The following is a 56551-nucleotide window of genomic DNA, read 5'->3' as shown; positions in this document are numbered from 1 at the left end:
CAGTCGAAGGACTCGCGACGGTCCAGGAACACACAGTCTAGGTTCTCCACAGGCTCGCTTAGCGCGGCCAGTCCCAGGTTGAAAGGCCCGACGCCGATGCCTGCGACGTCGTAGATCTTGCCGTTGTCTTGGGTGCTCACGCTGCAGCCTCCGTGGTGTTCGCCAGCAGGCTGTCGCCCGTCCGGCGGATAAGTTCGATGATTTCCTGGATGTCCCTCAGGCTCGCCTCGGCGTTGAGGAGGGTGAATTTGAGGTAGTGGCGGCCAGCTACCTTGGTGCCGGCAACAACAGCTTCACCCGAGGCGAAGATCGCGGCGCGGATGGCAGGGTTAAGAACGTCCGCAGCGTCTTCATCAAGGGCTGCGCCGTCAACCATCGGGCGATAGCGGAACACCAAGGTGCTCAGCTGCGGTGCGGCAGCGAGCTCGAACTCGGCATCCTCAGCCAGCAAGGTTCCCACCCGGGCGGCGAGGTCGATCGCTTCGTCGAAGAGGGCGCCGATGGCGTCGGCCCCCATGATGCGGAGGGTCAGCCACAGCTTCAGGGCATCGAAGCGGCGGGTGGTCTGAATGCTCTTGTCCACCTGATTGGGGATTTCGGCCTTCGCAGCGCTCTCCGGGTTCAGGTAGTCCGCGTAGTACGTGACATGGCCCATCATGGAGCCGTTGCGGACCAGGACCGCGCTGGAACTGACGGGCTGGAAGAAGGTCTTGTGGAAGTCGACGGTAACGGAGTCCGCAAGGTGGATCCCGCTGAGGAGGTGCCGGTGCCTGCCGGAAACGATGAGTCCTCCACCGTAGGCGCCGTCCACGTGCAGCCAGGAATCGTAGGCACGGACCAGCGCGGCCAGTTCGGAGAGCGGGTCAACCGAACCGAAGTCCGTGGTCCCGGCGGTGGCCACAACCGCCATGGGCACCAGCCCGGCGTCGTGCGCTTCTGCCAAAGCAGCAGCGAGCGCTGCGGGGTCCATGCGGTGGTCTTCCGTCGTAGGCACGGCGATCACGGCGTCGAAGCCGAGGCCCAGCATGGACGCGGACTTCTGGATGCTGAAGTGGCTGTCCACGGACGTGAAAATCCGGAGCCGGTCCAGGAGGTGCGGCAGGCGAGCGTCCCCATTCGTCGCCCGCAGTTTGGCGACCGCGTGATTGCGGGCAATCAGCAGCGCCTGGAAGTTGGACTGGCTGCCGCCCGAGGTGAAAACACCGTCGGCGTCGGCGTCGAAGCCGATGCGCTCGGCGGTCCAATCGATGAGGCGGCGTTCGATCATGGTGGCACCGGCGCTCTGGTCCCACGTGTCCATGGAGGAGTTCACGGCCGAGAGCACTGCTTCGCCCACCAGCGCCGGTATGACAACCGGGCAGTTGAGATGGGCGGCGTAGCGGGAATCGTGGAAGTAGATGGCGTCCTTGAGATAGAGCTCGTCCAGCTCTTCCAGTGCTGCAGCCGTGTCCGGCAGCGGACGTTCAAGATCGACTGCGCCAACCTTCGTCTTCAGTTCAGCATGCCCGACGCCGGTGAACGGCTGGGCGGTCCGCTGGACTTTGGTGGAGACAGCGTTGACTCCCTGAAGAACCTGCGCGACGTAGCTGGGCGAATTTCGTGCGTTGAACAGCTGGTTTGTGGCAGCGAGGGCCAGTTCCACTTTGGAGCCGAAGTCCTGCTCCTGAGCGATCCGCTCTTCGACACTAGGTGACGTCACGTCAGCTTCCTTCCATTGCGTTGGGGGCGCTTATTAGCAAGGTAAGCCTTACTTAGGTAAACCTTTCCGTCAAACTTTTGTGACCTATTTCGCTCAGAAGGCGTTTTCTCGCGTGAGTAGCTGTGGTTGGCGCGTCATTGACTTTCATTCAGACCGTGTTGGGTGCAAAATATGGCGCTTTTTCGGCCAAGTGATTGTTCATAAGCGCCATCGGCTGCTACCTGCGGCTTGCTCGGAACAGGGAGTAGAGTGCTAGGACTATCAGCTGTCAGACGTTGGGGGGGCCATGAAGGACCACGTTCACGAGCACATCGGTTTCCGGGAAATCGACGAGGACGGCAACGCGTTACCTGCGGTCAGCCCCCATGTGCCCGAACTCGCGGACCCCGCGCAGAAACGCGCTTCGCCCAACCCCTTCATCATTGCGCTGTGGGTGCTGGATGCGGGACTGTTGGGCTTCGGGTTCTGGGCCTTGACCGAAGCAGCAGCTGCGATGGCCGGACCAACACAGTTCAACACATCGGCGCAGCTCAGCTTCATGCTGATGTCCTACACCCCGTACGTACTTCTGGGCGGCCTGCTACTAACGGCCGCCCTACTCTTCTGGCACGCCGTGCAGTGGCAAAGAAAGCGGCCGGCCAGTTAGCAGAGCACGCTTTCCAGGGCACCCACGCCCCAGCACCAGATCTCAGTGACGAGTGCGACGGTATCCGAAGAGGAACAGGACCAGGCCCGCGCCAACCACGATGAGGCTGATCGGCAGCACGTTATGGACAACGCCTGTGGAGGCCAACGGTCCTTCAGACTGACTGGGACCAAGGGGCGATCCGTCACCTTCCCGCGGTCCATCAGACTGGCCGGGACCGTCCCGCGGCCCGTCGGGCCGACTGGCCCCGTCCCGCGGCCCATCAGTCTGGTTGGGCCCAACTGGCGGGAAGGTCACCACAACACTCGCTGGTGGCGTAGCGACCACCGGTCCAGTGGGAGGCGTACCCGTCGCGGTGGCCGTGTTGACCACGTGCCCGGCGTCGATGTCCGCCTGCGTGACCGCGTACGTTGCTCTGGCAGTCACTTCCTCACCGGGAAGCAGAATTCCTGCGTCACCGGGCCAGGTGTAAACCAAGGCCGACAGGCCCGGCATCAGATCGTTGACCACCACGTGGGTCAACGGCGCATTTTCTGTGTTTTTCACCGTGAACATGTAGGTGATTGGATCGCCCACCTTGGCGGGGTCACCCACTGCAGATGCATCCGCCGTCTTGGTGAACCGCATGCCGGCGCCCGGCGTCAACTGGGTGTCCGTTTCTCCGGGAGGAGGGGTCATCGGGGTACCGGAGGGAGGAGTGCCCCTTGTAGTTGCGCTGTTGACCACGTGCCCGGAGTCGATGTCAGCCTGGGAGATCCCGTATGTTGCTTTGGCTGTCACGGTTTCACCGGGCAGAAGGGTTCCTGGGGCGCCGGGCCAGCTGTAGCTCAACGCGGACAAACCGGCCAGCGGATCCTCGATGGAGACATCCGTCAGCGTGACGTTGCCGGTGTTCTTCGCAGCGAACGTGTATGTCATCACGTCGCCCGCAACAGACGGATGGAGAACGGCGCTGGCGTCGGCGGACTTGCTGAACTCCATCGCTGCGGCCTGGGTCAAAGGTGTGTCCGTTGTTCCGGGAGGAGGCGCTAGCGGCGGACCTGCGGGCGGGGTACCCGTGGTCGTGGCCGAGTTGGCGAGATGACCGGCGTCGATATCTTCCTGCGTGATCCCGTAGGTTGCCGTAGCCGTCACGGTTTGGCCAGGGAGCAACTCACCCGGGATGCCCGGCCAGGTGTAGCTCAGGGCGGACAGGCCAGCCAGCGGATCCGTGATGGAGACATTGGTCAGCGGCACGTTGCCGGTGTTCTTCGAAGCGAAAGTGTAGGTGATACGGTCACCCACAACCGGCGATTGCTGAATGTCAGAGGCGTCAGCGGACACGCTGCACTCCATGGTCGGCACGGGATGTGCCGTGCTGGTCAGCACACAGCTGATATCGGCGCCGGCACGGGGCACAATTTCCAGGGAGCCAGCGAAAGGCGCCCCGGAAGGCAGGCCGGACTGAAGACCATTGGCGTCCACACAGGTTATGGCGTTGCTGTAGCCGGACAGGTTGGTACCGGACTCGGTCAGATAATACGGGGTTCCGGCATTGGCTACGTACTCACCGGTGACACCCGTGTTTGGCTCAATCGTGGAGCCCGCACCAGCGGTGGTCGCGTTGGCAGTAGAGCTGACAACCGGTCCAGTGGCCGAGCCCGTGCGGATGTGGGTGGTGAACTGATGGGAATCAGACAGCCGGGGAGCGCCAAGGGCTTTGCTTAATGCCAGCCGCGGAGACCGAACGCTGAGCGTGGCGTTTGCAGGCGGGTTCAGGTTGGTCACGATGTTGGCGGGTCCGTTAACGTACGTACCCTCCGCAGCAGCTGTGACGTCTACCGTAATGGTGCACGCCGTCATTCCTTGGGCGAGGTCACCGCCAATGACTGAGACGGTGTTGCTGCCGGCAACGGCCCACTTCTCCAAGGGGTTGGTTCCCGCGGCCTGCACGCAGGTGCCACCCATGTTGGGAGTACCGGCAACGGTCAGTCCAGCAGGAAGGGTGTCCGTGATGGACCAGTCGTTCTTCGCCTTGAGGTCGTCGGTGTTGGTGATCGTCAGCGTGACCTTGGATGTGCCGCCAGGTGCGATGAGCGCCGGGGTGAAGGATTTATCCAGCTGGGGCGTCACATCCACAATCTGCGGAAGGTCGAAGGCGACGTCGTTGCCGATTCCCGTGGCTGTTTCATTCCTCAGCTCCAAGCCGAGTGAAGGGTTTGTGCCCACGGGAATCTGGTAGGCAGCGGATTGGAGCTTGGTGACCTGGACGCTTGGCTGGGTGCTGCTGCCACAGGGATCGAGGCCGGCGCTGAGCACTTGGCGTGTCCCATTAATGAGCAGGCTGAAGGTCTGGCTCGCGTGTGCAGCGTGGCAGTTCACCTGGGCGAAGTAACCTGACACCGCATAGTAGTGGCCGGCGATTGCCGGGATGGTGTTTGCTTCGGTGCGGAATTGGACGCCAGCGGCGATATTTCCTGATGCGCTGTTGGTGTATTCAGACAACGCCTGGTTGCTGGCAGCTTGCGCTGCTGTTTGTCCCTGCGCCATTCCGAGGGCAACCGACATCTGCTGGATCTGTTCCCAGCCGCCGGGCTGGTTTCTGAGGCAACCCGCATCGGAGGTCGCCAACGGGGTGAAGGAGTTCAGTATCCAGCCGTCGCATTGTCCGCCGGCCGGTGTGTAGGGCGTATCAGCCGTATACGTTTGGTTCGCAGCTGCGGTTCCACCCATGTAGCTCAGGATGCTGAGGGCGCTGGCGGTGGCATTCTGATTCGCGAAGGTCTCCGTGTAGACAGGAGTACCTGGCTGGGCAACGCCGGGCGAGCCTGGCAGAGTGGCCAAAGCCGGCGGTGCCAAGGCGCTTCCCACCCCCAGAAACGTGATCGCCGTGGCGACGATGGCCGCCAGCAGCTTCTGTGGACCTCTGTATATCATGGGCTCTCTCGCAACCGACCTTTTCTGTCGTTGAAGCTTGGGGTGGCTTCAACGAGGGCGCCGATAAACGGGGACCCGAAGGCGTAGTGGGAGAAGTCCGCGAATCGTGACGCGAAAAATTGGAAAAATGTTGAGACGATTTTTCCAAGACCCGGAACTGCAGGTTCAGGGGCGGTGCGAGGGACTACCGGAAGGAGTTGGCGAACGTCTTGGAGACGATGCCATTCCCGCCAAATCGATAGTTGACCGTTCCCGTTTCCGCGGCTGGCGGGAGCGCAACGCCCAGCGTAAAGGCAAGGTTTTCCCTGTCCATGGAGTCGGTAGTGCAGCGGATCTGCCGCATATTTGAAGCGGCGTTTCCGCACGTCCAACCAGCCGGGGCCACGGTCCTACCCGCCACGAAGGTTACCTGGTCCGGGAGCGTGAAGACGGCCTCACCCGTGCTCGGCGCTCCTTCGCCCTGCAGCGAGAACCCTACGTGCAGGTCCCGCTCCGTCTTGTCGGAGCCCGGGATGGCTGAGAACGTCCCATCAACCGTTTGGGCGGCGGGCGCCGCCAGCGCTACAGAGGCGGGCGCCGGCGTCGAGAATACCGCACCTGAATCCACCACCGCGGCGCTCCGCTGCGGCAGAGGGGTCGGCGGAATGACGACGGCGGTTGGTTCCGGCGTCGATGTGGCAGCGGGCTCTGGATTGGGCTCTGGCGTGGAGCTTGGCGTTGCACTCGGCGACGACGTTTCCTGGGCGGCCGGTGATGCCGGTGATGCGGCGTCGGAGGCAACAGCGGATTCAGTATCTGCGCTGGGCTGAAGGAACCACACCAGCACTCCAGCCAGAGCCAGTACGCCCACCACAATGGCCGCCGTCAACTTCCACATTTGGCTGGCGGTGCGCGCCGCGACCGCGCCAGCCTGGCCGGACACTGCTGTGCTTCCGGCAGCCGCCTGCAGCCCTCCGGCCGTGGCCGCCGATCCGAGTGCGGCAAATGCCCCCGGGGTAAAGGCGATGCCCGTAAGCAAGGGGAACAGGATGGCCCTCATGCCGCCCTGGACGTCATTGAGTTCCATCAGCAGAGCCGTGCACCGGGCACAGCCATCCAGGTGACTGCGGACTTTCTCCTCGGACGTACGCTTCAGCGCGTTTCGCGCGTACTTTCCCAACTGGCTGGCGTACTCGTTACAGTCGCCCACCGTCTGGCTGATGTGCTGTTGAAGATAGGCCTGACGCAGTCCTTCCCTCGCCCGGAGGGCCAACGACGAGACACCGTTGGGAGTGAGGCCCACGAGTGGTGCCGCCGCTGCCGGTTTCAGGCCTTCGATGTCCAGGTGCCAGAGCACGGCCTGCCAGCGTTCGGGCAACGACTTGAACGCCCTGGCCATAATGCTCGACTCAAGGTCGTCGAGCACGGGGTCACTGTCCAGGACAGCGGAATCCAGAATGGCGTCGTCGGCAGCAGTTGGCATGCGGCGGGCCTTGCGGTTCCGGTCGTGGGCGGTGCGGCGCACCACGGTCAGGAGATAGGAGCGGAAGAACTCCTTTGGTCCCTTGCCTTCCGTCAACTGCTGGAAGATGGAAGCGAAAGACTCGGCCACGACGTCGTCGGCGTCACTGGGATTATCGCTCTGCGCGCGGGCGACAAAATGGGCGACTTTGAAGTGCCGTTGGTAGAGCACGTCGAAGGCATCGGTGGCACCTTCGCGCACCAACTCAATGATCTGGGAATCGCTGCGGGCAGCCATTGTGCTGGCAGGAGACTCTCCACTGGCCGCTGCCGCGGTTAGTTGATCCATAAACAAGAGTGTGGCACCTCTTGCCCTATGACTTGAATCGCGTTGCCCGGCCCTGTAGATAACTCCGATTTCCGCGACACGAATTCGCTCCGAGCGGCACTTGACATGCACAACCGTCCATCCCCGGCCCGAAATGAGGACTCATGGGTATCCGGCGCAGCCGCCCCTTTAGGAAATTGATGCGTGCCACCCACAACCACACGCCAAGGGTCCCGTGCGCGATCGTTCGGGGATTGCCCTTACGGCGCTCGGTACTTTTGGCGCGAAAAAAGAATGCGGGCCACATCTCTCTCGTCTACGGAGCCGACAGGCCATTGGCCATCCCGGGCGATACGGTCATCTTCACCGCATGGATCACCAATGACTCCACGAGCCACGTGCGTGATATCAATCTCGTACCTCGTTCCTTCACCAACGAGGGCATGGAAATGCTCCAGTACACCTCAGAACCTGTGGAGCGGGACCTGCGGATAAGACTGCTGGCCCCAGGCCAATCCGTGATGCGGAGCTTCACCTACTTGGTGACGGACTCCGATCACCTCCACGGCGGGAGCCTCGTCAGCGCAATGCAGGTCCGCGCAACGTGCCGCCGCGGGGTGATTACGGATGAGCACGACGCAATCGTCTCCCTCAGCGGAACGCGGCGTGACTGGCCTTTCAAGACAACCAGAGCCGGCCAGCCCCGACGCAGCCCAAAGAGAAGCAACGCGTCAGTGCTCGTGTAGCCCTTTACTCGTTGTCCGGTTCACCCACCGGCATTTCCGCAGGCCAGTCGACGTCCTGTTCGTAGCCCTCGTGCTTCTTCAGGTAAGCGGCGATGTACGGGCAATGCGGGATGATGCGTTTGCCGGAGGCCACCACGTCATCCAGCGCAAAGTGCGCCAGGACTTTCGCCAAGCCTTGGCCATTGAACTGGGGCTTCGTTTCAGTGTGAATGAAATCGATATGACCGGGCTTGTCCAGGAACTGTGAAATCACGGCCAGCTCTCCGTCCACGTGCAGCTCATAGCGGTGGAATTTGTCGTTGCGCACCGTGGTGACGCCAGCTTTGAACGACTCTGCCAGTGAATCCTTGTACTCGGTCATGTTTCGAGATTGGCACGTAAATCCGGCTCTGGCAACGTGGGCCGTCGACGTTCGGGCGATTCCGCACCTTCGCGCAACGGAGTCGGCAGCAGCGGCGTCGGAACCCTGCCCAGCAAGAGGACCGAAATGGCAAAGCACGCCGCTCCCCCACCCAACAGGGCAAGCGTCAATCCGTTGAACGCAGCGTCCGCCACCGGGATCAAAACCACGACGGCGGCGGTCACCACAGCGGTGCGCGTGGGGCCCCGTGCGTGGCTTGCCGCCGTCGGACGGTTCTCCAGGCGACCAAAAATCCACACAACCGGGACCATCAGGGTGACCACCGCGAAGAAGACAGGGATCCGCGCCCACCACCACTCCGGAGTCCCTGCCAACGGCTTGGGCACATCGGTCAGCAGCAGCAACCCGGACATGCCCACCAGGAGCGGAAGGTGCCACAGGTACACGGTCATGGATCGCCGTCCCGCTACGGCCATGACCCCCTGGATCCATCGGACGTCAGCGATCCGCCGTATGCCACCTTGCAGGAGTTGGAGCGTGGCCGTCTGGGAAATGCCCAAGAGAAGCAGGCAGAAATTGGGCGGGTTCAGGTTCACCACCATGTTCCCCGGGTACACGGCCACACCGGTCACGAGGCCCAGCAGAAGGTTGCTGGAAACAACGGCACCGATGAGCCAGCCGCGGCTGCGTTTCTCGAAGAAGCCGTCCGCCATGAGGAATCCCAATTGCTGGACGGCGCACCACACGAAGATCATGTTGGCGAAGGCCAGGACGGGAATGGCGCCGCGAAGGGAATCGACAGTGATGATCAGCGCCACCAGCGCAGCGAACGTCAGAAATGGCGCACGCTCGTGAAGCCGGGCCATCACCGGGATGCTGAGTTGGGCGGTGAGGAAGGCCGCCAAGAACCACAGGGGCATCGCGGCGCCGGCGGTCATTAACTGGATGACCGCCGGGTGGACGCCAAGCAGCAGCGCAACCCACAGCCCTCCCCACATGACAGCCAAAACGGCCATGGCCGGGCGGACCAGTCGGAGGAGTCGCAACTGGGCGAAGTCGAACCCGGTGCCGCCGTGGGCCCTCAGACGCCGCCACGATTGCAGCCCTGTTACACCGCCCAGGACGAAGAACAGCGGCACGATCATGAGCCCCCACGCCACAGGGGTAAACCAGCTTTGCTCCATGAGGACGTTCACGGTCACCACAGTCCCGTCCTTCTGCAGAACAGGGCTGACCATCATGCAGTGCGCAGCGACAACCAGGAGCAGGCAGATGAAACGGACAAGATCGATCGCCGGATCCCTATGCACAACCGCTGCCGGGCTGGCGGGCTGATGCTCGTCCATCTCCATGGCTCTCCCTACATGGCACGCCCCTGCGTGCTGACTCCATTCTCCGCCCGGGCGAGGGGCTGGGCCAGCAGGTGGGCCGTTCTAAGTGGGTGCCTTCCTTAGCAAGCAGGCTCTCTGCGCCGCCGCCTTGGAGCGGTCTCTCTGCGCCGGTCCAAGGCGGCGGCGCCATCCCTGCCCTTTGCTGGCAAGGAGTCTGCTGGCTACTTATACACAGGCGTGAAATTACCTCTGGACGAGGCGTCGAAACACCGGCAGGATCAGACGCATGACTACGTCGATTTTCGTGAACCTCCCCGTCAGCGACCTCGAGGCATCCAAGGCCTTCTACACGGCCCTTGGCTACACCATCAACCCGAACTTCACCGACGAGACTGCCGCATGCGTGGTCTTCAGCGACACTATCTATGCAATGCTCCTGACCCACGCCAAGTTCAGCGAGTTCACCAAGCAGCCCATCGCGGACACGCAGAACTCGACGGCCGCTATTGTGGCACTTTCCGCCGACAGCCGTGAAGACGTGGATGCCCTGGCTGCAAAGGCGCTCGAAGCCGGCGGTTCAGAAACCTACGACGCCCAGGATCTTGGCTTCATGTACAGCCGCGCGTTCCGTGACTTGGATGGCCACCACTGGGAAGTCCTCTGGATGGATGAAGCCGCAGCCCAGGCAGGTCCTCCGGAGCACTAGCCCAGCGTCACTGCCAGCACTCCAAGCACGACGGCGAGCAACGGCGTTGTGCCTTGGAGGGTTGCCGCGCGGAGGTACTTCTTACCGCTGGCAGCAAGGACCAAGGCGGCCAGGAGCATGGAACCACAACTGCTGAAGACGAGGGTCCAGCCCACCTGTGGCGCCCCGGCCCAGACAGCGATGATGCCGATCAGTGCGCCGATGGCCAGGAACAGGTTGTAGAAACCCTGGTTGTAGGCGAGCGGTTTGGTGGTTTCAGCGTCGGCCTGCGAGGTGAGGCTGAAGCGTTTCCATGTGGCCGGTTTGGTCCAGGTGATGGACTCCATGGTGAAGATGTAGACGTGGAGCAGGGCGGCAATCGTCGCGAAAATCAGGGAGGCCAGAATCATGATTTGATCCTAGCCTCCCTGTGTTGCTGCACTTGGGTACCGCGCTGCGCGTCAGACGCTGAGCAACTCCAGCGTGGCACCCGCAAAGGTCGCAGCGGAGCCGTTCCAACGAGCCAGCAGCCCTTGAAGGTTCTCGCCGTCTGCCCGGTGGGCGGGAGTTTCAGTCTCCAGTGTGGCCAGGATTCCCGTGCGCAGCTCCGTGTTGAAGTTCACCTTGCCAACCTGCATGGACGGCGCCTTGGCAAGCTCGTCCGCAGGGATTCCGGAAGCGCCGTGCAGTACCAACGGCACGCCGGTCTTTGCAGCCACTTCCTGCAGCACGTCCCAGCGGATGTTCGGCTCGCCCTTGTACTTGCCGTGCACGTTGCCCACCGCGACGGCCAGCAGCTGCGCACCCGTTCGCTCCACGAAGTCAGCCACCTGCGCGGGGTTGGTGAGCCCTGCACCTGAAGTGCCGGCGTCGTGCTCTGAATCTTCGGCACCAAACGCCTTGTCCTCGTCGCCCGCAAGACCGCCAAGCTCCGCTTCAAGCACGACGTCGGACGCACCTTGGGCGTCCAGCGCGGCACGGACTTCGCGGACCAAGGCGATGTTGTCCTCGTAAGGCAAGGACGAGCCATCGGCCAGGACCGCATCCGCCCCGGCGGCCACGGAGTCACGGATGACCCGCAGATCGGAAGCGTGGTCCAACTGGACGGAAACCGGGACGCTCGCGGTGTCGGCCAGGCCACGCAGGGCCGCGATGAGGCGCAGTCCGTTGGGCGTGGACGCGGTTTTCGGAGCGACGAGCATGATCACGCCGAGCCCGGATTCTTCCGCTGCGCCCACAACAGCCAGGGCTGTGGTGAAGTCGTAGCAAGTGAAGGCGGGAACGGCCGAGCCGGAGGCCAGGGCAGAGTTGACCAGGTGGTCGAGTTTGGTGCGCATTAGTGGCCCAGGCCTCCCACCAGGATCCAGGCGACGTACGTCAGTGCGAAGCCGGCCAAGCCCAGGATGGTCGTCAGGACAGTCCAGGTCTTGAGGCCGTCGGAAACCGTGAGGCCGTAGTAACGGATCACGGTCCAGAAGCCGGCATCCGTAACGTGGGACAGGCCTAGCGAACCGAAGCCGATGGCAATGACGATCACGGCGATCTGGGCCGGCGTGTAGCCACCTTCCATGACGGCCGAGGTGAGCAGGCCCGTCGTGGTCACGATGGCAACGGTTGCGGAGCCCTGGGCTGCGCGCAGAGCCAGGGAGATGATGAAGCCGAGCACGATCACCGGCAGGCCGAGGCTGTCCAAAGTGTGGGACAGTGCTGCGCCGATGCCGGATGCGCGGAGGACTTCACCGAACACCCCACCAGCTGCAACCACCATAAGGATGGAGGCAATGGGAGGCAGTGCGCCTTCGAAGATTTCGCCGGTTTCCTTAAGCGACCAGTTGCGGCGGACCGCCAGCAGGAAGAAGGAGAGGGCCACGGCAACCAGGAGTGCGAAGAAAGGGTTGCCAATGAACGCGGCCACGCCGTACCAGTAGTTGTCCTTGGCGAGGGTCAGTGTTCCAACGGTGCCGAGGAGGATCTGGACGATCGGAGCGGCGATCAGGAACATGATCAGGCCGGGACGCGGAGGGGCGATGGCGCGGGCGCCGGGGCCGTCGTGGCCCACGTGAACCAGGGAGTCGGAACCGAATTCGTCAACCTGCTGCTTCACGCCGGGGAGTAGCTCGTAGTCCTTGCGGTTCATGATGCTGGCAACCCAGTAGGACAGGAATCCAAGGGGGATACAGATGATGAGTGAGATCAGGGTGATGAGTCCGATGTCGGCGCCGAAGACGCCGGCGCCGGCCACGATGCCCGGGTGCGGCGGGACAGCCACGTGAATGGACAGCATGATGCCGGCCATGGGCAGGCCGAACTTGATGGGGTGAACGTTGGCGATCTTGGCGAAAGCGTAGACGATCGGGACCAGGACGATGACGCCCACTTCGAAGAACACGGGGATCGCCACGAGGAAACCGACGGCAGTCAGCGCAATGGCAACGCGCTTGGCTCCGAGCTTTTCAGTGAAGTGGGTAGCCAGCGACTGCACGCCGCCGGAAACCTCGATCATGCGCCCAAGGATGGCACCGAGGGCAATCAGCAACGCGACCTTGCCCATGGTGCTGCCAACGCCTGTGGTCACCACTGTGAAGATGTCCTTGAGCGGAATCTGCGCGGCTACGGCCACCAGGATGCTGACAGCCAACAGGGCAACAAAGGCCTGAATCTTGAAGCGGATGATCAGCACCAGCAGCAGGGCGATGCCCGCTGCGGCGATGGTCAGCAGGAGGGGGGTTCCCAGCTCCACTGCGGGCTTGATGGCGGGGGCATCTGCCGCCTGAACCATCAACGAGTTGATGAGGGGATTCATTGGGGGGTGTCTCCTTTGACATACCAGTCTAAAGAAGACCGGCGGGAGGTGCGACGACGGCGAAGGGGGGGACCGCCGTCGTCGCGGGTTCTTTATTGGGAGTGGCTAGGGTTGGGAGTGGTTAGGCGGTGCGCTTGGAGGGCGCAACAACCTTAATGACGGCAGAATCGTCGGCGGCGGCGAGGCCCTGGGCCTGGCCGAGAAGGTAGAGCTGTTCAGCGGCGGCAGCAACGGGTGCGGCGAGGCCGGCGGCCCTGGTTGCCTTACCCACGATGCCCATGTCCTTCACGAAGATGTCCAAGCGGCTGAGGACCTCTGCGCCGTCTTCGGAGTAGGCCTCGAGGATGCGGGGGCCACGGTTGGACAGCATGAAGGAACCAGCAGCACCGGCTTCGAGGGCGGCGAGGGTCTTCGCCTGATCGAGCCCGAGGGCATCGGCGAGGGCCATGGCCTCAGCCGCGGCGGCGATGTGCACACCGCACAGGAGCTGGTTGACGGTCTTGAGCGCTTGGCCGTCGCCGGGCTTATCCCCAACGATGCTCAGGGTGGACGCCAGCAGCTCAAGTGCGGGGCGGGCCTTCTCCAGCGCCTCCGGCTCGGCACCGACCACAATCAGCAGGTCGCCTTCACCAGCGCGCTTCGGACCGCCGGACAGCGGGGCATCCACCAGCGAAACGCCGTATTCGGCCAGCTTGGCAACCGTGGCCGGGATGGCTTCGGTGCCCACGGTGCTGCCCAGGATGACGACGGCGCCCGGCTTCAGTACCGCCGCGACGCCGTTCTCGCCGAAAAGGACATCGTTGAGCTGCTCGCCGTTGCGGACAGCAAGAAGGAGTGCGTCAGCGTCCTGGGAAGCTTCGCGGGCCGAGGCGAAAGTCTTGATGCCCGCCGCGGCGGCGAGCTCAAGGCGGGGCTCGGCGATATCGAAGCCGTGGACGGTCAGCTCGGACGCGAGGCGGGTGGCCATGGGCAGGCCCATGGCGCCGAGGCCCAGAACGGTGATGGTGTAGTCGCTGCTGGTCATGGTGTTCTCCATTGAATTTTTGGCTATGAGAAAGAGGCGCTTAGAAAGTTGCGCTGAGCTTGCGGGTGACCTGGGTCAGGGACTGGTCGTCGCCCACGTTGCCGGCGAAGACGATGTACGGGATGCCCTTCGCGGGGCCGTCCACCGGTTCCCACAGCGAGACGATGCCCGGGAGCATGGGGCCGCGGACAATGGCGTGGCGAATTTCCAGGCCGTGCGCGGCGACGTCCGAGGACGTGATGCCGCCCTTGGCGATGACGAACCGCGGCGGGAAGGTCTTCAGCGTCCGGTTCACAACGGACACGACGGCGGCGGAGACGGTGCGGGCGATCTTAAGGCTCGCTGCGGCGTCGTCGGTCTTGATGAGCAGGCGGCTGGTGTGGACGATGACATCGCCCTTGCGAAGTGCGTCGACGACGTCGGACACAACGGTTGCGATGTAAGCGTCGGCTTCCGCGTCGAGCAGCTTCTCGACGTCGATCTCGATGATGTGGGCCGAGCTGTGCTCTGCGGTGAGGTCATTGAGTTGGCGTGTTGTGACGCCGACGTGCGAGCCGACCACGATCAGGCCGCCGGCTGTGGAGGGAGTGTTGCCCGCGTAGGCCTCTGTTGAGGTCAACGCGGTACGGATTTCTTGTCCGATGCGACCTCGAACGAACGGCGGGCCCACACGGTAGAGGAGCTTCTTACCGCGGCGCTCGGCTTCTTCGAGGCCCAGGGCCAGAGCGCGGAAATCGTTCTCGGTGACGATGTCGGCCACGATCGGCGTGGAATTGCTGGCGGATTCCAGGGCATCAGCGATTGCCTTGGCGGAAATAGCGGGGTCCTGCGCGGAGGCGCCGGCGCGGATGATGTTGAGGTCCAGGACGATCACGTCGCCGGCTGGGAACCGGCCCTGCGATTTTTCCTCCACATACTTGGCCATCTCGGAGTTGATGAAGCCGAAGCTTGCATCCCTGGCGAATTCCGTCTCGGCCACGGGGGTGAGCGAGCCGGCGTCGCCGCGCATGTAGTGCACGCCGCCGATGGTGACGCGACCGGCGTCGGGGAATGCAGGGACGATCACCACGCCGTCGGTGGCTTCGCCGGTCTCGGCAGCCACGGTGGCTGCAATGACGTCCGGCTCCAAGGGGTAGTGGCCGCGGAGGGTGGAGTCGCTGCGGCTCACGAAACCGAGGCGCAGCCGAGGACCACCACTGTTGCCGGCAGCTGCAGCCAGTGCGTTGCGGACGACTTCTTCGTTCCGGGCCGCGGCTTCTGCCGGGTCCAGGCTGCGGGTGTTGGTGAGAACGTAGACGGCCGGCTTGGTCTGGTTTTCGCGGATGTGGGTGAAGGCCCAGGTGAAGTCTGCGACATCCCACCGGGTAAGCACGGCGAGGTCCGCAACGGACTGCGTTCCCGTGGGGTCGTCGTCGAGGACAACCAGGACGCGGGGAGACGTTGCCGAGGACGCCGCAACGGCGTCGGCAACCAACTGAGCAGGAATCTGGGCTTCCGCCGGGAAAGCGGCCAGAACGTCGGCTTCAAGGGTCACTGTGCACTCCATCGTGGGAAATCTCTGTTGCGGTTTGGTGAATGTAAGATGTCAGACATCTAACATTTGAATTAGTGTGACACACGGCTCTTCAGCGCGCAAGGTCTCGAGAATCACTAGGCTGGGCGCATGGCTGACGCAGGGATTCCGCTCCCGTTCGTGGACGTTCGCACGCCCGCCGTTTCCGCAGGTGAGCCCACCCCGGCAGTGCTGATTCACGGCTGGGCGTCCGGTTCGGTGTACTGGGAACCGCTCGCGAAAAAGTTGCTCGACGCCGGACGGACGGTTTGGATTCTGGACCTCCCCGGCTACCACACTGGCGATGATTTGCCGCCGGATTTCGAATGGACTTTGGACTCGGCAGCGGCCTCGGTAGCCGCAGTCCTTGATGCCCGCGCCGGGGGTCCGGTGCACGTGGTGGGGCACTCCATGGGTGGAAGCGTGTCGCTGACACTCGCTGCCGCCCGTCCCGACGTGGTGGCCACCATAACCTTGGTAGGCATGGCGCCGGTGCCCCAAAATCAAGGATTCAAAAAAGTGCTGACGTCGCAACTGGACCAAGGATTCTTCGATTCCGCGACTAAAACGAAGCTCATGAACGCCTGGTACGGGGAGCTTTCCGCAGCAGACATGGAGCGGCTTAGCACAGGGTTCGATGTCCCCTTCCCGGTTCTGTCCGCTAGCGCCCTGGCGGCCATGACCGGCGTCGAACCTTCAGTGCCCGGGCGCGTCCACGCGCCACTGCTGGTGATCGCCGGAACCGGCGACCGGGTGCGACCCATTGAGCAAATGCGCGTGTTCGTAGCCGAAAGCCAGCAGCGCCAGCTGAGAGCCATCCCCGGCGCAGGCCACAACGTCCACTGGGAGCAGCCCGAAAAATGCGCCGCGGCGCTAACCGGGTTTTGGGAAACAAGCCGGCCACCGCCAGCGTAAGATGTCTGACAACCACCCGTCCCGGGGGAAATCCGCGGGGCGCCGGGCGGTCTGAAGTACAGAAACGGGGATACATGGCACGCAAGTCACTGGTGGGCGTGGTGGCTGATGAGCTGCTGGACAGGATCATCGCGGGCGAGTTTCCGCCCGGAACAGTGGTCCCGGGCGAGCTGGAGCTCAGCGCCAAACACGAGGTGAGCCGCATGACCGTGCGTGAAGCCATGAAAACCCTTGAAGCGCAGCGGATCCTCAGCGTTGAACGCGGCCGTGGAACGTTTGTTAACCCGCTGAATCAGTGGGCATCACTGGAAGCCGTGCTGCGTGCCGCGTCCGAAGGAACCAAGGATGCAGCCGCAGCGATCCAGCTGATCGAACTCCGCCGGATGCTGGAAACGGGCGCCTGCGAACTGGCTGCCGAACGCATCTCCGACGACGAGCTCACGGCCCTCAAAGAGCACGTGGAAAAGATGCAGGCCGCCCACGAAATCAACGATCTCCCCGCTTTCGTGGAAGCAGACCTTGCCTTTCATGACGTCATTCTTCACGCCTCCGGCAACGTCTTTGTTGCCGTGCTCTTCGAACCGCTGCATCGCGTCCTCGAAGCCCGTCGGGCCGAAACTTCAGCGTTTCCTGAAATCCAGGAACACGCAATCGGGCACCACAGGAAGATCGCGGCCGCCTTGGAATCCCGCAATCCCAACGAGGCACGGCTCGCCATGGATGCGCACATGCAGCAGACCCTGGACGACCTGAAGACGTACGTGCTGGAGGCGTAGCTGGCACAGGCGCCTTAATTGTTGGACCCGGATAATTTAAATCCTGCAGGGGCCGGGTATAGCAAAATCACTGATTTCTGGGGAATATTCGGGCCATGCTCTTAAATGTTGGAAACCTCCCTGGAAAATTCTCCCCGTGAACCCACTCGATTTTCCCGAGTTCCCCTTTAGCTCTCCACTGGCGAAAGCCATCATCGACCCTGAACGGGTTCGCGCAAAGTTGACGTGAAGGCCGCAGACCTTAGTTCAGCATTCACAGGTTCAGCTGCGACACGAAGTCAAGACATTCGAAAGCTCCTGGACCGCGGCGTCATTGAACCGGTCGCCAAGGGGAAGAGATCCTACCGGCTTCGGCTGGCGAGTGAACTAACGCCACTTCTGGTTCGGGAATTGGATCAATTGGGATTCCTGCCCCGCATTCTGCGCGATTCAGAATAGTCTCCGCCTCCTACCTAGCGGCGCAGGCTCTCGCTGGGCAGCTCGCCGAAGGCCTTCACGTAGAGCGCAGAGAAGCGCCCTTGGTGTGTGAAGCCGCATTGCTCAGCCACCGCCGTGACGCTCTGCTCGCGGGGGTTCGCCTCTAGAAGTATCTCCCGGGCACGGTCCAGCCGGATACTGCGCAGCAACCCCGACGGCGTCGCGCCGGTCTCGGCCCGCAGGGCAGTTTGCAGGGTACGGACTGAAACACCCAAGCACTCCGCGATGTCCGGCACCGTGAGTTCTTCAAAGGCGTGCCGCTCCAGCAGCTCCCTGCACTCGCGGACCAGCCGACCCTCCGCTTCCGCGTTTCGTGCTTCCCCGGCGGGCGGTTGCATCGCCATCAGCAGTCGGGACACCATGCTGTCCGCCAACAACCCCTGCACAAAAGCGGGAGCTGCGAACTGGGGCCGGCTGATCATGTCGTCATGAAGCTCGACGACGGCCCTCAAGAACGCGCGGCCGGCGGCACCTGAAAGGTCCATGCCATAGCCCAGATCCACAGCGTCATTGCCATAAAGCTGACCGGCCACCCGCTCAACCGCTGAACGACGCACGTAGACAATGAGGTGCGGACTTCCGCCGTCCCAGCTCATGGAAAATGGGCGGTCGATAGGCGGAACCGTAGCCATGCGGGGATTGGATTCCACAGTCCTGGCACCTACCTGCATGGAAGCGTGACCGGCCAAAGGGATCTGCACCAGATGGAAATCCTGCAGGCCCTCGGGTTCAATCCGAACGTCGGCTCCGTAGTCCAGGAACTCGATTCCAACATCGCCACGATGCAATGAGCGCAGCTTCATGTCCATCAAGGACGCGCGCGTCCGCGGGGCGAGCTCATGACTGCAGAACAACTCCGCAATCTTGGCATGCGCCTCGTCCACGTCAGTTGTGGCCATTGTTGGCTGCCCCCGGAGAACATCACGGGCAAGAATCCTGACCATCCGCCACCTACTTCACGGGTAATTGCACGTCACACGGTTTTCTGGAGCTTTTCGCCTTTCGGATGATCCCCGCGCCAAGTGGATATTCCGGAGTGCAGCGCCTGTCTAGAGTCGCTTTAGGACAAGTATGACGCAGCTCACAAAACGATACCAACAGCCAAAGCGAGGTGAGGACCAGTGAAGAACATCAAAGTGGTACACGACCGCAGGGACGAGTGGGATCAACGCCACTTCGAACTCTGGGCGGCGGAGCTTCAGGCCAGGGAAACCCACCTCACTTCCGCGGCGTGGGTTGGTTGGCATGAAGAAGAGGAAGACCCTGCGTAATTCGGATGACTTCCGCGCTAAGTGGATAGTCCAGCCAACAACGACTACCTAAAGTCGCTTATGGATCGACCATGACGGACGTCACATTTCTTCAACATCACAAGTACGGGAAAGGTTTAGGCCATGTCAGGACTCGACGGCAGGACAGCAATCGTCACCGGTGGGGCAACCAAGGTGGGGCAAGGAGTGGTGACCTCATTGCGGGACGCCGGAGCCACGGTGGTGGTTGCGGATATAGCCCCCGACGGCGACACCCTCACCAAAGCTCTCGGGGAAGGGATCCACTATTCCCACACGGACATCACCGACGACGCCGCAGTCAGCGAACTCGTGGAAGAAACCGTGGCCCTCTACGGCGGGCTCGACATCCTGGTGAACCTTGCCTGCACCTACAAGGACGACGGCGCTGCGTCCGGGCGCGCCGACTGGCTCGAGGCACTCAACGTCAACCTCGTCAGCGCAGTGGTGGCCAGCAACGCAGCCCGCCCCCACCTCAAGGCCTCCGGGCACGGTGCCATCATCAACTTCACCTCGATCTCCAGCTCAGTAGCCCAAACCGGCCGCTGGTTATACCCGGCGAGCAAAGCCGCGCTGGTGCAAGTCACCCGGAGCATGGCCGTGGACTTCGCCGAAGACGGCATCCGCGTGAATTCCGTCAGCCCAGGCTGGGTCTGGAGCAACATCATGGACTCACTCAGCAACGGGAACCTCCAAAAAACAGACTCGGTGGCGGCCCCCTTCCACGCACTTAAGCGGGTCGGCCGCCCCCACGAGGTGGGTGACGTCGTCGCGTTCCTCGCCAGCGACCAAGCAAGTTTTGTGACCGGCGCAGATTGGGCCGTCGACGGCGGCTATTCCGCCTTGGGCCCGGAACGCGCCCAAGAGTCCATTCCCCTGCTCGCAGCAAACTAACGCCAAGCTTCACAACACCTTCCACCACAGAGAAAGGCAACGCCATGACGCAACGCCACATCACCATCGTCGGTGCCGGCCAGTCCGGGCTACAGCTCGGCATCGGACTGCTGGACGCCGGCTACCAAGTGACAACCATTTCCAACCGCACACCCGAAGAGATACATGAAGGCAAGGTTGCCTCCAGCCAGTGCATCTTCCACAACGCCTTGGAACACGAGCGGGCACTCGGCTTGGACTTCTGGCCCGATGCTCCCACCGTAGACGGCATCTCGTTCACCATCCCCCACCCCGAACTGCCGGGCGAGAAGGCGATCAGCTGGGCCTCACGCCTGGATAACCACGCCAAGTCGATCGACCAGCGCGTGAAGTTCCCGCGGTTCATGGAGGAGTTCACAGCACGCGGCGGAGAGCTCGTCTTCGAAGACGCCGGCGTTGCCGAGCTGGAGAAGTACACGCAGAACTCGGACCTGGTGATTGTGGCCGCCGGCAAGGGCGAGATCGCGCAACTGTTCACCCGTGACGCGGAACGCAGCACCTACGATGCACCGCAGCGTGCCCTGGCCTTAACCTACGTGAAGGGCTTGACGCCGCGCGAGGACTACTCGGCGGTCTCATTCAACCTGATCCCCGGCGTTGGCGAGTACTTCGTTTTCCCGGCGCTCACCACCACCGGCCCCTGCGAAATCATGGTCTTCGAAGGGGTTCCGGGCGGGCCCATGGACTCGTGGAAGGGACTCTTACCCGAGGAGCATTTGGAAAACTCCAAAAACATCCTTAAGACCTTCCTGCCGTGGGAAGCCGAGCGCGCCACGGATGTGGAACTCACCGATCCCAACGGCGTCCTCCAGGGCAGGTTCGCGCCCACCGTCCGCCACCCCATTGCCACGCTGCCCAGCGGCAGGCAGGTACTAGGCCTGGCCGACGTCGTGGTTTTGAACGATCCGATCACGGGGCAGGGTTCCAACAACGCGAGCAAATGCGCGGCGTCGTACTTGGACAGCATCACCCGGTACGGCGGTGGCGCCTACGATGCAAACTTCATGCAGGCCACTTTTGAGCGCTATTGGGATTACGCGCAGCACGTTGCACACTGGACGAATGCCCTCCTGGCTCCGCCTCCGCCCCATGTCCTCGAGCTCTTGGGGGCTGCGAACAGCGAGCCGGCTATCGCGCATCGCTTCGCCAACGGCTTCAACCACCCACCGGAATTCCAGGACTGGTTCATGTACCCGGATAAAGCCGCGAGCTACCTCGCGGATTTGTCTGCCGCCAAAGTTTCGTAGCACGACCCTGCTAATAAGGACTCAACCATGCGAAAGATAGCAATCGTGGGGGCCGGCGAATCCGGGGCCCAGCTAGCATTGGGCCTGCAACGTGACGGCTACGCGGTGACGCTCCTATCCGACCGTTCCGCTGCCCAGATCCGCACCGGCAAGGTCATGTCCAGCCAGTGCATGTTCTCCACCGCCCTGGACGCCGAAGCCCACATGGGGACAGCGCTCACCGAATTCTACGAATCCGGAGCCGTCCCTGGCATCACCTCCATCCGGCTACGTGTGGATAGTGATGAACCCATCGAATGGGAAGCACCACTGGACGGTCCCGCCCGGTCCATTGACCAGCGCATCAAAAGTGCCCTCTGGATCGAAACATTTGTTGCAGCCGGTGGTGACTTCCGCATTGAGAAGGTCACACCGCGCATGCTCGAAGAACTCGCCCATGACTATGAGCTGGTCATTGTGAGCACCGGCAAGGGCGAGATCGGCCAGATCTTCCCGCGGGACAAGGCCAAGTCGCCCTTCGACCGGCCGCAGCGGGTACTGGCCCTGAACTACGTCACGTCCGACGACGGTGCTTCCGCCGCCGGTACCGGCGGCGCGGGCGACGCCATCCGCATGTCCATGGCCCCCGGCGTCGGCGAGTTCTTCACGTTCCAGGGCCTGACCGTATCGGGCCCCTGCCGCATGATGGTGTTCGAGGGCGTGGTGGGCGGCCCCATGGACCGCTGGAACGACGTCGGAACCCCCGAAGAGCAGCTCGAGCGTTCGCTGGAAATCCTGCGAGACCATTTCCCGCACGAGGCAGAGAACTTTGCCACCGCTGAGCTGACTGATAGTGGCGCGACGCTCCTGGGGCGCATCACGCCCACGGTGAGGTCCGCCGTCGGGGAACTCGGCAACGGGAAGCTGGTGTTCGGGCTGGGTGACGCCGTTGTCCTGAACGATCCGCTCACCGGGCAGGGTTCCAACAACGCCACTCTGGCCGCGAAATACTACCTTGATTCGATCATTCGCCGAGGCCAGCAGCCTTTTGACCGTGCCTGGATGGAGCGCACCTTCGACGAATTTTGGCGCGGCTGGGGGCAATGGGCGGTGGAGTGGACCAACGATCTCCTGAAGCCGCGGCGTGATCACCAGAAGACGCTCCTCCGTGAAGCCGCTGACCATCCGGCACTGGCGGCAAGCATCGTCAGCGGCTTCGATGATCCTCGGACGTCATACCCCTGGTGGTTCGATCCCACCGCGGCCGCTGACTTCATGCAGGCCCGGAAAGAGGACGATGCTGCTGCCTTCGATGTGAGGGATTTCAGAGGTGCGTTGGGTCAGTTCGCCACGGGCGTCACGGTGGTTACCACTGTGTCTGCGGACGGCCGAAAAGTGGGCATGACCGCGAATTCCTTCACGTCAGTGTCCATGGATCCGCCGCTGGTGCTCTGGTGCCCCAGCAAACGTGCCCCCAGCCTGGGCGATTTCGAGGACGCAACGCATTTTGCCATCAACATCCTGGCCAGTGACCAGCACGTCCTGTCCCGCCAGTTCGCCACGCCCGCCACGGACAAGTTCGCCGGCGTGGAAACAGCTGACGGAATCGCCGGTGTTCCGCTGCTGGAGGGTGCCGTTGCAACATTCCAGTGCCGCACCGTTGCGCGACATGATGCCGGGGACCATGTCATCTACGTGGGTGAGGTGGAAAGCTACAACCACCAGGACGGCGCTCCCCTGGTGTTCCACGGTGGAAAGTACCACGCCACTGCCAGCCATCCGGATTTCTAGTCACGCCTTTTGAAAGGAACGGATATGGACCATCCCCTTGACGTCGCGATCATAGGATCAGGCATCAATTCGCTGGTCGCGGCAGCCGAGCTGGCCTTGGCAGGGAAGCGCGTGTGCATCATTGAGCGCTCGGATCGGTTGGGTGGGTTCATCCACTCCGCGGAGCGTACCCTCCCGGGTTTCATCCACGACACCTTCTCCTCCTGGCACCCTTTGTTTGTGTCCGGCGGTGCTTACGGAGCGCTGGGCAAGGAACTCCACGCCAGGGGCTTGGAGTACTGCAACACCTCAGGTCCTGTAACGGCCGGCGTCGCTGCGGATCCTGTCACTGGAGCCCACCGCGTGATCATCGCACACAGGGACCCGGCCGAAACAGCCGCGGCTTTCAAGGAGCCACGCGACGGGACCGCGTATCTGGCCATGCTCGATGATCTGGGCCGCAACGCCGGAACCGTGTTCGGGGCTTTCGGGGCGGAGCTTCGGTCGTTTGGGGAGGTGGCGAAGATTGCATTCGGAGCCGTGCGACGCGGGCGTTTCTCCGGGACGGAGGCCTTTGTCCGGGATTCCGTGATGAGCGGACGGAACTATGTCCGCAGCCGTTTTGACGGCTGGGAAGCGGACCAGCTGTGGTCGCCCTGGCTTCTGCACGCAGGGCTCGGCCCGGACCAAGCCACCGGCGGCGTCATGCTCCCAGTCATGGCCATGAGCATGCACGGCTTCGGGCTTCCTGTTGTGAAGGGCGGCGCCTCGCAGTTTGTGGCTGCCTTCGAGTCCTTGCTCAGGGGCAACGGCGTCCGGATCATGCTGGGTGCGGAGGCCGACGAGATCCTGGTGGACTCATCCGGTAAGGGCCGCTCCGCCACCGGCGTCCGCACATCGCAAGGCGTGGTTTCAGCCGGCACGGTGCTCGCCAACGTTTCGCCCCAGGCCCTCTACACCCGGCTCCTCCGGCAACCACCCGCTGGTACGGCCCAGGCCGCCGAACGCTACCAGAACGGCCGCGGTGCCATGCAGATCCACCTTGCTTTGGACAAGCCTCTGGAATGGCTCGATCCCAGGCTCAACACCGTCCCGCTGGTTCACATCAGCAACGGCTCTGACAGCACCGGGATTGCCTGCGCCCAGGCTGAAGCGGGTCTGCTGCCCAAGGAACCTACCGTGGTTGTGGGCCAACAGTGCGTTCTCGACCCGTCGCGGGCGCCGGAGGGCAAAGCCACGTTGTGGTTGCAGCTCCAGGAAGTCCCGTTCACGCCCGTAGGTGACGCAGCCGGCCAACTGGACGTTGCCGGCGGCTGGACTGACGAGCTGAAGCACGGCTATCTGGAACGGGTCCTGGCACGGATTGAACAGTTCGCTCCGGGCACGCGCGCAACTGTTCTTGCTTCGGACATTCTGGCGCCGACGGACTTGTCCTCGGCCAACCCCAATGCCGTCAACGGCGATCCCTACGGCGGCTCCGCGGAACTCTTCCAAAACCTGCTCTGGCGGCCCTTCCCCGCAGCGGCAGGACACCAAACCGCCGTCGAAGGTCTCTGGCACATCGGCGCGTCAACCCATCCCGGTCCGGGGCTTTCCGGCGGTTCCGGACATCTGGTTGCGCAGAAATTGACCGCGAAACCCTCACGATTTTCCCGTATTCAATCAGCACTGAAACCAAGCAAGCGATAGGAGAACAATGTCTGTTCTGGCCGGGCTCACTGCAGCCCTCTCGAGCGGTTCGGTGGAGATCATCGACCTCACCACGCCGCTCAGTTCCGAGACCCCCATCCTGAACCTGCCGCAGCCGTTCGCGAACACGGTGGGTTTGTCCGTCTCGCCGGTGAGCAATTTCGACGACGCCGGACCGGCTTGGGCGTGGAACGACGTCACCGTGGGTGAACACGCCGGGACGCACCTGGACGCGCCGGTCCACTGGATCACAGGCAAGGACGGCAAATCCGTGGACCAGATCGAACCACACCGACTGGTGGGCCCGGTTGTGGTCATCGACAAGTCGCTCGAGGCGGCGGAGGACCCGGATTTCCTGCTGGAACCGGAACACTTTGAGCAGTGGCAGCAAGAGCACGGCGCGTTCCCGGAGAACTGCTGGGTGATCTTCCGGACTGGTTGGGCGGCCCGAGGCGCTGACGCTGCCGCTTTCGTCAACGCGGACGACGCCGGACCCCACACTCCCGGGGTCTCCGCGGCAGGTGCCAAGTGGCTCGCCGGAAACGCCTCGATCAGTGGCTTCGGTGTGGAAACCGTGGGCATCGACGCCGGTCAAGCCGGCGGCCTGGACCCCATGTTCCCCGTCCACTCGTTCCTGCTCGGCGCGGACAAGTACGGGGTGACGTCGCTCCGGAACGTGGACCGACTCCCCGTCACCGGTGCGACGTTGGTGGTTGCTCCGTTGCCGATCGTCGGCGGGACGGGCAGCCCGAGCCGCGTGTACGCGCTGGTGGAAAAGGGTGCGGTGGAGAAGGCATGAGCGGGCAAGTGCGGGTCTCCACGTTGGTGGGCAGGACGCTGGCGAAGCTCGGCGTCGGGCACGTTTTTGGGGTGGTGGGCAGCGGCAACTTCGATGTCACCGGCACTCTCATGGCCGAGGGCATCCCGTTCACGGCCACCCGGCATGAGGGCGGTGCGGCGACCATGGCCGACGCGTACTCCCGGATGTCCGGGAAAGTCGGGGTGGTCACCACGCATCAAGGCTGCGGGCTGAGCAACGCCATCACCGGCATCGGTGAGGCAGCGAAGAGCCGGACGCCGATGATCGTGCTGACCGCCGACACCCAGGCCGCGGCCATCCGGTCCAACTTCAAGATCGACCAAGACGCCCTGGCCCGCAGCGTAGGAGCCGTGGCCGAACGCATCCATTCCCCCGCAACAGCCGTCGCGGACACTGTCAGGGCCTTCCGGACCGCGGTGAATGAACGCCGCACCGTGGTCCTTAGCTTGCCGCTGGACGTTCAAAGCGGAGCCGCCGCGGACGAGGTGAGTGCCGTCGTCGTGCCTCAACCGTTGAAGGTACGCCCGGACACTGGCGCCGTGGAGCAACTGGCCGCACTGATAGCGAAAGCTGAACGGCCGGTGTTCGTTGCCGGACGCGGCGGGCGCGGTGCCCGGGACGAAATCCTGGCGCTGGCCCGGCATGCTGGCGCGCTGGTGGCAACCTCCGCGGTGGCGAGCGGGCTATTCAACGGCGATTCCCACAACCTGGGTATCTCCGGCGGATTCTCCTCGCCTGCCACCGCCGAGTTCATCAACGGTGCCGACCTGATCGTGGGGTGGGGTTGCGCGCTGAACATGTGGACCATGCGGCACGGACGGCTGATTTCCGCCGGGACCACAGTGGTGCAGATCGACGTCGAAGACTCTGCCCTGGGCGCTAACCGGCCCATCTCACTGGGAGTGCTGGGAGACTCAGCGCTGACCGCGGCCGATGTGCTGGCCGCGCTGGCCGACGTCCAGCCCGAACCGGCAGAAAAGTACCGCACTGAGACCAACGCCCTGACCATCAAACAGGGTTCGCGGTGGCGGGACGTCGAAACCGAAGACCTATCCACCGCCACAGCCATCGACCCGCGCGTCCTCACCCGCGAACTCGACACCCTGCTCCCGGCCGAAAGGATCGTGGCCGTCGATTCGGGCAACTTCATGGGCTACCCCAGCCAATACCTTGCCGTGCCGGACGAGTACGGATTCTGCTTCACCCAAGCCTTCCAAGCCATCGGGCTCGGACTGTACACAGCCATCGGCGCCGCACTTGCCCAACCACACCGGCTGCCGGTGCTGGGCGCGGGCGACGGTGGATTCCTCATGGGGATCAGCGAATTGGAGACCGCCGCGAGGCTGAAACTACCCCTGGTGTGCATCGTCTACAACGACGCAGCCTACGGCGCGGAAGTCCACCACTTCGCTTCGGAGCACACAGAAGCAGAGCTTTCCAGCGTTGTGTTCCCCGATACCGACATCGCCGCCATCGCCCGCGGTTTCGGCGCCGAAGGCGTCACCGTCCGGACCGTGTCGGATTTGGACGCCGTACGACCCTGGATCGCGGCCTACGAAGCCGGTACCCAAACCCGTCCGCTGGTCATCGACGCGAAAATAGCCTCCGACGGCGGCTCGTGGTGGCTGGCCGAAGCGTTCCAAGGCCACTAAGTTCCAGGCCACTAAGTTTCTGGCCATCAAGAGGGGAGCACGGCGCTACTTGGGTGGGGCCGTGCTTCCCCGCACCACCAGCTCCGTGGCGACTTCAAGGGCTGCTGAAGTAGCGAGTCCCTGCTGTTCGATTTGCTCCGTGAGCATTCCCACGGCCATCGACGCCAACTGCGCGAGCGGCTGGCGGACCGTGGTGAGCGGCGGTGACGTGAGGGCTGCCTGGGCGATGTCGTCGAAGCCCACAATGCTCAGGTCGCCGGGGATTTTCAGGGACCGCTGCCCGGCGGCGTTCATCACGCCGAGGGCCTGCAGGTCGCTGCCCGTGAAAATCGCTGTGGGCCGCTCCGGCAGGTCCAGGAGCTCCCCGCCCAGGCGAAGCCCGGACTCGATACTGAAATCGCCGTCGCGCACGAACTCGGGAAGTACCGGCAACCCGGCTTCGTGAAGGGCAGCCGCGTAGGCGGCGTAACGGGCGCGTCCGTGACCCGGGCTGTGGACGCGGCCGGTAATGATGCCAATGCGCTCATGGCCCAGTTCCAGGAGATGGGACACCGCACGCAGTGCTCCCGAGAACGACGCCGGGCTGACGCTGGGTATCTGCAGGCCCTGGGAGCCTTCGGGGTCGATGGCGACGGCGGGAATGTTCAGCGTCCGCGCCAGCTCCACCAACGGTGAGCCCTGCCGCGGAGCCAACAACATCACACCGTCGAGGCGGTTGCCGGAGGGCTCCCGCAGTTTCTGCCAGTTCTCCGCGGTGGCATTCACGGCTCGCGTGTAGGCCACGGTGTAGCCAAGGCGTGTGGCCGCAGCTTCCACGCCTTCCATGGTTTCCAGGACCCACGGAGAATCAAAGTTGTTCACTACCAGTTGAAGCAGCCCAGGTTCGCTGGGCGAGTTTCGCTTGGTGTAGTCGAGCTCCTCCAAGGCCTGCTGGACGCGGGCGCGTGTTGACTCCGAAACATGCGAGCGCCCATTCAGCACCTTGGAAACGGTAGGCACGGAAACGCCCGCAGCTGCGGCCACATCTGCGATCTTGGGGCGCGGAGTGGTCAACGGGGCGGTCCTTGAACTCATGGGGATACGGGAGCGGCAATGCGCTGGGTGGTTGCCCGGCGGACCGGCGCAGTATCCACCCGCACGGGTCCAACCCTAACACTGCCGTGTTCACGCGATCCCAGGGGTGATGCAGCGAAAATCCCCAGTTCAGCGCCGATCCACCGCCCCTCCACGACGTCGAAATCCCAGATGGGAATCTGCCACGGATCCGTGGGGCCAACACGCCAGGCAAACGTGGCCCTTGGGGTCTCATCCGCGCGGATCTGGAGCTCAATGCTAGGGCCGGGAAGTGCCACAGTGCGTCCCATCTGCTGCTCGTACGGACCTTCGCTACCGGTGCCGCTACCCAGGGCGTAGCCGTTTTCGGTGCGCACCAGGCCCAGCCAGGCGTACCGCTGGCCCAAAACCACGACGCCGGCCCGGGTACCCACAGGCACATCGTCCAGTTCCAGGGTGGTGGTGAAGGTGGACGGCTCGCCGGGGAGGATTTGGGCCAGGACGTTGGGAAGTTCCCGGAGGTTGATGGGATCGTTTGCCTGCGGACGCAGAATCAGGTGCCCTCCTCCACAGGTGGAAAGCCATTCGTCCCGGGGGTTGGCCTGCCAATGCCACTGCGGGCCCAGGGCAGGGGACGTGTAGTTGTCGCTGGACGGCGGGGCAACGTCCTCAGGTGAAGTACCCACCGGGTAGGGGTGGCTCAAAACCGGGGTTCCCGGTCCGCCGTCGTCCGCTGTTTTGCCCATCCACGGCCAGCCGTCTTCGCCCCAACCCATCGGCTGGAGATGAACAACCCGGCCGTACGCCCCCCGGTCCTGAAAATGCAGGAACCAGTCTTCGCCCCCGGGAGTGGTCACCCAGGCGCCTTGATGCGGGCCGTTCACCGGCGAATCGCCCTGCTCCAGGACGCGCCGTTCCTCGTAAGGCCCAAAAGGCGAGCGCGAGCGGAAGACCGACTGCCATCCGGTGGCAACACCGCCTGCCGGAGCAAAGATCCAGTACCAGTCGTCGCGCTTGTAGAACTTGGGGCCCTCCAGGGTGGTGAACCCAGGAAGCTCCTCGCCGTTGATGACGTGGGTGCCGTGATCCAGAAGCCGGGAGGCGTCCGGGCTCATCCGATGTACGGTGAGCCGGTTCTTGACCCCGATGCGGCTCTTGGCCCAACCGTGGACCAAGTATGCGGTGCCGTCGTCATCCCACAGGGGGCAGGGGTCGATGAGTCCACGTCCGGGATAGAGGAGATGGGGTGCGCTCCACGGTCCTTCAGCCTTCTCTGCGCTGAGCACGAAAATGCCGTGGTCCGGATCCGGATAGAAGATCCAGAACTTGCCATCGTGGTGACGCAGCGCCGGAGCCCACACGCCACTTCCGTGCCTCACCAGCGAATAGTGGTTCGTTTGAGGCAGTTCCGAGAGTGCGTGGCCGGCGTGCTCCCAATCCACCAGGTTCTTGGAGCGAAGCACCGGCAGCCCGGGCACCCGGTTGAAGCTGGAGGCGATGAGGTAATAGGTGCCCTCAACCTGGACTGCATCCGGGTCCGGCCAGTCGCCGTTGAGGATGGGGTTGTTGTAGACGGGGATGCGGTGTCGATTTCCCATATTTGTCATGGTGTCCTGTCCGGAGAGCTGCTGCTGAAGTGCTGGAGAAGGAGTTCTTCCACGTGGTGGCTGCTGGATATGTGGCCGTCGTGGATGATGGCGTGGAGGCTGAGTTGGAGTGGCCTGTTCCGGTCCACCCGGGCAGCCTCGCTCCACGCAACCGCGGGTCCGGCACCGACGTATCCCTCTGTGCGGACAAACCAGGGACGGAGTTCGGCGGGGTTTTGTGCGAGGACGACGCTAACGTCGCGGCCGTGCTGCCGGGTTGTCACCACGAGCCACGGGGAGAGCGAGCCATGGGCCGTTTCCGTTCCGGTGCCCTGCGAACACAGCACGCCCGCCGGGCCGTCCCCCGTGGGGAAGCGCCAGAAGATTCCGCCGTAACCGGCGCCTTCGCGTCCCTTAACCGCCGACGACGACACCCACAGTTGCTCCACGTCACCTGCTGGCTGGATCAAGGAGTCAAACAGAAGGCTCCAGGAGTTGGGGTCCGGGTGGTCCTGGCAGGTGTAGCTCCGCTGTTCCGTGGCTAGTTCCTGCCCCTTCATGTCCATCCATGTGACAGTCCCGCCGGCCTTTCCGGGTTGGCAACTCCAGCCAGAGGACACTTGACGACCGTGATTGGCCAGAAGGGCAGGGCCGTGCCCCGTGTAGGTGGATCCGCCCCAGAAGTTGCTTCCGTTCACGTCCGAGAACGCGAGCGAGAGGCCCAGGTGGTGCGGATGGTCGTCTGGACCGGCTTCCGTGAGGGGCGCGCCGGCCAAAGTGCGGAGGGGGTGCAGGTAGGGCCTGGGAGCCAGCACCGTTGCCAGGTCAACGCCGTTATTCACCCGCGCCACGGTTGCGCCGTGGAGCTGGAAACTGCCCATTGGACCTCCTTGCGGTGAGTGCGCTGGTGATGGCAGCGCGGTTGCGTGGGTTCAGCATAAACAGAACAGAAAGAACTCGGCAACTCCGCACGAAAGTTTCTTTCAAAAGTTTCTGCATATCAACGATGATGTGTTGACAGTCACAGTGAATTGTTGCTAGAAATCGTTTACTCAGTATTTTTGCTCCTCGTTTTGGTCTCAATGAGGACCCTCGCATCGCTAAAAAATCCGTACACCCTAAGAAAGTTTCTGCCGGGAATGCTCGGAAACCCTGTATTTACGTCCCTAGATCGGGCACCAGAAAGGCGTCATTCAATGAAGAAGACAGCAAACACTCCCATCTCGCGCAGGCTTGTCCTGGGAGCCGCGATGGTGGCGGCAGGACTGACGATCAGCGCCTGTGGAGGGGGCGCAACGTCCTCCGGCAGCGGCAGCGGCGGCAACGTGGAACTGAACTTCGTCTTCTGGGGCGACGCCAACCGGGCCAAGATGACCGAAGCTGCCCTGCGGATCTTTGAGAAGAAGAACCCGGGCATCACCGTCAAAACCGAGTACCAGGACAGCGCACCCTACGCCGATAAGCTCGCTACCCGCTTTGCCGGCGGCAACCCGCCGGACGTCCTGGCCATGGCCAACCGCAGCCTCCTGGAGTACGCACAGCGTGGCACCCTCGCGGACCTCAAATCATTCCCGGAGCTGAACTTGGACAAGGTTCCGGAAACCACCCTCAGCCGTGGCGAGGTTGACGGCAAGCTCTACGGCCTCGCTACCGGCGTGACCACCATCGGCATGGTGGTCAACAAGACCATCACGGACCAGGCCGGCGTCACCATCCCGGATGACAAGACCTGGAGCTGGGAGGACTACGCCAAGTTCGCCACCGAAGTCACGCAGAAAACCGGCGGGAAAGTCTACGGAGCTGGCTACGACGTCGCCACGGAAACAGGACCCATCATGCTCGCGCGCCAACGCGGTGAGGATTTCTACACCAAGGACAACAAGCTCGGCGTCAGCGAAAAGACCATCGAGGACTGGTTCCAGTACAGCGTGGACCTCCGCAAAGCCGGCGGCTATCCGCCCGCAGGATTCTTCGAGCAAATTGGCGGCTCGCCGGCGCAGTCCTACCTCGCGAAGGGCACGGTCGCTTCGCAGATCATCCCCATCAACAACTTCCGTGGTTACAACGAGGCCGTAGAGGGTGAGGTTGTCCTGCTGCGCATTCCAGGCGAAACCAGCGGCGAGCGCCGTGGCTACTCCGCCGACCCCACCATGCTGTGGTCCATCGCTGCCAAGTCCAAGCATCCCAAGGAAGCAGCCAAACTGGTGGACTTCCTGACGAACGACGCTGAAGGTGCCGCCGAGGTCCTCACCCAGCGCGGTGTCCCCATCAACCCGGAGGTGGCCGATTCCATCACCCCCAAGCTGAGCGCGGATGACAAGACGTTCGTGGACCTGATGGCCGCCATCCAGGAAGAGGACTTGCCGCCCGCCTACGTATATCCGAAAGGCGCCAGTGTTGTAGCCGATACCCTCAAGCAGCTCACCACTGAAGTGGAGTTCGGCCGGATCAGCCCCGCGGATGCGGCTAAGACCTTCATGGAGAAGAGCAATGCAGCAATCAACAAGTAAGCCTGCAGCTACTTCCGAGGGGGTCTTGCCGCTATGACAGTTCTGACCAAGCAGCCGCCGGGAGCTCCGGCGCCAGCCGCGGCAGGCGGCACACCGCGCCTCCGCCCGTCCCGGCGCAGGAAGCAGCGCTCTGGATATCTTTTCCTTCTCCCGTGGTTCCTGGGGATGTTGTTCACCGTCATTCCGTTCTTTGCCTCGCTGTACCTGGCTTTTACGGACTACAACCTCTTCACTGAGCCCAACTTTGTGGGGCTGGCCAACTTCCAGGCCATGTTCGAGGACCCCCGGCTCATTCAGTCGCTGAAGGTCACCTTCATTTACACCTTCGTGTCGGTGCCTATCTCCCTGGCTGTTGCCCTGCTGGTTGCGCTGGTGCTAAACCGGGGACTTCAGGGCCTGTCGATCTACCGCTCTGTTTACTACCTGCCCTCCCTTCTGGGTGGCAGCGTGGCAATCGTGATGCTGTGGCGTTACATCTTCGGCAACGACGGAATCGTCAACGGGTTCCTGGGCATCTTCGGAATCCAGGGCCCCGCGTGGGTCACTGACCCCCAGTTCTCCCTCAGCACCCTCATTGTGCTGAACGTCTGGACGTTCGGCTCCCCCATGGTGATCTTCCTTGCCGGGCTACGGCAGGTCCCCGGGATGTACTACGAAGCTGCCTCGATTGACGGGGCATCCAAGTGGCGGCAGTTCCGCAGCATCACGCTGCCCCTCATCAGCCCCATTATTTTCTTCAACCTCATCATGCAGCTCATCGGCTCGTTTCAGACGTTCACCCAGGGCTATGTGATGAGCGGAGGTACCGGGGGCCCGGCGGATTCCACGCTGTTTTACAACCTGTACCTGTACCAGAAGGGCTTCACCGAGTTCGAGATGGGGTATGCCTCGGCCATGGCCTGGCTGCTGTTGATGATCATCGCGATTTTCACGGCCATCAATTTCATCGCATCCAAGTTCTGGGTCTTCTACGACAATTAAGGCAACCCCATGGCACTCCTTGATTTACCTCTCAAGCGCAAGCTGGCCAAGCAGGATCAACCCGAAGACGCCCTGACGGGAACCCCGGTTTCCCGCTTCTCACGGCATCTGATTCTCTGCCTGGTGGGGCTGGTGATGCTCTACCCGTTGATGTGGCTGATCTCCAGCTCGATGAAGCCCAGCAACGATATTTTTAGGCAGCTGGGTCTCTGGCCCGAAAACTGGGACTTCTCCAACTACGCCCAGGGCTGGACCGCGCTGGACCAGCCGTTCCACGTTTACCTGATCAACTCCATGATCGTTGTGATTTTCTCCATCATCGGCAACATCTTCTCCTGCGCCCTGGCCGCGTACGCCTTCGCGCGGATGGAATTCACCGGGCGGAAGCTGTTCTTCGCCCTCATGCTGGGAACACTCATGCTGCCGGGTCACGTTCTCTTGGTTCCGCAGTACATCATCTTCTCCCAGCTCGGCTGGCTGGACACCTACCTGCCGCTGATCGTCCCCAACTTCATGGCCACCAATGCCTTCTTTATCTTCCTGATGGTGCAATTCATGAAGTCGCTGCCTAAGGAATTGGACGACGCCGCCCAGATTGACGGCTGCGGCCCGTTCCGGACTTTCATCCGGGTCATTCTGCCCCTCTGCGTGCCGGCCATGGCCACCACGGCTATTTTCACGTTCATCTCCACATGGAACGAGTTCTTTGGTCCGCTGCTCTACATCCAGAACCAGGACCTCTACACCGTTCCCTTGGCCCTTCGCGCCTTCATGGACTCGGAAGGACAAAGCATGTGGGGCCCCATGTTCGCCATGTCAGTGGTGTCCATCGCCCCCATCATCGGCTTCTTCATTGCTGGGCAGAAGTACCTGATCAACGGAATTGCCACCACCGGACTCAAATAGCCACATCCACTCCCTGCAACACCAATCCAGACAAGACAAAGGAGTTTTGCATGCGCCTGCGACGCCTACTCGGCGCGGCCACCGCCGTCGTCATTCTTGGAAGCCTTACCGCTGTGCCTGCCAGGGCGGAGCCCATCCACAGCGGCACAGAATCACCGGCGGCACCGGCGGCCCTGTGGAAGCAACGTCCCGACGGTTTCGCGTCCCTTCCCGGCAACGGCCTGGACGGCACCACCGGAGGCCAGGCGGGGAGGCACGTGAGCGTGTCCTCGCTGGAGGAACTCAAAACCCATGCCGCGGCCGAGGAGCCGCTGGTGATCTTCCTCAAGGGCAGCATCACGGCCCAGGACTACGTCAAGATTCCGGTCGCCTCGAACAAGAGCTTCATCGGTACGGGCGCGGGCGTGGAGCTGATCAATGCCGGCTTCAAACTCATCAACGTGTCCAACGTGATCTTCCGGAACTTCACAGTCCGTGATTCCTACATTCCCGGCGACTGGGACGGCAAGCGCCCGGACAACGACCGTGACGGGATCCAACTGGATACCTCGCACCATGTCTGGGTGGACCACATGAAGTTCGAGCGCATGGGCGACGGCATGATCGATACCCGCAAGGACTCGGACTACCTGACCTACTCGTGGAACGTGTTCGCGGACAACAACAAAGCCTTGGGCGTTGGCTGGACCGGCAACGCAGTCACCAAAATGACCATCCATCACAACTGGATCCGCAACACTGTCCAGCGGAACTTCAGCCTGGACAACACAGCGGCTGCGCACGTCTACAACAACTACCTGCAGGACATCGGACAGTACGGAATGATGGGCCGCAACGCCGCCAAGGTGGTCCTGGAGGGCAACTACTTCACCGCGGTTGCCGATCCCGTGGTGGCAAAGGACCCTGCCACGGAAATCGTCAACCGTGACAACATTTTCGAGTCCACCCGCGGCCGCAAGGACAACGTCGGCAGCGCCTTCGACCCCACACAGTTCTATTCATACGCCAAGGACGACTCTGCGAGGGTTCCCGAACTGGTCACCGGCAGTGCCGGACCTCGCGAAAACAAAGCACCAAGCACGACGGCGGAGGTCACGGTCGCGCTGGACGGCACCGGCGATTTCGGCAGCGTACAGGCGGCCATCGGCTCGATTCCTGTGGGCAACACACAACCCCGGACCATCACCATCAAGCCCGGCTTCTACCGGGAAGCGGTGAATGTCTGGGCCGACCGGCCCAACGTGACGTTGCAGGGAGCAACAGCCAACCCGGCCGACGTCGTCATTTCCTACGACACCCCTGCAAACGGCGCGAAGTTCTTCGGCGGAACCTGGGGCGCTGCGGGCAGTGCCACGCTCAACGTCCTGGCGGAAAACACCACGGTCCGGAACCTCACAGTGGAAAACGCTTATGACGAGGCCGTTCACGGAGGTAGCCAGGCCCTCGCGGTGCGGACGGTGGCAGACAAAATCACCTTCGACAACACCAGGTTCCTCGGCAACCAGGACACCTACCTCGCAGACACCACCGGCCGTGACGCTAGCGCCCGCACCTATCTGAAAAACTGCTACATCGAAGGTGACGTGGACTTCCTCTACGGCCGCGGCACAGCGGTGTTTGACGGCTGCACCATCCATTCGCTGGACCGCGGCAGCGATACGAACAATGGCTACATCGTGGCACCCAGCACCAAGGACTCCAACCCTTACGGCTTCCTGATCGTGGACAGCACCCTGACCTCTGACGCTGCACCCGGGACCGTCAGTTTGGGACGCCCTTGGTTTGCCAGCAGCGACCCCAACGCGCACCCCATGGCCGTCATCCGGGACTCGAATCTGGGCAGTCACATCGCTGAGCAGGGCTGGTCAGACATGAGTGGTCATGCTTGGACTGAAGGGCGCTTCGCTGAGTTCAACAACACCGGGCCCGGCGCATACATCAACGAGTTCCACCCCCAACTCACTCCGGAAGAGGCCCTGAAATTCACTAAGGACACGTTCCTCGGTGACTGGACTCCGGCAGCAGGTGCTTAAGATGGCGGACGCACAGGGCCTGAATATCCGGCGCCGGACCCTTCTTTCCGCTGGACTCGCAGCAGGCACCTTGGTGTCCACGGGCTTGTTCGGCCCGGCAGCCTCCGCAGCGGCGCCGACCGGCGTCAAATCCAACGGATTCAATGAAGCCGGGCTGCCCATAAACGGCGGACACGGCGGTGCTTGGTCGGTGGCACCCACAGGCTTCGCCGGCGTTTCAGCGCACGGCCGCGCAGGCACCACAGGTGGGGCCGGCGGCAGACTGGTCCATGCGAACACCCCGGAGGATCTGCGCCAATTCGCCAAAAGCGCCGAACCGCTGGTGGTGATCCTCCACGGCGAATTGCTGTTCACGCAGTACGAAAAACTGACCGTGACCTCAAACAAATCCTTCCTTGGTGCAGGCGAAGGAGCCGCGGTGGTCAATGCCGGCTTCAAGCTCGTCAATGTCTCCAACGTCGTGTTTCGCAACTTCACTGTCCGGGACTCTTACATTCCCGGCGACTTTGCGGGGAAACGGCCCGACAACGACAGGGATGGCATCCAGGTGGACACCAGCACGCACATTTGGGTGGACCACATGCATTTCACCCGGTTGGGCGACGGACTGGTGGACATCCGAAAGGACTGCGACAACGTCACTTTGTCGTGGAACGTCTTTTCGGACCACAACAAAGCCCTTGGCGAGGGCTGGACCCAGAACGTGGTCACCCGGCTGACACTGCATCACAACTGGATTCGGAACACGCACCAGCGCAACGCAAGCCTGGACAACACCGCGGCATCCCACGTCTACAACAACTATCTGGAGAACATCTCCAGCTATGGGATGCTGGGGCGGAATGCCGCGCTGCTGCTCGTGGAAGGAAACTACTTCCGCGACGTCCGGAACCCCCTTCACCACCAAGGGCCGGGCGGTGCGCTGGCAGCCCGAAACAACGTCTTTGACGAGTGCACCGGCAATGTTGGCCAGGAACGGGGTGGGGCCTTCAATCCGCCGTACTCCTACAGCCTGACCCCCACCAAGGCGCTCCCCTCACTGGTGCGTGCTTTCGGCGGGCCTTTGGGCGGGACCGAGCCTGCGCTCCGGAAGGTCATCACGGTGGCACTCGACGGAACCGGTGATTTCGCCAGCATCCGCGCGGCCATTGGCGCTGTGCCTGCGAATAATCCCGCTGCTGTCACCGTGCTGGTGCACCCCGGCATTTATCACGAGCCAGCGGTTATATGGGGTGATCGTCGGAACATCACCTTGGCCGGGGCAACAGGAAATGCAGAGGACGTGATCCTGTCCAACAGCGAAGGCGTCACGCTACTGGTGGCGGCGGACGGTTCGGCGCTGCGGGACCTCACCATCACTTCCGATATCCCGCAGTCCGGCCATGTCCTGCTCATCACCGGGAGGGGCGTGACCCGCTCCAACGTGACTGTTCTCAACGGCACAACCGGGTAAGCCAGCTCGGGGACAGCACCTGCTCCAATGAGCAGTAATTTCAACAGGCGCTGTCCCCTGCTTGGCTTGGTTACGCCTCCACGTCCGTGTTGACGATGTACACATCGCAGGGTGCACCGTGCGCCACGCTGTTGGCGATGCTGCCCAGGACACGGCCCAGGCCCTTCATGCGCTTGTTTCCCACAACGATCAGCGAGGCGTTATTGGTCTCGGCGTAGTTGATCAGGGCGTTGGCGGGAGTGCCACGGGCAGCGAAGTACTTGATGTTGCCGGCGGGAACGTCCAGCTCTTCGGAAACCTTGCGGGCAACGTACTCCGCAGAGTCTGCCGACGAGACGGTGATGCGGTCGCTGCCGCTGCCAAATTCTTCAATGCGGTCATCTGAGAAGCCGCTGATGACGTGCAGTTCAGCACCGAGCGCGGTGGCGAGCTTTGCTGCTGCCACTGCTGCGCGCTTGGCCGTCTCGCTGTTGTCAACGCCGACGACAATAACTTCTGACATGAGTACTCCTGGTTGTGGGGATTCGCTGGGTGGTGCTGCAAGAAATCTACACTCCATCATGATCCCCCGGGATGACCGTTCATGCCGGGAGTGTTTACAGCCGGGGTCTCGGGGGTAGGGATTAATCATCGGAACGACTACTCGACCGAAAGGCAGGACCATGAGCGACGCACCATTTTCCCCGGAGACCGCCATTGTCACGGGATCAGATTCAGGCATCGGGCGCGCCACTGCGGTGGCCTTGGCCAAGGCAGGCATGAACGTGGGAATCACCTGGCATTCCGATCAGCAGGGAGCTGAGGAAACCGCGGAGGAAGTCCGCGGCCTGGGCCGGAAGGCCGTGGTCCACCCATTGGACACCACTGATGCCCGTGGGACGGCTGCGGCCATTGACAAGCTCGCTGAGGAACTTGGCGGCGTGGACGTCTTCGTCAACAACTCCGGAACCGGCGATGGCACCAAGTTCCTTGAGCTGGACTACGACACGTGGATGTCCACTTTGGACACCAACCTCAACGGCGCTTTCGTGGCGATGCAGACAGCCGCCAAGCGCATGGTGAAGGCCGGCCGGGGTGGGCGCATCATCGCCGTCACCAGTGTCCATGAGTTCCAGCCGAGGGTAGGAGCCTCGGCATACGACGCTTCCAAGCATGGCTTGGGCGGCCTCATCAAGACCATGGCCCTGGAACTCGCTGAGCACGGCATCACCGCCAACAACGTGGCGCCGGGTGAGATCGCGACTCCCATGACGGGCCAGGAAGACGAGGATCCCAAGCAGAAGGAACGGCCCGGAGTGCCGCTGGGACGTCCCGGAGATGCCCGGGAAATCGCCGCCGTCATAGCCTTCCTGGCATCACCGGAATCCAGCTACGTCAACGGCGCGTCATGGCCTGTGGACGGCGGAATGCTGCAAATGGGGCCGCAGGCAGGTTCGCACATCACCAGCAACGACTGGCGCGAAAGCTAAGGCTGCAACACCTCTGGCCGCACGGAGATCCGTGGGCTAGTCTGCATGAACGGCCTGCCTGGCGGGCCCGAAATTTCCAAAGATTCGTAAGACGTTGATGAGGAGCACCATGGCTGGCCACACATATAGCGTTTCCGAAATTGTAGGAACTTCCACCGAAGGCGTTGACGACGCGATCAAGAACGGCATCGCAACAGCCTCCCAGACACTGCGGAACCTGGACTGGTTTGAGGTCAAGGAGATCCGCGGGCACCTCGAGGACGGCGCAGTGGCCGACTGGCAGGTCACCATCAAGCTTGGTTTCCGCCTGGAGCGCTGATTACCTCTCCGCGAAATGGCAGTTAATGACAGTTCCGGAGCTCCGGATTGTCATTAACTGCCATCTCTGCGGGCGGGTTCGCGGTCCTTTGCTTTGGTGCCCACGTCACCCAAGCTGAGCAGCGTCAAAGCGTCCGACGACGGCGAGCCGGGCTTCGCGGAATAGACCCTCAGCATCTGGTCGGGGTCGTCCGGGAGACTCAGCGTCTCAAAGTTCAGTTCGAGGTCACCAACGATCGGGTGGTGCAACCGCACGGTGCCTGCGGATCGCGACGCCACCCTGTGCCCGGCCCACCATTGCCGAAAATGCTCGCTGTGCACGGCAAGTTCGCCCACCAGTTGGTTGGTCCGGGGATCGTTGGGGTGCCGGCCGACGTCCATTCGCAGAGCACCCACAGCTTCAGCGGCCACGGTTTTCCAGTCCCTGAACAGCTGCCCCGCCGAGGGATCCAGGATGATCCAACGGGTCAGGTTCCGCTCCGCGGCCGGGAGTGACGGGAAGTCGGTGAAAAGCAGGTGAGCCATCTGGTTTCCGGCCAGGACGTCCGCCCGCCTGCCCAGCACCATGGCCGGAACATCACCGACGGCGTCCAGCAGCTGCCGGAGCCCGGGCCTCACTTTTTGCGCGGGGCCGGGATTGCCCGCGGAACTGGCGCAGTGCTCCAGCAGGTCCATCATGTGCGCATGCTCCCCCGCGTCCAGGCGAAGCGCCCGGGCCACCGAGTCGAGGACCGCTTTGGACGGGTGGATGTTGCGGCCTTGTTCAAGGCGCGTGTAGTAGTCGGTACTCACTCCGGAGAGCCGGGCAACTTCCTCGCGGCGGAGTCCGGGCACCCTGCGGGCACCGCTGGATTCCTGCCACCCGGCGTCCTCGGGTGAGAGACGGGCACGCATGACTTTGAGGAACTTACCGAACTCGGCGCTTTGACCCATCCGTCCATTCTGCCGTTCGTAGCGTGTGAAAGACCACCATTCTGGGTAGGACTACCAGACCTAGGAAAAACAGGATCAGGCTGGGTTGCTGACTCTGGGGCCAAAACTGCATAGGCTCAGTACAGAGCCTCCGAAAACGCTTTCTGGAGTCATCGCCATCACCATCCCGTCGAAGGAGACCGTCATGCCAGAGCTGACATTGAATAACGGCGTCACTATCCCCCAGCTCGGTTTCGGTGTCTTCCAAGTACCTGCTGAGGAAACGCAGAAGGTAGTGGAAGACGCCTTGGAAGCCGGCTATCGCCACATCGACACCGCGGCTGCGTACCGCAATGAGGCAGGGGTCGGCGCTGCCGTCGCGGCTTCGGGCATTCCGAGGGAAGAACTTTTCATCACCACCAAGCTTCGCAACGGCGAGCAGGGCGAGGCGTATGACGCCTTCCAACGAAGCCGGGATGCCTTGGGCCTGGAAGTCATCGATCTATACCTGATTCACTGGCCCGTTCCTTCGCAGGGCCTCTACACGCAGGCGTGGAAAGAGATGGAGAAGCTGTACCAGGACAAGCAGATCCGGGCCATCGGCATTTCCAACTTCCTCTCCGAGCACGTGGACACACTGCTCAAAGAGGCGGAGGTGGTTCCGGCGGTCAACCAGATCGAAGTCCACCCCACGTACCAACAAGGCGAGCTGGCCACCAAGTGCCGCGACCTCGGCATTGCCGTGGAGGCGTACAGCCCGTTGGGGCAGGGGAAGGACCTGAACGCCGAGCAGGTGGCCCTCGTGGCCGCAGCCCACAGCACTACTCCTGCACAGGTGATCCTGGCCTGGCACCTCGCGCAGGGGACCATCGTGATCCCCAAGTCCGCTGACTCCAAGAGGATGCGGGAGAACTTCGGTGCCGCCGATCTCACGCTCACCGAATCCGAACTGGCAGCCATTACGGCACTCGAGGCGGGAGCCCGCATCGGCTCCGATCCCGCCGTCGCAGCTTTCACACAGCTCTAAGTCAGCTCTAAACAAAGGACAAACATGCAGTACACCCACCTTGGCCGTTCCGGCCTGAAAGTTTCACGTCTCTGCCTGGGCACCATGAACTTCGGTCCGCAGACGGACGAGGCAACAGCCCACTCGATCATGGACTCCGCATTGGACTCCGGCATCAACTTCTTCGACACCGCCAACGTCTATGGCGGCACCGGCCACCGCGGCTGGACCGAGGAAATCATCGGTCGCTGGTTCGCCAAGGGCGGCGAGCGCCGCGAGCGCACTGTCCTTGCCACCAAGTTGTACGGCACCATGACGGACCGCCCCAACGAGTCCAAGTTGTCGGCGCTCAATATCCGCCGTGCACTCGATGCGAGCCTCAAGCGGCTGCAGACGGACTACATCGATGTCTACCAGTTCCACCACATTGATCGCGATACGCCGTGGGACGAGATCTGGCAGGCAATCGAGGTGGGCGTCCAGCAGGGCAAGATCCTCTACTCGGGCAGCAGCAACTTTGCCGGCTGGCACATCGCCCAGGCGCAGGAAGCCGCCCGCAGGCGGAACTACACCGGGCTGGTCAGTGAGCAGTCCATCTACAACCTGTTCCGGCGCGAAGTTGAGCTCGAGGTCATCCCGGCTGCGCAGCAGTACGGCCTTGGCTTGATCCCGTGGTCGCCGCTGCAGGGCGGGCTGCTGGGTGGCGTATTGAAGAAGGAAGAGCAGGGTGTCCGCCGCACCGAGGGGCGGGCATTGGAGACCCTCAAGAAGCACGAGGAGCAGATCCGCCAGTACGAGGATTTCGCGGACGAACTGGGGCATGCTCCCGGGGATGTTGCGTTGGCTTGGCTTCTCCACCAGCCTGCGGTGACGGCCCCGATTGTTGGGCCGCGTACCCAGGAACAACTGGACGCAGCCATCCGTGCACTGGACGTTTCCCTGAACGAGGACGCCCTCAAGCGCCTCGACGACATCTTCCCGGGCCACAAACCCGCACCCGAAGACTACGCCTGGTGAGCAGCCTCCTCCCCGCCAGTCTGGGAACGGCGGCGGACACCGTCTCGCCACGGAACATCCTGTTCGTCGGCGGGACCGGGGTCATCAGTGCGGCGGCGGCTGAACGTGCCGTCGCACTGGGCCACCGGCTGACCATCCTCAACAGGGGACGGTCAGCCGGGCGGCCGGTCCCCGAGGGGGCGGAAGTGCTTCACGCGGATGTCCGGGACGCCGCCGCCGTGCGGGAGGTACTTCGGGGAAGGGCGTTCGACGCCGTTGCGGACTTTATTTCCTTCACCCCGGACCAGGCGCGGGCCGGCTTGGAATTGTTCCGTGGGCGGACCGGACAGTACGTCTTCATCAGTTCCGCTTCGGCGTACCAGAAGCCGCCCACGTTGCTTCCCATCAGGGAGTCGACGCCCTTGAAGAACCCGTTCTGGCAGTACTCGCGGGACAAGATTGCCTGCGAGGAGCTGCTGTACGAGGCCTACCGTGAGCAGGACTTCCCTCTTACCGTGGTGCGGCCTTCCCACACCTATGACCGGACCAAGATCGCCATGGTGGGCGGATGGACTGACATCCATCGCATGCGGGCCGGGATGCCGATCATGGTGCACGGTGACGGGACATCGCTCTGGACGCTGACTCATAGCCGGGATTTCGCCAAGGCTTTTGTTGGTCTTCTGGGGCGGCCGCAGGCTGTGGGCGAGAGCTACACCATTACGTCTGACGAGTTCCTGCCGTGGAACCAGATTTACCGCCTCTTTGCGCGGGCGGCCGGAGTGGAAGAACCCGAGCTGTTCCATGTTTGTTCGGACACCATCGCAGCCCACAGCCATGAGCTCGGCCCGAACTTGTTGGGCGACCGCTCGCACTCCGTGGTGTTCGACAACTCCAAAATCAAAGCCTTGGTCCCTGACTACCGGGCCACGATTCCGTTCGCGGACGGTGCCAGGGAGATCGTCGAATGGCATGACACCCATCCCGAGCTGCAGACAGTGAGCGAGGATTTTATGGAGTTGAGTGATCGGCTCTATGAATGGTCGCGCCGGTAGCTGTTGCCAAGCAGCAAGCGGCCAGCGTAGAACAGCAACAGACTCAAAAGGAGATCATGCCCCATGACACTTGCCCCGCTCATCGAACTCAACGACGGCCACAAGATCCCTCAACTGGGACTCGGCACGTGGCCGCTGAATGACGCCCAGGTTGCCGATGCTGTGGTGGAGGCGGTGTCGCATGGCTACCGGCACGTTGATACTGCTGTGAAGTACGGCAATGAGAAGGGCGTGGGCAACGGCATCCGGGCGTGCGGGGTGAATCGCGAGGAGCTCTTCATCACCACCAAACTCGACGGCGAATTCCAAGGTTCCGGTAAGGCCGCTGCCGGACTGGACGGCTCGTTGGAGCGCCTGGGCCTGGATTACGTTGACCTCCTCCTGATCCACTGGCCACTTCCCCGCCGCGGCGATTTCGTGGACACGTGGAAAACCTTCGAGGAACTTCAGGCCTCTGGGAAAGTGCGGTCGATTGGCGTGTCCAACTTCAAGCCTGCCCACCTCGATCAACTGCTCCGGCAGACTGACGTTGTTCCGGCGGTCAACCAGATCCAGGTCAGCCCGTCCATTCCGCGGCCTGCTGCCCGGGCCTTCAACGAACGGAACGGCATCATTACCGAGTCTTACAGCCCGCTGGGTGCCAGCAGCGACCTCTTGAACGCTCCAGTGTTGGCAGATATCGGCAAGAAGTATGGGAAAACGCCGGGCCAGGTGGTGCTGCGCTGGCACGTTCAGCAGGGGTTGGTGGCCATCCCCAAGACCGCCAATCCGCAACGGATGAGGGAAAACCTGGACATTTTCGACTTCGAACTGGACCATGACGACCTCACCAGGCTGCAAACCCTCGACGCCGGACCGGACGCCGGCGTCGACTCAGACGTCCAGGGGCACTGACCGTGGCCGTCCACGAGGCACTGATGTGGGTTGGTTCGTACACTGCCGACAGGGACGGCAAGGGTGAGGGCATCGTCGCGCTTTCGGCCGACGACGACGGCAAGCTGACATCCCTCGGTTTGGCGATCGCCGCCAATTCGCCATCGTTCCTTGCCCTGCACCCTTCGCTCCCGGTGGTCTACGCCGTGGCCGAGGAAGGGAAGACGGTGCGGGCGTATCGCCGGACAGGCGACTCTGGACTGGAGGCCTTCGGCGATCCTTGGCCGGCCGGTGAAGCTACGTGCCACGTAGCGGCCGATCCGCAGGGACGCTTTATTGTGGCCACCTGTTGGGGCGACGGCCAGGTCATCCTGTATGAACTGGACCACGACGGCGCCATCACCTCGCGCACCAGCGCGGCCGCCGCCGTCGACCTCCACACAGCAACGTCTCTGGACGGGGAGCGGCCCAGCCGTGCGCACTCAAGCCTGATGCTGCCGGACGGCCGCGTGATGACCACGGACCTGGGACATGACCTGGTCAGGGTGTGGCAGTACTCGCCAGGTGTTGGCCTTCAAACGGATCATCAGGTGATCCTGCCGAAGGGCTCCGGCCCCCGGCACATGGCCCGCCATCACAGCGGAACTGTCTTTGTGGACACCGAATACTCGGTGGAAGTGGCAGCGATTCGGATGGAACCGGACGGCACTTACGAGCTGACAACCATGGTTCCGGCGAGTGCTACAGGGGCAAAAGACGGCGACGCCGGCGCGGAGATCGCGTTATCGCCCGATGGCCGCTTCGCGTATGTGGGTGTGCGGGGGTCCAACCGGATTTGTATCCTCAAGGTGTCGCACAGCGGTGGCGAGCTCGAGCCCGTCGCGGAGGTGCCGTGCGGCGGCGAGTGGCCGCGCCACCACCTGGTCCGCGAAGGCTGGCTGTACGTCGCCAACGAAGGCTCGGACGACGTCGTGAGCTTCAAGCTGGACTCCGAAACCGGCCTGCCGGACGGTCCGGTGAGCCGAGTGGAGACGGGCTCTCCCAGCGTTCTGGTCCCCGCCGTTTAACTGACGCCGAGATGGCACTTAATGACAATCATCCGCTCAGAAATTGTCATTATTTGCCACCTCGGCGAGTTTTTTCAGGCTGTCCAGACCTCGACGTCGTCCGTTCCGCAAATGAGCCTGCGGCCGGTCGGCTCGAGGATGACCCAGAGCAGTTCCTGGTGCTTGGAAACATCGTCCACGCGGCCGGTCCCGGCGCCCCACGCGACGTCGTAAATCCACACGGGATCGCCGGAGGTGAGTTCAGTCCACTCGGCCGCCGGCATGTGGCGGTAGTCGGCGGGCCTGTTCAGGATGGTGCTGGTCATGCCGACACTTCAGCGGCGGTGCGGCGCCGCCAGACGGTGGGCACACCATCGTGAGCCGGGAGGATGTGGCCTTCCGCGAAAACCTGGACGGCGTCAGGATCGGAGTCCGGGCTCCACAGGCCCGACGCCGGGCAGTGGGAACCGGTAGGCATGACGCGGGTGGCTCGTTCGCGCAGGAGGGCGATGCTCTTCATCGTTGAAACTCATCCTTGGGGATAGATCGGGGGCGTTTTGTGAAGCAGATCTCTTCAACCCTATGCAAGTCACACGGGCTTCGTTATGGACAGATGCATAGCGTTTCGGGATGAGGCAATGCAAAGGCACAGTGAAAATCCCGCGCAATTTCGGGTAGGGCACATGCAAACGCTTCCAGCACGAGAGTTCATCCGAGGCTCTTCATAATTCTCAACACCCAGAAGTCGTGGATTAACCCTACGGAAGCGCTTACAGTTGTGACTTGTCACACAGCACCTATATGCCACAGCACTGTCGCTTAGCGGAAGGTTCCATCACGTGTTATCTCGCAGCTATAGACCCAACAACTGCCCTCAGCGCCCACCACTTAACCGGATCGCCGCCGTCGTCATGACGACGGCGGTACTCACCGCCTCGGCCATCCTCCCCGCAAGCGCCGCGCCCGCCGCCACTCCCGACGCCGCTGCCCAGCACTCCATCCGCGGAGGCATCAGCGATCAGAACTTCTACTTCGTCATGGCCGACCGCTTCAGTAACGGCACAACAGCCAACGACGACGGCGGGCTGGGTGCCGATCCGATGGTGTCCGGCTTCGATCCCACCCGCAAGGGATTCTTCAATGGCGGGGATTTGAAGGGTCTCCAAGACCAGCTGGACTACATCCAGGGGCTGGGCACCAACTCCCTCTGGCTCACACCGAGCTTCAAGAACAAGGCGGTCCAGGGTGACGATACCCTGGCGAACAGCTCGGCCGGCTATCACGGGTACTGGGTCACGGACTTCACGCAGATCGACCCCCATCTGGGCACCAATGCCGAGCTGAAGACCCTCATCGACGCCGCCCACGCCCGTGGCATGAAGGTGTATTTCGACATCATCACCAACCACACCGCGGACGTCATCCAGTACCAGGAAACCGCCTCAGCGCCGTACATCTCCAAGGAAACCGAGCCCTACCGAACCGCTGCTGGCGAGGTCTTCGATGACCGCGACTACGCCGGAACGCAGGACTTCCCGCCCCTGGATGCCGCGACGTCCTTCCCGTACACCCCTGTGGTCCCTGACGCGGAGAAGGACGTGAAGGTCCCATCGTGGCTCAACGACCCCACGCTTTATCACAACCGGGGCAACACCAACTTTGCCGGCGAGGACTCCCTGTACGGCGACTTCTTCGGACTGGACGACCTCTTCACCGAGAACCCAAAAGTGGTCAACGGAATGATGGACGTCTACAAAACCTGGATCCGCGACTTCGGGATTGACGGTTTCCGCATCGACACCATGAAGCACGTCAACGACGAATTCTGGCAGCAGTTCGGACCCCAGGTTCTCAGCTACGCCAAGGAGCAGGGCAAGGACGAGTTCTTCATGTTCGGCGAGGTCTTCGATACCTCCAAGACCGTGACGTCCAAGTTCACCACTAAGAACCAGATGCAGGCAGTGCTGGATTTCGGCTTCCAAGGCGCAGCCCGCAGCTTCGCGTCGCAGAGCAGTAAAGCCACCGGCTTGGCGGACTTCTTCAACGGGGATGACTGGTACACGGACGCTGACTCGAACGTTTACCAACTGCCCACCTTCCTGGGTAACCACGACATGGGCCGCATCGGCACCTTCATCGCCCAGGACAACCCGGGAGCGTCCGACTCCGAACTGGTGGAACGCGACGAGCTCGCCCATGAGCTGATGTACTTCTCGCGCGGCAACCCCGTAATCTACTACGGCGACGAGCAAGGCTTCACCGGCGCCGGAGGAGATCAGGACTCGCGGCAGACGATGTTCGCGAGCAAGGTACAGGAATACCTGGACGACGATCTCCTGGGCACCAGCTCCACCCACGCCACGGACAACTTCGACACCCAGCACCCGTTGTACAAGAAAATCAGTGAGCTCGCGGCCCTCGCGGCAGAACATCCCACACTCCGCAGCGGTGCCCAGCAAAACCGCTACGCAGCCGACGGCGCCGGGATCTACGCGTTCTCACGCATTGATGCCAAAGAGCAGCGCGAATACATCGTGGCAGTGAACAACAGCGAGACAGCGCAGACCGCGGCCATCCCCACGTATGAAGCGAAACAGCCGTTCAAGCTGGTTTATGGTGACGCCGCCAAGCACGCCAAGACCGGACAGGACGCCAAACTGACCGTCACCGTACCGCCGCTTTCCGCTGTGGTTTATGAAGCGGCGGGGCGCCTGGCCAAGTCGACGGCAGCGCCCGCCGTCGTGCTTAAGAAGCCGGTCACCGCGGCTGGTGACGCCAGCCGCCTGAAGGTGACGGCCGACGTCGACGGTAACTCGTTCTATGAGGTCACCTTCCAGTCGCGCACGCCAGGTGGCGAGTGGACGGCGATCGGCACCGACGACAACGCTCCGTACCAGGTGTTCCATGACGTGTCGTCCGTTGAGACTGGCACGTCGGTGGAATATCGGGCGGTGGTGTTGGACAACCGCGGGCAGACGTCGGCGAGTGAGCCGAAGAGCGGCGTGGTGGGTGAGCCCACCCAGCCCGAAACCGTCACTGTGGTCGGCAGCCTCAACACCGAGTTGGGTTGTACCGAGGACTGGCAGCCCAGCTGCGAGCAGGGTCTCATGAGCTACGAGCCCACGCATCGGCTCTGGCAGCTGAGCGTCCCCAACCTCCCCTCCGGAACGTACGAGTTCAAGGCGGCGCTCAATGGCACCTGGGACGAAAACTACGGCGCGGGCGGTGAGCTCGACGGCCCCAACGTGGCGTTCACGCACTCGGGCGGCGCAGTCACGTTCCTGTACGACCACGCCACCAATCTCATCAGCGCAGTCACCGCGGGCCAGCAGCCTGCAGCCGTTTCCGTGCCGGGAAGCCTGAACTCCGAGCTCGGCTGCGCTGGCGATTGGATGCCGGATTGCGCCCAAGCCCAGCTGTCATTGGATGCCGCCGACGGACTGTGGAAGCTCTCCGTGCCCAATCTCGCTGCCGGCAGTTACGAGTTCAAGGCCGCCATCAACGGGTCCTGGGCTGAGAACTACGGTTTGACCGGCGCCGCCAACGGCAGCAACATCGCGTTGAAACACGACGGCGGCCCGATCACCTTCCGGTACGACCCCGCCAGCCATCTGGTCACTGTCCGCTAATCCAAGTAGCTAGCAGTTGAGGCCGTTCCAGCGTTCAGGACGGCCTCAACTGCTGCTGAGATGGGTTACTTGTAGCTCAGGCTCAGGAGCATGGACTTGAGCTGGGCGTACTGCGTGCTGCCCATCCATGCCTTGGCCGCTTCCGGGGTAGCGAAGGCGGGGTTCTTGCTGGGATCGAAAACCGCGTAAGCACTCATGATGCCGTTTGGTACGCGGACCTGGTTGGTCCCGGAGGAACTTACTCCGGCCTGGAGCTCGGAGGACACCCGTACATCCATGATGTATGTCGGAGGTCCTTCGACAGGTCCCGTTCGGGGTGAGGGCATTCCCTCGTAGGGGGGCCCTTCGTAGGGAATGTACTGTGACTGGTTCGAGGAGAAACCGAACTCCACCAGCTCACCCGAGTTGTCGCGAACGCCGGGCACTACAGCCCGGTCCAGAATGGTTCGGTCCACCAAACCAGCAGTCCCATCCGCGTAGTTTCCATTGAAAATGCGGGCTACCTCTGCCCCAGCGGCATCGAAGACAGTCACAATGCGCGAGGCTTCCGCAGTCCCGGGAGGATCGAATGGTCCTTGGTCCGCCCGGATACTCCAGCCGACCGGGTACGTGAAGGAAAGATGGCCGTCCGGAAAAGTGTAGGTCTGGGTGGTCGGCGCCTGCACGGGTGGCACCACTGGCGCCGAGGCGACTGCTGGAGGTGTGGTGGGTGCGGGCGGGGTGGTAATCGGCGCTGCCACGGTGGGCGTTGCCGACGGGGTAACCGAGGGCGTCGCAGTGGGTGTTGGAGTGACAGAAACGCTGGGCGTGGGTGTCGCTTCCGTGGACGTCACCGTGACGGCTGGTGCGGGCGCGGTGTTCACGGCACCAAAGTTGGCGGCCACGAGCACGCCCGCAGTTACGGCAGCAGCACCAAGCAACAGTCCCCCGGCGATTTGGGCCTTGCGGCGCCTGCGCTGTTCCAGGGAAGTCACTGCCGCGATCGGGCGGCTGTCGCTGAACACGGTGGTGCCGGAAAGGATTTTGTGCAGCGCTTCTTCGCCGTTGGGTTCCGCCACGGGATCGATAGTGAGCGGGTCAATCGCTGATATCTGGTTCTTGATCGGATCCATTGTCTTCAGACCCCCATCTTCTGTGTAGTCGAGTTGGCCCCTGCAGGCAGTTGTTTCCGAAATGCTGTACGGGCTCGGTGAAGGCGGACTTTGGCCGCCGATTCGCTGCACTGCAGCACCTTCGCGATGTCGGCGATCCCCAGACCGTCCCAGTAAGCCATCTGCAAAATGTCGCGGTCCTTTTCCCGCAGTGATTCCAGGGCGTCCTGGACAGCAACGTTCTCGGAGTCGTCGCCAAAGCGCTGGACCGCCGTCGTCCGCAGCTTTTCCTGCAGCGCCAAGCGCCTGTCGCGGCTCCTGTACGCATTTCCCACGAGGTTCCTGGCAACCGTCAGGAGGTAAGGAAGGTCAGGGCGTGAGTCATCGGTCCATTTTTGCCATACGACGCGGAAAACGTCGGCCGCGATCTCCTCGGCTACTTCCGCGGATTCAACACGTCGGCAGACGAACTTGAACACGGATGGGTAGCTGTCTTTGTGAATGGCGATGAACGCCAATTCGCGCTCTGAAAGCACGATGGTTCCCCCTGAAAAATAGAGCGCTGAACTGCAGGATACTTGTATAGTTTCCGGCCGGGCGGCCAGGGTTACACGCGGCAAGAATCTTTTTTCGGGCCGCACGATAGATTCAATGCACCACACTCTGAACTCCGAACGAAGGCGTGAAATAGCAATGGTGGAAACAGGACCCGCTGCAGACTGGGCCCGTAAACAGGTAGACCTCAAACGGGTGCCGGTGGCGGTGCTGGGCATCGCTTCGAGCCAAGGCATCGAGGACATCGTGGCGTTCGGGACCGACGACGGCAGGCCGGCGACAGCCGATGACCACTTTGCGCTGTTCTCGGTCACCAAACCGATCAGTGCCCTCACGGTCATGCGGCAGGTTGAACTGGGGAAACTCTCACTTGGAGCCTCGCTTGGTGACGCCCTGCCGGGCTTTGGCGCCGGGCGCACGGACACCGTGACCCTCGAGCAGTTGCTGAGCCACCGCTCGGGAATCTCAGACCCAGTGCTCGACGGCGGTATTCCCCTCCGCGAAACGCTCACCTCCGCGGAGCAAGCCTTTTACGCCGGATCCCTGGTCCAGTACTGCAACATCGCTTTCGAAGGTGCAGCGGCGATGGCCGAGTGGGCAGGCGGGGTTCCGTTCGAGGACCAGCTTCTGTCCTTGGCGGCTGACACGGGGGCTCAGGGTTTAACGTTCGGCACGGAGTGCAACCCGCACACGGTCCATGGCACCGAGGCAGCTGGCCTTGATGTCCAGGCCATGTACAAGAACAGGCATCCCGGAGCGGGCCTGTTCGGCACGGCCGCAGACCTGCTCAATCTGGGTTCCGAGCTCCTGCGGGGTTCCGGGAAAGCCGTCCGGCCCGCGACCCTTGCAGCCATGCGTCGCCCCCGAACCACCGAGGTTTCGCACATCACCACCCGGCCCAAGCCCATCCGCCACACCGGGCTGGGATTCCAGATGCCCGCCAACGAGTCCGAGCTGTTCGCGCAGGGTATTTATGGGCATCCGGGCTGGTCCGGTACGGAGTGGTGGATGTTCCCCGAGCAGGACCGCTGCGTGGTGTTTCTGACCAACGTGCTGGACACCCCGGACCTCGGCGTGGACACCAACGAGCTTTTCAACGCAGTGGCGGTCTCCTAGGTCCCGCTTCCGGCGCCCCGGCCCCGCAAGGAGGCGACGGCCCAGACGATCACGAACAGTCCCACCAGGATCAGGCCGGCGTCGCCAAGGTCAATGCTGCCGAGCCACGTGGTCAGGGGATCCTGAAGCTCAAACGCAGAATTCGCGAATCCACCGAGCGTGATCACGGAGATGAACAACGCCGAGACCGCCGAGATGCCAGTGATCAGGGCATTGAAGCCAAGCTTGCGCTTGGGGTTGTGAATGGCTGATTTGTACATCTTCATCATGGCCACGCCATTGGCGGAATCACACAAGGTCATGGCGGCGGTGAACGCAAGAGGGAGGGCCATCAAGGCGAGGGGCGAGGCACCGGCGAGTGACGCCGTCGTGGTGATGACCAGAAGCCCGATGGTGGTGGCGGTATCGAACCCGAGGCCGAACAGGAAGCCGATCACGTAGATGTTCCGCGGCCGCTCCACCTTGGACAGCGGCTTGGCGAGCAGCCGGGCGACGAAACCCTTGGCTTCCAAGTCCTCCGGACGGACGTCACCGCCGCGCTGCACCTGCCGGTACACACTGCTCGCGCGCACAAACGCGGAGCCGTTGAACAGGCCCATCGCCAGTAGGAACAACCCCGACACTCCACTGCCGATCAGGCCCAGCACCTTGTTGCCGGTGGTGCCGTCCTCCATGAACTGCCCGATCAAGGTGGCACCCGCCACCACCAGGAGTCCGGCGAGGATCACCACGGAGCTGTGGCCCAGGCTGAATGCAAAGCCGACGCTCACGGGGTCTTTGTGCTGTGCCACGAATTTGCGGGTGGAGTTGTCGATCGCGGCGATGTGGTCCCAGTCGTAACTGTGCTTGATACCGGCCACGTACGCGGTGATCACCAGCCCGAGTGCCAGCGGCTGCGCGCCACCCGCGGTACCAGCAAGCAACAGCACGACGGCGGCAAGGTGCAAAGCGGCGACGGCACCGAACGTGAACAGCAGCCGGGTCCGCAGGGACAACGTCTCCCGCTCCCGGTACATGGTGGCGAACTCGGTCAGCGCAGTCATTAGTACTTCCTCAGGTTCAAGGGCGCCTGCCCATGCCAACGTTCCCGCAGAACGCCGGCGCAGGCACCCAGCAAATTGTTGAGTTCCTCAGTGCTGTTCGACAACGATCGCAGCACAAGCCCCGTGCTCCCGGCAATAGTCGCGGTCAAAGACATCCCGGTATAAGCGTCAAAATCACGGGCTATAAGGTCCAGCTCATCGGCAAGCCCCTGATTCACCCGCGGATCCACCACCACCAACGACCCCAGGTGGCTGAATCCCTCCATGAACCCCATCCCGGTAACGTCTCCCAGCGGGGGCCGGATCAGGAGGTTGTCGAGCGCCAGCAACTTGGCTCCGTTTTCGTCATCGATCCAGATCTCGTTCCGCAGCCGCACCTCTAGGTACTTGAAGGACGCCCCGTCCGGGGACCAGCCTGGCGTGATGACTTCGGCCATGATTAGGCTCGACGTCGGGTGGAGACTGATGCGCGAATTCTGCCGGTAGCTCGCTTCCCGGTAGGCGATCAACTGGTCGGGCATGAGCTCCAACCGCGAGCCCTCCCCCAGCCGCACACTCATTCGCTGCTCAGCAAATGACCCCGGAGTCCGATAAACCTTAGTTGCCGACTGCGTGGTCAGCAACAGCGCGGCATTGTTTTCAACCGTCACATCAATGAGGAACAAATCCGCCCCGAGATATGCCCCGCCCGGATTGACCATCACATAGCCAACCTGCCCGGACTCATCCAAGTAATGCGGCCGCAAAACCCGCAATGCACCCTCATGAAACTGCCGCGAAGCAACGGACCGCCCCCCACGCAAACAGACCCCAAGCTCCAACCGCCCCCGAACCGCCCCTTCACCCAAAGCCAACGTGGAGTCAGGCCCCACGTTCCCCCAAGGGCTCAGTGCGGCCTGCGACGTCCGCTGCTCGCTGCCGCGACGTGAGCCGACCGTTGCGGCGGCGGAGCCGGATTTTTGGGCCGCGGCGTGGCGGGCATCGCGAAGCGGGCACGGCCCAAAATCCGGCGTAGCCGCCGCAGCCCCGCCGATCACGACGCCAAGTCGAGCATCAGGACGTCGCGGCGGATCCAGTTGAGGACCTCGTCCAGGCCTTCGTCCGTCTTCAGGTTCGTGAAGCAGAACGGCTTGTTGCCGCGGAATTCCTTGGAGTCCCGTTCCATGACAGCGAGGTCTGCTCCTACATGGGGTGCCAGGTCTGTTTTGTTGATGATGAACAGGTCGGATTTGATCATGCCTTGGCCGGCTTTGCGGGGGATTTTTTCGCCTTGGGCGACGTCGATGATGTAGATGGAGAAGTCGACGAGTTCGGGGCTGAAGGTGGCGGAGAGGTTGTCGCCGCCGGATTCGACGAAGATGATTTGGAGATCGGGGTGCCGGGTTTTGAGTTCTTCGATGGCTGCGGTGTTCATGGAGGTGTCTTCGCGGATGGCGGTGTGGGGGCAGCCACCGGTTTCGACGCCGATGATGCGGTTTTCGGGGAGGATGCCGTTGGCGGCGAGGATTTTGGCGTCTTCGATGGTGTAGATGTCGTTGGTGATGGCGGCCATGGAGATGTCGCGGCTCATGTGTCGGGTGATGCGTTCAACGAGCTGGGTTTTGCCTGCTCCGACGGGTCCGCCGACGCCGATTTTGATGGGTTCTGTCATGTTTTTTGTCCTTTGCACTAACTAGCTCATGAACATGCGGGCGCGTTGCCGTTCGTGCCGCATTTGTGAAATTTCGAGGCCGGGGCTGACGGCCCCGAAGTCGTCCCAGCACAGCTGTGCTACAACGTGGATGGCGGCAGCGACGGCGTCGTGCGCTTGGCGTAGTACCCGCTGCCCGGCGTTCTGCCCGAGCGGTATGGCCCGCACGGCGTTCTGCGTCAGCGAAGTAACGGTGGCAAACAGATAGGCGGAAAGCGCCTGCTCAAAAGGCACCCCCAGAGACCTCGCAATGACACCAAATGCCAACGGTTGGTGGCCCGAAGCCAACCCCGCCCGGACAAGCCCCCGATAAGCCTCCAACTCCCCCGAAGGGAACACTTCCCCACCAATCTCCAGCAGCCGTCCCCCCATTTTCAAAGAGGCCTCCCGAACCTCCCGAGCCAACAACTGCGCAGACAACACCCCATCCAACAAGCCAACATCCACCCCCTCAAACAAGAACCGCAAAGCCAACCCATCGGAATAGCTCAACTGCTGGGAAACGAAGGCCTGAAGCCAAGTGCTGAAGGTGCTCTCATCACGCACAAGCCCACGCTCGATATAGCTCTCAAACCCAAGAGAATGAGCAAAAGCCCCCGTAGGCAACGCGGAGTCGGTCAACTGTTGAAGAGCAAGCTGATATGTCGCACTCAAAGCACACCGCCGGAGGTGAGGATGGCGCGATTGAGCGGAGCTGGGAAGGGGGCCGCGGTGTGGAGGGCATCGCGAAGCGGGCACGGCCCCCTTCCCAGCGAAGCGCAAGCGTGCGAACCCAACCTGACGCGGCACACGGCTTTAGTGCGAATGTTCAGCATGGCGGAACGGCACCGGCATGACCCGCTCTTGCCTGTCGTAGGGGACGCCGACGCTCTTCAGATAGTCTTCGACCGTGTGGTCGTACTGACACACCATAACTTCGGCCCCGTACTCGGATGAGCCGTCAAAGAATTGTGCCTGCAGGTGCCGGTTGCCGAGCGAATGTGCCACGACGCCCATTTCGTGGATTGTCCGCGCCTTTATCACCAGGACGTCGGTGGGCAGCACGGAGACGACGATGATGTTGTGGTGGTCGATGGCGAGGATGTCGCCGTCGCGGAGGTCTCCGGTTCCTGTCGGTAGGCGGATGCCGAGTTCTTTGCCGTGGTCGGTGGTGACGCGTTGGATGCGTTTGACGAGGAGGGTGCTGGGCAGGACTACTTTTTCTTTGTGGTGGCTAGCGTAGGCGTCGGGCTGTTGGTGCAGGTTGCCCAGGATTTTTTCGATGATCATGGGTGCTCCTAGAAGAGGAAGTAGCGCTGCGCCATGGGCAGCACGTCGGAGGGCTGGGAGGTGACTTCGACGCCGTCGACTGTCACTTTGTACGTTTCGGGGTCGACGGCGATGTCTGGGGTTTCGCCGTTGTATTTCAGGTCCGCTTTGGTGAGGTTGCGGATGCCGCTGACGGGTTTGATGATGCGTTGGAGGCCCAGCTCGGCGGGCACGCCGGCGTCGATGGCGGCTTGGGACAGGAACGTGATGGATGTTTGTTGGAGGGCTTTGCCGTAGGTGGCGAACATGGGCCGCATGGTGCGTGGCTGTGGCGTGGGGATGGAGGCGTTGGCGTCGCCCATGAGTGCGTAGGCGATTTGGCCGCCTTTGATGACCAGCTCGGGTTTCACTCCGAAGAACGCGGGATCCCACAGCACCAGGTCCGCGAATTTGCCCTCTTCCACTGAGCCGATGACGTCTGCCATGCCTTGGGCGATGGCCGCGTTGATGGTGTATTTGGCGATGTAGCGCTTGAGGCGGAAGTTGTCGGATTCGGCGGAACCGTGCGGAGCGCCGGATGGGTCATGGAGGACTCCGCGTTGGCGTTTCATGGCGTCCGCTACTTGCCAGGTGCGGGTGACTACTTCCCCGACGCGGCCCATGGCTTGGGAGTCGGAGGAGGTGATGGCGAAGATGCCGAGATCGTGGAGGACGTCTTCGGCGGCGATGGTTTCGGCGCGGATGCGGGAGTCGGCGAAGGCCACGTCTTCAGGGATGTCGGGGTTGAGGTGGTGGCAGACCATGAGCATGTCCAGGTGCTCTTCGATGGTGTTGCGTGTGTAGGGCAGGGTGGGGTTGGTGGAGGCCGGGAGCACGTTGGGCAGGCCGGCGATTTTGATGATGT

At 62.7% G+C, this 56551-nt stretch carries 53 protein-coding genes (2 of these 53 cut by a window edge); 26 read left to right on the top strand and 27 right to left on the bottom strand.

Features of this window, described 5'->3' with window-relative positions; all coding sequences use genetic code 11:
• On the bottom strand, window positions 1–140 hold the start of the coding sequence (locus AC1RJY_RS17610; protein ID WP_011773035.1) for a lysine N(6)-hydroxylase/L-ornithine N(5)-oxygenase family protein. 1204 nt of this gene lie to the left of the window's left edge; the window shows 140 of its 1344 coding nt (coding positions 1–140); the start codon lies at window positions 138–140; the stop codon falls past the left edge of the window.
• Window positions 137–1699, bottom strand: coding sequence for a pyridoxal phosphate-dependent decarboxylase family protein (locus AC1RJY_RS17605; protein ID WP_498602854.1), 1563 nt, complete (start codon window positions 1697–1699; stop codon window positions 137–139). The genes AC1RJY_RS17610 and AC1RJY_RS17605 overlap by 4 nt, the downstream gene beginning before the upstream one ends.
• A gap of 286 nt (window positions 1700–1985) precedes the next feature.
• Between AC1RJY_RS17605 and AC1RJY_RS17600 the strand changes: the two genes are divergently transcribed.
• Entirely contained in the window at window positions 1986–2345 is a 360-nt protein-coding gene (locus tag AC1RJY_RS17600; RefSeq protein ID WP_498602853.1) for a hypothetical protein, read from the top strand.
• A 42-nt stretch (window positions 2346–2387) separates the two neighbouring features.
• Here the strand turns inward: AC1RJY_RS17600 and AC1RJY_RS17595 are convergent, their stop codons facing one another.
• Both AC1RJY_RS17595 and AC1RJY_RS17590 read right to left on the bottom strand, forming a co-directional pair.
• The gene (locus AC1RJY_RS17595; RefSeq protein WP_498602852.1) at window positions 2388–5261 is read right to left on the bottom strand and encodes a DUF7507 domain-containing protein; all 2874 of its coding nucleotides are present in this window, start codon (window positions 5259–5261) and stop codon (window positions 2388–2390) included.
• Window positions 5262–5445: 184 nt separating this feature from the next.
• The gene (locus AC1RJY_RS17590) at window positions 5446–7050 is read right to left on the bottom strand and encodes a sigma-70 family RNA polymerase sigma factor (RefSeq protein WP_498602850.1); all 1605 of its coding nucleotides are present in this window, start codon (window positions 7048–7050) and stop codon (window positions 5446–5448) included.
• Between the two features lie 179 nt (window positions 7051–7229).
• Here AC1RJY_RS17590 and AC1RJY_RS17585 point away from each other — a divergent pair, with 179 nt between their 5' ends.
• Entirely contained in the window at window positions 7230–7775 is a 546-nt protein-coding gene (locus AC1RJY_RS17585) for a hypothetical protein (RefSeq protein WP_498602849.1), read from the top strand.
• 4 nt (window positions 7776–7779) lie between these two features.
• Here AC1RJY_RS17585 and AC1RJY_RS17580 read toward each other — a convergent pair whose 3' ends face one another.
• Window positions 7780–8136 carry a GNAT family N-acetyltransferase gene (locus tag AC1RJY_RS17580; protein WP_011773029.1) on the bottom strand — a complete coding sequence of 119 codons (357 nt, stop codon included), beginning with the start codon at window positions 8134–8136 and terminating at the stop codon, window positions 7780–7782.
• Window positions 8133–9488 (bottom strand): acyltransferase family protein, encoded by a 1356-nt coding sequence (locus AC1RJY_RS17575; protein ID WP_498602848.1) that lies wholly within the window; start codon window positions 9486–9488, stop codon window positions 8133–8135. The genes AC1RJY_RS17580 and AC1RJY_RS17575 overlap by 4 nt, the downstream gene beginning before the upstream one ends.
• A 265-nt stretch (window positions 9489–9753) precedes the next feature.
• Here AC1RJY_RS17575 and AC1RJY_RS17570 point away from each other — a divergent pair, with 265 nt between their 5' ends.
• Window positions 9754–10173 (top strand): VOC family protein, encoded by a 420-nt coding sequence (locus AC1RJY_RS17570; protein ID WP_011773027.1) that lies wholly within the window; start codon window positions 9754–9756, stop codon window positions 10171–10173.
• Here the strand turns inward: AC1RJY_RS17570 and AC1RJY_RS17565 are convergent.
• From AC1RJY_RS17565 to AC1RJY_RS17545, 5 genes are all read right to left on the bottom strand, one after another.
• Window positions 10170–10562 carry a DUF1304 domain-containing protein gene (locus AC1RJY_RS17565; RefSeq protein WP_011773026.1) on the bottom strand — a complete coding sequence of 131 codons (393 nt, stop codon included), beginning with the start codon at window positions 10560–10562 and terminating at the stop codon, window positions 10170–10172. The genes AC1RJY_RS17570 and AC1RJY_RS17565 overlap by 4 nt on opposite strands.
• Window positions 10563–10613: 51 nt before the next feature.
• On the bottom strand, window positions 10614–11489 hold the full coding sequence (locus AC1RJY_RS17560; protein WP_498602846.1) for a class II fructose-bisphosphate aldolase: 876 nt from the start codon (window positions 11487–11489) through the stop codon (window positions 10614–10616).
• Complete coding sequence (locus AC1RJY_RS17555) at window positions 11489–12955, bottom strand: GntP family transporter (protein ID WP_014920442.1); 1467 nt, start codon at window positions 12953–12955, stop codon at window positions 11489–11491. Before AC1RJY_RS17555 ends, AC1RJY_RS17560 begins: the two co-directional genes overlap by 1 nt.
• A gap of 121 nt (window positions 12956–13076) precedes the next feature.
• Complete coding sequence (locus tag AC1RJY_RS17550) at window positions 13077–13979, bottom strand: NAD(P)-dependent oxidoreductase (RefSeq protein WP_011773023.1); 903 nt, start codon at window positions 13977–13979, stop codon at window positions 13077–13079.
• A gap of 40 nt (window positions 13980–14019) precedes the next feature.
• Window positions 14020–15513 carry a four-carbon acid sugar kinase family protein gene (locus AC1RJY_RS17545; RefSeq protein ID WP_498602845.1) on the bottom strand — a complete coding sequence of 498 codons (1494 nt, stop codon included), beginning with the start codon at window positions 15511–15513 and terminating at the stop codon, window positions 14020–14022.
• Between the two features lie 129 nt (window positions 15514–15642).
• Here AC1RJY_RS17545 and AC1RJY_RS17540 point away from each other — a divergent pair, with 129 nt between their 5' ends.
• Window positions 15643–16446: an alpha/beta fold hydrolase gene (locus tag AC1RJY_RS17540; protein ID WP_498602844.1), complete on the top strand. Its 804-nt coding sequence runs from the start codon at window positions 15643–15645 to the stop codon at window positions 16444–16446.
• A gap of 74 nt (window positions 16447–16520) precedes the next feature.
• Window positions 16521–17222 carry a FadR/GntR family transcriptional regulator gene (locus tag AC1RJY_RS17535; RefSeq protein WP_210065032.1) on the top strand — a complete coding sequence of 234 codons (702 nt, stop codon included), beginning with the start codon at window positions 16521–16523 and terminating at the stop codon, window positions 17220–17222.
• A 452-nt stretch (window positions 17223–17674) separates the two neighbouring features.
• Here AC1RJY_RS17535 and AC1RJY_RS17530 read toward each other — a convergent pair whose 3' ends face one another.
• A complete protein-coding gene (locus tag AC1RJY_RS17530; protein ID WP_498602843.1) occupies window positions 17675–18598 on the bottom strand; it encodes an AraC family transcriptional regulator in 924 nt (307 codons plus the stop codon).
• Between the two features lie 222 nt (window positions 18599–18820).
• On the opposite strand from AC1RJY_RS17530, the gene AC1RJY_RS17525 reads away from it, so the two are divergent.
• From AC1RJY_RS17525 to AC1RJY_RS17495, 7 genes are all read left to right on the top strand, one after another.
• Window positions 18821–18970: a hypothetical protein gene (locus AC1RJY_RS17525; protein ID WP_011773018.1), complete on the top strand. Its 150-nt coding sequence runs from the start codon at window positions 18821–18823 to the stop codon at window positions 18968–18970.
• 123 nt (window positions 18971–19093) lie between these two features.
• Entirely contained in the window at window positions 19094–19882 is a 789-nt protein-coding gene (locus tag AC1RJY_RS17520) for an SDR family oxidoreductase (RefSeq protein ID WP_498602842.1), read from the top strand.
• Between the two features lie 44 nt (window positions 19883–19926).
• The gene (locus tag AC1RJY_RS17515; protein ID WP_498602841.1) at window positions 19927–21168 is read left to right on the top strand and encodes a styrene monooxygenase/indole monooxygenase family protein; all 1242 of its coding nucleotides are present in this window, start codon (window positions 19927–19929) and stop codon (window positions 21166–21168) included.
• Between the two features lie 27 nt (window positions 21169–21195).
• The gene (locus tag AC1RJY_RS17510) at window positions 21196–22938 is read left to right on the top strand and encodes a flavin reductase (protein ID WP_498602840.1); all 1743 of its coding nucleotides are present in this window, start codon (window positions 21196–21198) and stop codon (window positions 22936–22938) included.
• Window positions 22939–22962: 24 nt separating this feature from the next.
• Window positions 22963–24606, top strand: a complete 1644-nt coding sequence (locus AC1RJY_RS17505) for a phytoene desaturase family protein (RefSeq protein ID WP_498602839.1) — start codon at window positions 22963–22965, stop codon at window positions 24604–24606.
• Window positions 24607–24613: 7 nt separating this feature from the next.
• Window positions 24614–25405, top strand: a complete 792-nt coding sequence (locus AC1RJY_RS17500) for a cyclase family protein (protein ID WP_014920433.1) — start codon at window positions 24614–24616, stop codon at window positions 25403–25405.
• Window positions 25402–27078 (top strand): thiamine pyrophosphate-binding protein, encoded by a 1677-nt coding sequence (locus tag AC1RJY_RS17495; protein ID WP_498602838.1) that lies wholly within the window; start codon window positions 25402–25404, stop codon window positions 27076–27078. The genes AC1RJY_RS17500 and AC1RJY_RS17495 overlap by 4 nt, the downstream gene beginning before the upstream one ends.
• Before the next feature lie 45 nt (window positions 27079–27123).
• Here AC1RJY_RS17495 and AC1RJY_RS17490 read toward each other — a convergent pair whose 3' ends face one another.
• Genes AC1RJY_RS17490 through AC1RJY_RS17480 form a run of 3 tightly spaced genes read right to left on the bottom strand, consistent with a single transcriptional unit; the run spans window position 27124 to window position 30598 of the window.
• Window positions 27124–28152 carry a LacI family DNA-binding transcriptional regulator gene (locus tag AC1RJY_RS17490; RefSeq protein ID WP_011773011.1) on the bottom strand — a complete coding sequence of 343 codons (1029 nt, stop codon included), beginning with the start codon at window positions 28150–28152 and terminating at the stop codon, window positions 27124–27126.
• The gene (locus AC1RJY_RS17485; protein WP_498602837.1) at window positions 28149–29729 is read right to left on the bottom strand and encodes a glycoside hydrolase family 43 protein; all 1581 of its coding nucleotides are present in this window, start codon (window positions 29727–29729) and stop codon (window positions 28149–28151) included. Before AC1RJY_RS17485 ends, AC1RJY_RS17490 begins: the two co-directional genes overlap by 4 nt.
• A 5-nt stretch (window positions 29730–29734) precedes the next feature.
• Window positions 29735–30598 (bottom strand): DUF6807 domain-containing protein, encoded by an 864-nt coding sequence (locus tag AC1RJY_RS17480; protein WP_498602836.1) that lies wholly within the window; start codon window positions 30596–30598, stop codon window positions 29735–29737.
• Window positions 30599–30913: 315 nt separating this feature from the next.
• Here AC1RJY_RS17480 and AC1RJY_RS17475 point away from each other — a divergent pair, with 315 nt between their 5' ends.
• From AC1RJY_RS17475 to AC1RJY_RS17455, 5 genes are read left to right on the top strand one after another with little or no spacing between them, the layout of a single operon-like run.
• On the top strand, window positions 30914–32227 hold the full coding sequence (locus AC1RJY_RS17475; protein ID WP_014920428.1) for an ABC transporter substrate-binding protein: 1314 nt from the start codon (window positions 30914–30916) through the stop codon (window positions 32225–32227).
• 33 nt (window positions 32228–32260) lie between these two features.
• Window positions 32261–33208 (top strand): carbohydrate ABC transporter permease, encoded by a 948-nt coding sequence (locus AC1RJY_RS17470; protein WP_011773008.1) that lies wholly within the window; start codon window positions 32261–32263, stop codon window positions 33206–33208.
• Window positions 33209–33217: 9 nt separating this feature from the next.
• Entirely contained in the window at window positions 33218–34114 is an 897-nt protein-coding gene (locus tag AC1RJY_RS17465; protein ID WP_011773007.1) for a carbohydrate ABC transporter permease, read from the top strand.
• A gap of 50 nt (window positions 34115–34164) precedes the next feature.
• A complete protein-coding gene (locus AC1RJY_RS17460; protein WP_498602835.1) occupies window positions 34165–36147 on the top strand; it encodes a pectinesterase family protein in 1983 nt (660 codons plus the stop codon).
• Window position 36148: 1 nt separating this feature from the next.
• Window positions 36149–37600, top strand: coding sequence for a pectate lyase family protein (locus AC1RJY_RS17455; RefSeq protein ID WP_498602834.1), 1452 nt, complete (start codon window positions 36149–36151; stop codon window positions 37598–37600).
• Between the two features lie 70 nt (window positions 37601–37670).
• Here the strand turns inward: AC1RJY_RS17455 and AC1RJY_RS17450 are convergent, their stop codons facing one another.
• On the bottom strand, window positions 37671–38102 hold the full coding sequence (locus tag AC1RJY_RS17450; protein WP_011773004.1) for a universal stress protein: 432 nt from the start codon (window positions 38100–38102) through the stop codon (window positions 37671–37673).
• Between the two features lie 160 nt (window positions 38103–38262).
• Here AC1RJY_RS17450 and AC1RJY_RS17445 point away from each other — a divergent pair, with 160 nt between their 5' ends.
• Together AC1RJY_RS17445 and AC1RJY_RS17440 are read left to right on the top strand one after the other, a co-directional pair.
• Window positions 38263–39069: an SDR family oxidoreductase gene (locus AC1RJY_RS17445; RefSeq protein ID WP_011773003.1), complete on the top strand. Its 807-nt coding sequence runs from the start codon at window positions 38263–38265 to the stop codon at window positions 39067–39069.
• A gap of 109 nt (window positions 39070–39178) precedes the next feature.
• Complete coding sequence (locus tag AC1RJY_RS17440) at window positions 39179–39388, top strand: dodecin (protein WP_011773002.1); 210 nt, start codon at window positions 39179–39181, stop codon at window positions 39386–39388.
• 53 nt (window positions 39389–39441) lie between these two features.
• On the opposite strand, the gene AC1RJY_RS17435 is transcribed toward AC1RJY_RS17440, so the two are convergent.
• Window positions 39442–40320, bottom strand: a complete 879-nt coding sequence (locus AC1RJY_RS17435; RefSeq protein ID WP_210065053.1) for a helix-turn-helix transcriptional regulator — start codon at window positions 40318–40320, stop codon at window positions 39442–39444.
• A gap of 184 nt (window positions 40321–40504) precedes the next feature.
• On the opposite strand from AC1RJY_RS17435, the gene AC1RJY_RS17430 reads away from it, so the two are divergent.
• The 5 genes from AC1RJY_RS17430 (at window position 40505) to AC1RJY_RS17410 (ending at window position 45296) form a co-directional block, all read left to right on the top strand.
• Window positions 40505–41326 carry an aldo/keto reductase gene (locus tag AC1RJY_RS17430; RefSeq protein ID WP_011773000.1) on the top strand — a complete coding sequence of 274 codons (822 nt, stop codon included), beginning with the start codon at window positions 40505–40507 and terminating at the stop codon, window positions 41324–41326.
• Between the two features lie 24 nt (window positions 41327–41350).
• Entirely contained in the window at window positions 41351–42322 is a 972-nt protein-coding gene (locus AC1RJY_RS17425) for an aldo/keto reductase (protein WP_011772999.1), read from the top strand.
• Complete coding sequence (locus AC1RJY_RS17420) at window positions 42319–43356, top strand: NAD-dependent epimerase/dehydratase family protein (protein WP_498602833.1); 1038 nt, start codon at window positions 42319–42321, stop codon at window positions 43354–43356. Before AC1RJY_RS17425 ends, AC1RJY_RS17420 begins: the two co-directional genes overlap by 4 nt.
• A gap of 63 nt (window positions 43357–43419) precedes the next feature.
• On the top strand, window positions 43420–44250 hold the full coding sequence (locus tag AC1RJY_RS17415; RefSeq protein ID WP_014920422.1) for an aldo/keto reductase: 831 nt from the start codon (window positions 43420–43422) through the stop codon (window positions 44248–44250).
• Between the two features lie 23 nt (window positions 44251–44273).
• Window positions 44274–45296, top strand: a complete 1023-nt coding sequence (locus AC1RJY_RS17410) for a lactonase family protein (RefSeq protein ID WP_498602910.1) — start codon at window positions 44274–44276, stop codon at window positions 45294–45296.
• Between the two features lie 74 nt (window positions 45297–45370).
• On the opposite strand, the gene AC1RJY_RS17405 is transcribed toward AC1RJY_RS17410, so the two are convergent.
• Window positions 45371–45601, bottom strand: a complete 231-nt coding sequence (locus AC1RJY_RS17405) for a hypothetical protein (protein ID WP_498602831.1) — start codon at window positions 45599–45601, stop codon at window positions 45371–45373.
• Window positions 45598–45795 carry a hypothetical protein gene (locus tag AC1RJY_RS17400; protein ID WP_011772994.1) on the bottom strand — a complete coding sequence of 66 codons (198 nt, stop codon included), beginning with the start codon at window positions 45793–45795 and terminating at the stop codon, window positions 45598–45600. The genes AC1RJY_RS17405 and AC1RJY_RS17400 overlap by 4 nt, the downstream gene beginning before the upstream one ends.
• A gap of 391 nt (window positions 45796–46186) precedes the next feature.
• On the opposite strand from AC1RJY_RS17400, the gene AC1RJY_RS17395 reads away from it, so the two are divergent.
• Window positions 46187–48904 (top strand): alpha-amylase family glycosyl hydrolase, encoded by a 2718-nt coding sequence (locus tag AC1RJY_RS17395; RefSeq protein WP_498602909.1) that lies wholly within the window; start codon window positions 46187–46189, stop codon window positions 48902–48904.
• Between the two features lie 65 nt (window positions 48905–48969).
• Here AC1RJY_RS17395 and AC1RJY_RS17390 read toward each other — a convergent pair whose 3' ends face one another.
• Both AC1RJY_RS17390 and AC1RJY_RS17385 read right to left on the bottom strand, forming a co-directional pair.
• Window positions 48970–50016, bottom strand: coding sequence for a hypothetical protein (locus tag AC1RJY_RS17390; protein ID WP_498602829.1), 1047 nt, complete (start codon window positions 50014–50016; stop codon window positions 48970–48972).
• Window positions 50017–50021: 5 nt separating this feature from the next.
• Window positions 50022–50531 carry an RNA polymerase sigma factor gene (locus AC1RJY_RS17385; RefSeq protein WP_498602828.1) on the bottom strand — a complete coding sequence of 170 codons (510 nt, stop codon included), beginning with the start codon at window positions 50529–50531 and terminating at the stop codon, window positions 50022–50024.
• Window positions 50532–50688: 157 nt separating this feature from the next.
• Between AC1RJY_RS17385 and AC1RJY_RS17380 the strand changes: the two genes are divergently transcribed.
• Window positions 50689–51666, top strand: a complete 978-nt coding sequence (locus AC1RJY_RS17380) for a serine hydrolase domain-containing protein (protein ID WP_498602827.1) — start codon at window positions 50689–50691, stop codon at window positions 51664–51666.
• Here the strand turns inward: AC1RJY_RS17380 and AC1RJY_RS17375 are convergent.
• The 6 genes from AC1RJY_RS17375 to ureC form a co-directional block, all read right to left on the bottom strand.
• Window positions 51663–52709 (bottom strand): HoxN/HupN/NixA family nickel/cobalt transporter, encoded by a 1047-nt coding sequence (locus tag AC1RJY_RS17375; RefSeq protein WP_498602826.1) that lies wholly within the window; start codon window positions 52707–52709, stop codon window positions 51663–51665. The genes AC1RJY_RS17380 and AC1RJY_RS17375 overlap by 4 nt on opposite strands.
• Complete coding sequence (locus AC1RJY_RS17370) at window positions 52709–53581, bottom strand: urease accessory protein UreD (protein ID WP_498602908.1); 873 nt, start codon at window positions 53579–53581, stop codon at window positions 52709–52711. Before AC1RJY_RS17370 ends, AC1RJY_RS17375 begins: the two co-directional genes overlap by 1 nt.
• A gap of 161 nt (window positions 53582–53742) precedes the next feature.
• Entirely contained in the window at window positions 53743–54360 is a 618-nt protein-coding gene (gene ureG, locus AC1RJY_RS17365) for an urease accessory protein UreG (protein ID WP_011772988.1), read from the bottom strand.
• Window positions 54361–54381: 21 nt separating this feature from the next.
• Window positions 54382–55053, bottom strand: a complete 672-nt coding sequence (locus AC1RJY_RS17360; RefSeq protein ID WP_210065067.1) for an urease accessory protein UreF — start codon at window positions 55051–55053, stop codon at window positions 54382–54384.
• A 141-nt stretch (window positions 55054–55194) separates the two neighbouring features.
• Entirely contained in the window at window positions 55195–55668 is a 474-nt protein-coding gene (gene ureE / locus AC1RJY_RS17355; protein ID WP_498602825.1) for an urease accessory protein UreE, read from the bottom strand.
• A gap of 8 nt (window positions 55669–55676) precedes the next feature.
• On the bottom strand, window positions 55677–56551 hold the 3' portion of the coding sequence (gene ureC / locus AC1RJY_RS17350; RefSeq protein WP_498602824.1) for an urease subunit alpha. 856 nt of this gene lie beyond the right edge of the window; only the last 875 of its 1731 coding nucleotides appear in the window; its start codon lies off the right edge, out of view — the gene reads right to left on this strand; its stop codon occupies window positions 55677–55679.

Source organism: Arthrobacter sp. GW822-FHT05G07 (genome assembly GCF_058799755.1).
This window is presented reverse-complemented; position numbering and strand designations above follow the sequence as displayed.

Coding starts and splice junctions, on each gene's coding strand:
- AC1RJY_RS17600 (WP_498602853.1), top strand. CDS start 1,986: ATGAAGGACCACGTTCACGAGCACATCGGTTTCCGGGAAATCGACGAG.
- AC1RJY_RS17595 (WP_498602852.1), bottom strand. CDS start 5,261: ATGATATACAGAGGTCCACAGAAGCTGCTGGCGGCCATCGTCGCCACG.
- AC1RJY_RS17590 (WP_498602850.1), bottom strand. CDS start 7,050: ATGGATCAACTAACCGCGGCAGCGGCCAGTGGAGAGTCTCCTGCCAGC.
- AC1RJY_RS17585 (WP_498602849.1), top strand. CDS start 7,230: ATGCGTGCCACCCACAACCACACGCCAAGGGTCCCGTGCGCGATCGTT.
- AC1RJY_RS17580 (WP_011773029.1), bottom strand. CDS start 8,136: ATGACCGAGTACAAGGATTCACTGGCAGAGTCGTTCAAAGCTGGCGTC.
- AC1RJY_RS17575 (WP_498602848.1), bottom strand. CDS start 9,488: ATGGAGATGGACGAGCATCAGCCCGCCAGCCCGGCAGCGGTTGTGCAT.
- AC1RJY_RS17570 (WP_011773027.1), top strand. CDS start 9,754: ATGACTACGTCGATTTTCGTGAACCTCCCCGTCAGCGACCTCGAGGCA.
- AC1RJY_RS17565 (WP_011773026.1), bottom strand. CDS start 10,562: ATGATTCTGGCCTCCCTGATTTTCGCGACGATTGCCGCCCTGCTCCAC.
- AC1RJY_RS17560 (WP_498602846.1), bottom strand. CDS start 11,489: ATGCGCACCAAACTCGACCACCTGGTCAACTCTGCCCTGGCCTCCGGC.
- AC1RJY_RS17555 (WP_014920442.1), bottom strand. CDS start 12,955: ATGAATCCCCTCATCAACTCGTTGATGGTTCAGGCGGCAGATGCCCCC.
- AC1RJY_RS17550 (WP_011773023.1), bottom strand. CDS start 13,979: ATGACCAGCAGCGACTACACCATCACCGTTCTGGGCCTCGGCGCCATG.
- AC1RJY_RS17540 (WP_498602844.1), top strand. CDS start 15,643: ATGGCTGACGCAGGGATTCCGCTCCCGTTCGTGGACGTTCGCACGCCC.
- AC1RJY_RS17535 (WP_210065032.1), top strand. CDS start 16,521: ATGGCACGCAAGTCACTGGTGGGCGTGGTGGCTGATGAGCTGCTGGAC.
- AC1RJY_RS17530 (WP_498602843.1), bottom strand. CDS start 18,598: ATGGCCACAACTGACGTGGACGAGGCGCATGCCAAGATTGCGGAGTTG.
- AC1RJY_RS17520 (WP_498602842.1), top strand. CDS start 19,094: ATGTCAGGACTCGACGGCAGGACAGCAATCGTCACCGGTGGGGCAACC.
- AC1RJY_RS17515 (WP_498602841.1), top strand. CDS start 19,927: ATGACGCAACGCCACATCACCATCGTCGGTGCCGGCCAGTCCGGGCTA.
- AC1RJY_RS17510 (WP_498602840.1), top strand. CDS start 21,196: ATGCGAAAGATAGCAATCGTGGGGGCCGGCGAATCCGGGGCCCAGCTA.
- AC1RJY_RS17505 (WP_498602839.1), top strand. CDS start 22,963: ATGGACCATCCCCTTGACGTCGCGATCATAGGATCAGGCATCAATTCG.
- AC1RJY_RS17500 (WP_014920433.1), top strand. CDS start 24,614: ATGTCTGTTCTGGCCGGGCTCACTGCAGCCCTCTCGAGCGGTTCGGTG.
- AC1RJY_RS17495 (WP_498602838.1), top strand. CDS start 25,402: ATGAGCGGGCAAGTGCGGGTCTCCACGTTGGTGGGCAGGACGCTGGCG.
- AC1RJY_RS17490 (WP_011773011.1), bottom strand. CDS start 28,152: ATGAGTTCAAGGACCGCCCCGTTGACCACTCCGCGCCCCAAGATCGCA.
- AC1RJY_RS17485 (WP_498602837.1), bottom strand. CDS start 29,729: ATGGGAAATCGACACCGCATCCCCGTCTACAACAACCCCATCCTCAAC.
- AC1RJY_RS17480 (WP_498602836.1), bottom strand. CDS start 30,598: ATGGGCAGTTTCCAGCTCCACGGCGCAACCGTGGCGCGGGTGAATAAC.
- AC1RJY_RS17475 (WP_014920428.1), top strand. CDS start 30,914: ATGAAGAAGACAGCAAACACTCCCATCTCGCGCAGGCTTGTCCTGGGA.
- AC1RJY_RS17470 (WP_011773008.1), top strand. CDS start 32,261: ATGACAGTTCTGACCAAGCAGCCGCCGGGAGCTCCGGCGCCAGCCGCG.
- AC1RJY_RS17465 (WP_011773007.1), top strand. CDS start 33,218: ATGGCACTCCTTGATTTACCTCTCAAGCGCAAGCTGGCCAAGCAGGAT.
- AC1RJY_RS17460 (WP_498602835.1), top strand. CDS start 34,165: ATGCGCCTGCGACGCCTACTCGGCGCGGCCACCGCCGTCGTCATTCTT.
- AC1RJY_RS17455 (WP_498602834.1), top strand. CDS start 36,149: ATGGCGGACGCACAGGGCCTGAATATCCGGCGCCGGACCCTTCTTTCC.
- AC1RJY_RS17450 (WP_011773004.1), bottom strand. CDS start 38,102: ATGTCAGAAGTTATTGTCGTCGGCGTTGACAACAGCGAGACGGCCAAG.
- AC1RJY_RS17445 (WP_011773003.1), top strand. CDS start 38,263: ATGAGCGACGCACCATTTTCCCCGGAGACCGCCATTGTCACGGGATCA.
- AC1RJY_RS17440 (WP_011773002.1), top strand. CDS start 39,179: ATGGCTGGCCACACATATAGCGTTTCCGAAATTGTAGGAACTTCCACC.
- AC1RJY_RS17435 (WP_210065053.1), bottom strand. CDS start 40,320: ATGGGTCAAAGCGCCGAGTTCGGTAAGTTCCTCAAAGTCATGCGTGCC.
- AC1RJY_RS17430 (WP_011773000.1), top strand. CDS start 40,505: ATGCCAGAGCTGACATTGAATAACGGCGTCACTATCCCCCAGCTCGGT.
- AC1RJY_RS17425 (WP_011772999.1), top strand. CDS start 41,351: ATGCAGTACACCCACCTTGGCCGTTCCGGCCTGAAAGTTTCACGTCTC.
- AC1RJY_RS17415 (WP_014920422.1), top strand. CDS start 43,420: ATGACACTTGCCCCGCTCATCGAACTCAACGACGGCCACAAGATCCCT.
- AC1RJY_RS17410 (WP_498602910.1), top strand. CDS start 44,274: ATGTGGGTTGGTTCGTACACTGCCGACAGGGACGGCAAGGGTGAGGGC.
- AC1RJY_RS17405 (WP_498602831.1), bottom strand. CDS start 45,601: ATGACCAGCACCATCCTGAACAGGCCCGCCGACTACCGCCACATGCCG.
- AC1RJY_RS17400 (WP_011772994.1), bottom strand. CDS start 45,795: ATGAAGAGCATCGCCCTCCTGCGCGAACGAGCCACCCGCGTCATGCCT.
- AC1RJY_RS17395 (WP_498602909.1), top strand. CDS start 46,187: ATGACGACGGCGGTACTCACCGCCTCGGCCATCCTCCCCGCAAGCGCC.
- AC1RJY_RS17390 (WP_498602829.1), bottom strand. CDS start 50,016: ATGGATCCGATCAAGAACCAGATATCAGCGATTGACCCGCTCACTATC.
- AC1RJY_RS17380 (WP_498602827.1), top strand. CDS start 50,689: ATGGTGGAAACAGGACCCGCTGCAGACTGGGCCCGTAAACAGGTAGAC.
- AC1RJY_RS17375 (WP_498602826.1), bottom strand. CDS start 52,709: ATGACTGCGCTGACCGAGTTCGCCACCATGTACCGGGAGCGGGAGACG.
- ureG (WP_011772988.1), bottom strand. CDS start 54,360: ATGACAGAACCCATCAAAATCGGCGTCGGCGGACCCGTCGGAGCAGGC.
- ureE (WP_498602825.1), bottom strand. CDS start 55,668: ATGATCATCGAAAAAATCCTGGGCAACCTGCACCAACAGCCCGACGCC.